The 56568-nt window shown below is 64.7% G+C and carries 54 protein-coding genes (1 of these 54 only partly in view); 44 read left to right on the top strand and 10 right to left on the bottom strand.

Annotated features, from left to right (window positions below):
• A protein-coding gene (locus tag Q0877_RS01720; protein ID WP_299165327.1) for a hypothetical protein crosses the window boundary here: on the top strand, positions 1 to 226 show its 3' portion. Its footprint begins 251 nt before the window's first position; 226 of the gene's 477 nt are visible here — the last part of the coding sequence; its start codon lies beyond the left edge, outside the window; it ends in the stop codon at positions 224 to 226.
• Here the strand turns inward: Q0877_RS01720 and Q0877_RS01715 are convergent, their stop codons facing one another.
• Positions 227 to 1408, bottom strand: a complete 1182-nt coding sequence (locus Q0877_RS01715; protein WP_299165325.1) for a heparan-alpha-glucosaminide N-acetyltransferase domain-containing protein — start codon at positions 1406 to 1408, stop codon at positions 227 to 229. It lies immediately after the preceding gene.
• Between the two features lie 43 nt (positions 1409 to 1451).
• Here Q0877_RS01715 and dapA point away from each other — a divergent pair, with 43 nt between their 5' ends.
• From dapA to Q0877_RS01685, 6 genes are all read left to right on the top strand, one after another.
• On the top strand, positions 1452 to 2375 hold the full coding sequence (gene dapA / locus Q0877_RS01710; RefSeq protein WP_299165324.1) for a 4-hydroxy-tetrahydrodipicolinate synthase: 924 nt from the start codon (positions 1452 to 1454) through the stop codon (positions 2373 to 2375).
• Between the two features lie 18 nt (positions 2376 to 2393).
• Entirely contained in the window at positions 2394 to 4085 is a 1692-nt protein-coding gene (locus Q0877_RS01705) for a ribonuclease J (protein ID WP_299165323.1), read from the top strand.
• 51 nt (positions 4086 to 4136) lie between these two features.
• On the top strand, positions 4137 to 7004 hold the full coding sequence (locus tag Q0877_RS01700) for a DNA translocase FtsK (RefSeq protein WP_299165322.1): 2868 nt from the start codon (positions 4137 to 4139) through the stop codon (positions 7002 to 7004).
• A gap of 9 nt (positions 7005 to 7013) precedes the next feature.
• Complete coding sequence (gene pgsA / locus Q0877_RS01695; RefSeq protein WP_299165321.1) at positions 7014 to 7604, top strand: CDP-diacylglycerol--glycerol-3-phosphate 3-phosphatidyltransferase; 591 nt, start codon at positions 7014 to 7016, stop codon at positions 7602 to 7604.
• Complete coding sequence (locus Q0877_RS01690; protein ID WP_299165320.1) at positions 7604 to 8119, top strand: CinA family protein; 516 nt, start codon at positions 7604 to 7606, stop codon at positions 8117 to 8119. The genes pgsA and Q0877_RS01690 overlap by 1 nt, the downstream gene beginning before the upstream one ends.
• 93 nt (positions 8120 to 8212) lie before the next feature.
• Positions 8213 to 8653 carry a helix-turn-helix domain-containing protein gene (locus tag Q0877_RS01685; RefSeq protein ID WP_299165319.1) on the top strand — a complete coding sequence of 147 codons (441 nt, stop codon included), beginning with the start codon at positions 8213 to 8215 and terminating at the stop codon, positions 8651 to 8653.
• A gap of 81 nt (positions 8654 to 8734) precedes the next feature.
• Here the strand turns inward: Q0877_RS01685 and Q0877_RS01680 are convergent, their stop codons facing one another.
• Positions 8735 to 9208, bottom strand: coding sequence for a MarR family winged helix-turn-helix transcriptional regulator (locus tag Q0877_RS01680; RefSeq protein WP_299165318.1), 474 nt, complete (start codon positions 9206 to 9208; stop codon positions 8735 to 8737).
• A gap of 41 nt (positions 9209 to 9249) precedes the next feature.
• Here Q0877_RS01680 and Q0877_RS01675 point away from each other — a divergent pair, with 41 nt between their 5' ends.
• The 6 genes from Q0877_RS01675 (at position 9250) to dapF (ending at position 14858) form a co-directional block, all read left to right on the top strand.
• On the top strand, positions 9250 to 9468 hold the full coding sequence (locus Q0877_RS01675; protein WP_299165316.1) for a DUF3046 domain-containing protein: 219 nt from the start codon (positions 9250 to 9252) through the stop codon (positions 9466 to 9468).
• Positions 9469 to 9687: 219 nt separating this feature from the next.
• Positions 9688 to 10746 carry a recombinase RecA gene (gene recA / locus Q0877_RS01670; protein ID WP_299165566.1) on the top strand — a complete coding sequence of 353 codons (1059 nt, stop codon included), beginning with the start codon at positions 9688 to 9690 and terminating at the stop codon, positions 10744 to 10746.
• Positions 10747 to 10917: 171 nt separating this feature from the next.
• Positions 10918 to 11349, top strand: coding sequence for a regulatory protein RecX (locus tag Q0877_RS01665; RefSeq protein ID WP_299165315.1), 432 nt, complete (start codon positions 10918 to 10920; stop codon positions 11347 to 11349).
• A gap of 96 nt (positions 11350 to 11445) precedes the next feature.
• A complete protein-coding gene (gene miaB / locus Q0877_RS01660; protein ID WP_299165314.1) occupies positions 11446 to 12978 on the top strand; it encodes a tRNA (N6-isopentenyl adenosine(37)-C2)-methylthiotransferase MiaB in 1533 nt (510 codons plus the stop codon).
• On the top strand, positions 12971 to 13912 hold the full coding sequence (gene miaA, locus Q0877_RS01655; protein WP_299165312.1) for a tRNA (adenosine(37)-N6)-dimethylallyltransferase MiaA: 942 nt from the start codon (positions 12971 to 12973) through the stop codon (positions 13910 to 13912). The genes miaB and miaA overlap by 8 nt, the downstream gene beginning before the upstream one ends.
• 4 nt (positions 13913 to 13916) lie before the next feature.
• Positions 13917 to 14858: a diaminopimelate epimerase gene (gene dapF / locus Q0877_RS01650; RefSeq protein WP_299165310.1), complete on the top strand. Its 942-nt coding sequence runs from the start codon at positions 13917 to 13919 to the stop codon at positions 14856 to 14858.
• Between the two features lie 14 nt (positions 14859 to 14872).
• Here dapF and Q0877_RS01645 read toward each other — a convergent pair whose 3' ends face one another.
• On the bottom strand, positions 14873 to 15481 hold the full coding sequence (locus Q0877_RS01645; protein ID WP_299165308.1) for a class I SAM-dependent methyltransferase: 609 nt from the start codon (positions 15479 to 15481) through the stop codon (positions 14873 to 14875).
• Between the two features lie 154 nt (positions 15482 to 15635).
• Between Q0877_RS01645 and hflX the strand changes: the two genes are divergently transcribed.
• Both hflX and Q0877_RS01635 read left to right on the top strand, forming a co-directional pair.
• Entirely contained in the window at positions 15636 to 17198 is a 1563-nt protein-coding gene (gene hflX, locus Q0877_RS01640) for a GTPase HflX (protein WP_299165307.1), read from the top strand.
• Positions 17191 to 19212, top strand: a complete 2022-nt coding sequence (locus tag Q0877_RS01635) for an ATP-dependent DNA helicase (protein ID WP_299165306.1) — start codon at positions 17191 to 17193, stop codon at positions 19210 to 19212. The genes hflX and Q0877_RS01635 overlap by 8 nt, the downstream gene beginning before the upstream one ends.
• 46 nt (positions 19213 to 19258) lie before the next feature.
• Here the strand turns inward: Q0877_RS01635 and lexA are convergent, their stop codons facing one another.
• On the bottom strand, positions 19259 to 19915 hold the full coding sequence (gene lexA / locus Q0877_RS01630) for a transcriptional repressor LexA (RefSeq protein ID WP_299165565.1): 657 nt from the start codon (positions 19913 to 19915) through the stop codon (positions 19259 to 19261).
• Positions 19916 to 20287: 372 nt separating this feature from the next.
• Here lexA and Q0877_RS01625 point away from each other — a divergent pair, with 372 nt between their 5' ends.
• The 8 genes from Q0877_RS01625 to Q0877_RS01590 all read left to right on the top strand — a co-directional run bounded on the left by Q0877_RS01625 (position 20288) and on the right by Q0877_RS01590 (position 26423).
• The gene (locus Q0877_RS01625) at positions 20288 to 20677 is read left to right on the top strand and encodes a LysM peptidoglycan-binding domain-containing protein (RefSeq protein WP_299165304.1); all 390 of its coding nucleotides are present in this window, start codon (positions 20288 to 20290) and stop codon (positions 20675 to 20677) included.
• A gap of 150 nt (positions 20678 to 20827) precedes the next feature.
• Positions 20828 to 21937, top strand: coding sequence for a histidinol-phosphate transaminase (locus Q0877_RS01620; RefSeq protein WP_299165302.1), 1110 nt, complete (start codon positions 20828 to 20830; stop codon positions 21935 to 21937).
• Positions 21938 to 22003: 66 nt separating this feature from the next.
• Positions 22004 to 22621, top strand: coding sequence for an imidazoleglycerol-phosphate dehydratase HisB (hisB, locus tag Q0877_RS01615; RefSeq protein ID WP_299165301.1), 618 nt, complete (start codon positions 22004 to 22006; stop codon positions 22619 to 22621).
• A complete protein-coding gene (hisH, locus tag Q0877_RS01610; RefSeq protein ID WP_299165300.1) occupies positions 22618 to 23256 on the top strand; it encodes an imidazole glycerol phosphate synthase subunit HisH in 639 nt (212 codons plus the stop codon). Before hisB ends, hisH begins: the two co-directional genes overlap by 4 nt.
• 2 nt (positions 23257 to 23258) lie before the next feature.
• A complete protein-coding gene (locus Q0877_RS01605; protein WP_299165299.1) occupies positions 23259 to 23414 on the top strand; it encodes a hypothetical protein in 156 nt (51 codons plus the stop codon).
• 42 nt (positions 23415 to 23456) lie between these two features.
• Positions 23457 to 24209 carry a bifunctional 1-(5-phosphoribosyl)-5-((5-phosphoribosylamino)methylideneamino)imidazole-4-carboxamide isomerase/phosphoribosylanthranilate isomerase PriA gene (gene priA / locus Q0877_RS01600; protein WP_299165298.1) on the top strand — a complete coding sequence of 251 codons (753 nt, stop codon included), beginning with the start codon at positions 23457 to 23459 and terminating at the stop codon, positions 24207 to 24209.
• 2 nt (positions 24210 to 24211) lie between these two features.
• A complete protein-coding gene (locus Q0877_RS01595) occupies positions 24212 to 25081 on the top strand; it encodes an SseB family protein (protein ID WP_299165297.1) in 870 nt (289 codons plus the stop codon).
• A gap of 37 nt (positions 25082 to 25118) precedes the next feature.
• Positions 25119 to 26423, top strand: coding sequence for an MFS transporter (locus tag Q0877_RS01590; RefSeq protein WP_299165296.1), 1305 nt, complete (start codon positions 25119 to 25121; stop codon positions 26421 to 26423).
• A gap of 43 nt (positions 26424 to 26466) precedes the next feature.
• Here Q0877_RS01590 and Q0877_RS01585 read toward each other — a convergent pair whose 3' ends face one another.
• Positions 26467 to 26877 carry a DUF1844 domain-containing protein gene (locus tag Q0877_RS01585; RefSeq protein WP_299165295.1) on the bottom strand — a complete coding sequence of 137 codons (411 nt, stop codon included), beginning with the start codon at positions 26875 to 26877 and terminating at the stop codon, positions 26467 to 26469.
• 239 nt (positions 26878 to 27116) lie between these two features.
• Here Q0877_RS01585 and infC point away from each other — a divergent pair, with 239 nt between their 5' ends.
• From infC to Q0877_RS01565, 4 genes are all read left to right on the top strand, one after another.
• On the top strand, positions 27117 to 28334 hold the full coding sequence (gene infC / locus Q0877_RS01580) for a translation initiation factor IF-3 (RefSeq protein ID WP_299165294.1): 1218 nt from the start codon (positions 27117 to 27119) through the stop codon (positions 28332 to 28334).
• A gap of 110 nt (positions 28335 to 28444) precedes the next feature.
• The gene (gene rpmI / locus Q0877_RS01575) at positions 28445 to 28639 is read left to right on the top strand and encodes a 50S ribosomal protein L35 (protein ID WP_026545492.1); all 195 of its coding nucleotides are present in this window, start codon (positions 28445 to 28447) and stop codon (positions 28637 to 28639) included.
• A gap of 98 nt (positions 28640 to 28737) precedes the next feature.
• Positions 28738 to 29121, top strand: a complete 384-nt coding sequence (rplT, locus tag Q0877_RS01570; RefSeq protein ID WP_299165291.1) for a 50S ribosomal protein L20 — start codon at positions 28738 to 28740, stop codon at positions 29119 to 29121.
• Positions 29122 to 29161: 40 nt separating this feature from the next.
• Positions 29162 to 30064: an RNA methyltransferase gene (locus Q0877_RS01565; protein ID WP_299165290.1), complete on the top strand. Its 903-nt coding sequence runs from the start codon at positions 29162 to 29164 to the stop codon at positions 30062 to 30064.
• 21 nt (positions 30065 to 30085) lie between these two features.
• Here the strand turns inward: Q0877_RS01565 and Q0877_RS01560 are convergent, their stop codons facing one another.
• Positions 30086 to 31297 (bottom strand): MFS transporter, encoded by a 1212-nt coding sequence (locus Q0877_RS01560; RefSeq protein ID WP_299165564.1) that lies wholly within the window; start codon positions 31295 to 31297, stop codon positions 30086 to 30088.
• Between the two features lie 202 nt (positions 31298 to 31499).
• Here Q0877_RS01560 and Q0877_RS01555 point away from each other — a divergent pair, with 202 nt between their 5' ends.
• Both Q0877_RS01555 and Q0877_RS01550 read left to right on the top strand, forming a co-directional pair.
• Positions 31500 to 33176 carry an FG-GAP-like repeat-containing protein gene (locus tag Q0877_RS01555; RefSeq protein ID WP_299165289.1) on the top strand — a complete coding sequence of 559 codons (1677 nt, stop codon included), beginning with the start codon at positions 31500 to 31502 and terminating at the stop codon, positions 33174 to 33176.
• 31 nt (positions 33177 to 33207) lie between these two features.
• Positions 33208 to 33657 carry a (deoxy)nucleoside triphosphate pyrophosphohydrolase gene (locus Q0877_RS01550; protein WP_299165288.1) on the top strand — a complete coding sequence of 150 codons (450 nt, stop codon included), beginning with the start codon at positions 33208 to 33210 and terminating at the stop codon, positions 33655 to 33657.
• 32 nt (positions 33658 to 33689) lie between these two features.
• Here the strand turns inward: Q0877_RS01550 and Q0877_RS01545 are convergent, their stop codons facing one another.
• Positions 33690 to 34745 carry an Rv2578c family radical SAM protein gene (locus Q0877_RS01545; RefSeq protein WP_299165287.1) on the bottom strand — a complete coding sequence of 352 codons (1056 nt, stop codon included), beginning with the start codon at positions 34743 to 34745 and terminating at the stop codon, positions 33690 to 33692.
• 61 nt (positions 34746 to 34806) lie between these two features.
• On the opposite strand from Q0877_RS01545, the gene pcp reads away from it, so the two are divergent.
• Positions 34807 to 35448, top strand: coding sequence for a pyroglutamyl-peptidase I (pcp, locus tag Q0877_RS01540; protein ID WP_299165286.1), 642 nt, complete (start codon positions 34807 to 34809; stop codon positions 35446 to 35448).
• Between the two features lie 24 nt (positions 35449 to 35472).
• Here pcp and Q0877_RS01535 read toward each other — a convergent pair whose 3' ends face one another.
• On the bottom strand, positions 35473 to 35922 hold the full coding sequence (locus Q0877_RS01535; protein ID WP_299165285.1) for a DUF4157 domain-containing protein: 450 nt from the start codon (positions 35920 to 35922) through the stop codon (positions 35473 to 35475).
• A 162-nt stretch (positions 35923 to 36084) separates the two neighbouring features.
• Here Q0877_RS01535 and pheS point away from each other — a divergent pair, with 162 nt between their 5' ends.
• The 11 genes from pheS (at position 36085) to Q0877_RS01480 (ending at position 49673) form a co-directional block, all read left to right on the top strand.
• The gene (gene pheS / locus Q0877_RS01530; protein WP_299165284.1) at positions 36085 to 37185 is read left to right on the top strand and encodes a phenylalanine--tRNA ligase subunit alpha; all 1101 of its coding nucleotides are present in this window, start codon (positions 36085 to 36087) and stop codon (positions 37183 to 37185) included.
• Positions 37186 to 37187: 2 nt separating this feature from the next.
• On the top strand, positions 37188 to 39728 hold the full coding sequence (gene pheT / locus Q0877_RS01525) for a phenylalanine--tRNA ligase subunit beta (protein ID WP_299165283.1): 2541 nt from the start codon (positions 37188 to 37190) through the stop codon (positions 39726 to 39728).
• Between the two features lie 158 nt (positions 39729 to 39886).
• On the top strand, positions 39887 to 40918 hold the full coding sequence (gene argC / locus Q0877_RS01520) for an N-acetyl-gamma-glutamyl-phosphate reductase (RefSeq protein ID WP_299165282.1): 1032 nt from the start codon (positions 39887 to 39889) through the stop codon (positions 40916 to 40918).
• Positions 40915 to 42084 (top strand): bifunctional glutamate N-acetyltransferase/amino-acid acetyltransferase ArgJ, encoded by a 1170-nt coding sequence (argJ, locus tag Q0877_RS01515; protein ID WP_299165280.1) that lies wholly within the window; start codon positions 40915 to 40917, stop codon positions 42082 to 42084. The genes argC and argJ overlap by 4 nt, the downstream gene beginning before the upstream one ends.
• Positions 42085 to 42145: 61 nt before the next feature.
• Positions 42146 to 43057, top strand: coding sequence for an acetylglutamate kinase (gene argB / locus Q0877_RS01510; RefSeq protein ID WP_299165279.1), 912 nt, complete (start codon positions 42146 to 42148; stop codon positions 43055 to 43057).
• Complete coding sequence (locus Q0877_RS01505) at positions 43054 to 44346, top strand: acetylornithine transaminase (protein WP_299165278.1); 1293 nt, start codon at positions 43054 to 43056, stop codon at positions 44344 to 44346. Before argB ends, Q0877_RS01505 begins: the two co-directional genes overlap by 4 nt.
• The gene (gene argF, locus Q0877_RS01500; protein WP_299165277.1) at positions 44343 to 45290 is read left to right on the top strand and encodes an ornithine carbamoyltransferase; all 948 of its coding nucleotides are present in this window, start codon (positions 44343 to 44345) and stop codon (positions 45288 to 45290) included. Before Q0877_RS01505 ends, argF begins: the two co-directional genes overlap by 4 nt.
• Positions 45291 to 45352: 62 nt before the next feature.
• A complete protein-coding gene (locus Q0877_RS01495) occupies positions 45353 to 45871 on the top strand; it encodes an arginine repressor (RefSeq protein WP_299165563.1) in 519 nt (172 codons plus the stop codon).
• Positions 45872 to 45958: 87 nt separating this feature from the next.
• Positions 45959 to 47161: an argininosuccinate synthase gene (locus Q0877_RS01490; protein WP_299165276.1), complete on the top strand. Its 1203-nt coding sequence runs from the start codon at positions 45959 to 45961 to the stop codon at positions 47159 to 47161.
• Between the two features lie 96 nt (positions 47162 to 47257).
• Positions 47258 to 48658, top strand: coding sequence for an argininosuccinate lyase (gene argH, locus Q0877_RS01485; RefSeq protein WP_299165562.1), 1401 nt, complete (start codon positions 47258 to 47260; stop codon positions 48656 to 48658).
• A 148-nt stretch (positions 48659 to 48806) separates the two neighbouring features.
• The gene (locus tag Q0877_RS01480) at positions 48807 to 49673 is read left to right on the top strand and encodes an SRPBCC domain-containing protein (RefSeq protein ID WP_299165275.1); all 867 of its coding nucleotides are present in this window, start codon (positions 48807 to 48809) and stop codon (positions 49671 to 49673) included.
• On the opposite strand, the gene Q0877_RS01475 is transcribed toward Q0877_RS01480, so the two are convergent.
• Positions 49640 to 50170, bottom strand: coding sequence for a methylated-DNA--[protein]-cysteine S-methyltransferase (locus Q0877_RS01475; RefSeq protein WP_299165274.1), 531 nt, complete (start codon positions 50168 to 50170; stop codon positions 49640 to 49642). The two genes, Q0877_RS01480 and Q0877_RS01475, sit on opposite strands and share 34 nt — an antisense overlap.
• Positions 50167 to 51678, bottom strand: coding sequence for a DNA-3-methyladenine glycosylase 2 family protein (locus tag Q0877_RS01470; protein WP_299165273.1), 1512 nt, complete (start codon positions 51676 to 51678; stop codon positions 50167 to 50169). Before Q0877_RS01470 ends, Q0877_RS01475 begins: the two co-directional genes overlap by 4 nt.
• A gap of 92 nt (positions 51679 to 51770) precedes the next feature.
• Between Q0877_RS01470 and Q0877_RS01465 the strand changes: the two genes are divergently transcribed.
• From Q0877_RS01465 to tyrS, 3 genes are read left to right on the top strand one after another with little or no spacing between them, the layout of a single operon-like run.
• Positions 51771 to 52484: a DNA-3-methyladenine glycosylase gene (locus tag Q0877_RS01465; protein WP_299165272.1), complete on the top strand. Its 714-nt coding sequence runs from the start codon at positions 51771 to 51773 to the stop codon at positions 52482 to 52484.
• A 34-nt stretch (positions 52485 to 52518) separates the two neighbouring features.
• Positions 52519 to 54771: a UvrD-helicase domain-containing protein gene (locus Q0877_RS01460; RefSeq protein ID WP_299165270.1), complete on the top strand. Its 2253-nt coding sequence runs from the start codon at positions 52519 to 52521 to the stop codon at positions 54769 to 54771.
• Positions 54772 to 54783: 12 nt separating this feature from the next.
• Positions 54784 to 56106: a tyrosine--tRNA ligase gene (gene tyrS / locus Q0877_RS01455; protein WP_299165268.1), complete on the top strand. Its 1323-nt coding sequence runs from the start codon at positions 54784 to 54786 to the stop codon at positions 56104 to 56106.
• The last annotated feature ends 462 nt before the right edge of the window (positions 56107 to 56568 follow it).

Raw genomic sequence — 56568 nt, 5'->3', positions numbered from 1 at the left:
GGGTGGACTGCCGGTCGATGACCTGCCGCGCACGCCCGCCGGACGAATCGTGCGTGAGGCGGCGGACGCCCGGTTCCCCGCCTACCAGGCGGAAACGGAGGCCAATCCCGGGGACTGGCGTTCCTGGTTCCGGCTTTCGTGTGCGTATGACGCCGCGGGAGACCGCACGCGTGCCCGCCGATCCATGCGGCACGCAGCGAAGCTGTTCGGAGCACGAAGGGACTAGCTAACGCTTCCGCACCGTTCCCGCCGACCGCGCAACGTCGCTTGCGCCGGCTGCCACATACTCCAGCGGACCACGGGCGTTCAGCTTCCGAAGCAACAACCCGACTGCAACGAAGACGGTAACCTGGGCCCAATACACCGGTGCCGGATCCAGCGGAACGTCCTGCTGATCGACGATGCTCATGATCCAGATATGCAGTGAATACAGCGTCAGCGTCATGGCGCCGGCAGCGGAAAGCGGCAGCAGCAGCCACTGTAGCTTCCTGGTTGCCAGGAGGCAGAGCCCGACGACGGCGGCGGCAGTTCCCGCGGTGTGCATCAGGTCCAGGGGCGTCCCCGAATGCGGTGCGCTGACTGCCAGCCACCACCAGGTTCCGGTCTGGTCGATCCCGGTGAGGCTCACCGGCAGCATTGCTTCGAGATCAAATCGCTGCCCCTGAGGGGTCTCAAGCAGCACTGCCAACCCGCCGAGTGGTCCGAGGAGGAAGGCGCTGATGAATTTCGCCAGGCCTGCAAGGCCGACTCCGGCGAAAAGCAGTCCGGCCTGCACCGTGAGCGACCTGAGGTTGAGGCGGCCGATCAGCATGCCCAGGAGTAGATAGCTCAGCCACTGCAGGGCCGGGTAGTAGCCGGTCACGAGAATGTCAGCGAGCAGGCTCAGCGGTTGTGCGAAGTGCTCAAGCGCGGGGTTTCCATCCAGGTCCGACGGGTTGACCGAAGCTTCCACCCAGGGCCGCAGGAGGAAAGCGGCGACCGGCGACAGCAGGGTCCACCCGGCTGCCCACCAGCAAAGCCGGCGCAGCGGCATTCCAACAAACGGCAGGGCCATCAGGAACAGAATCCCGTAATGAAAGAGGATTACGGCGATGTTGGTTTCGAGTCCGCCCAGCATGAGGCCGACCATCGCGATGACGACGGCGCGGGCAGCGATCCCGCGGCGGTCGCGGGAGATTCCGGGTCGGTCGTGCATCCTGCTGCCGCCGGTAAGCAGCGCCAGTCCAATCCCTGCGACGAGCGCGAACAGGGCCGATGACCGTCCGGAGAAGGTTGCCCCGATCCACGAAGCCTCTGCCGTGCCCTCCACATAGAGCGGAAAGACGTGGGTGGACATCATCCCGAAGAGGGCGATGCCCCTAGCCGCATCGATACCGCTCAGCCGGCCCGGGGATTGCGTGATGGACATGATGGAATGTTCTCACGCCCGCGGCAGCGGGTAAGTTTGACCTATGGCTGCCTCCGACATTCGCCCGCTCCCATTCGGTTCCCTCGTCACCGCCATGGTGACGCCGTTCACCGCCGATGGTGCCGTGGACTTCGACGCCACCGCAGAGCTGGCTGACCGGCTCGTCGAGGATGGATGCGACGGCCTGGTTGTCTCCGGCACAACCGGTGAAACGTCCACGCTGGAAGACCAGGAGAAGGAAGACCTGTTCCGGGTTGTCGCAGAAGCGGTCGGCGGGCGTGCCAAGGTCATCGCCGGCACCGGAACCAACCACACCTCGCACTCCATCGAGATGGCGCGCCGCGCCGAACGTGCCGGCGCGGACGCCCAGCTGGTCGTCACCCCGTACTACAACAAGCCCACGCAGGGCGGCGTCCTGGCGCACTTCGACGCAGTGGCCGGCGCATCCGGGTTGCCCATCATGATCTACGACATTCCGGGCAGGGCCGGGATTCCGATCAGCACCGAAACGATGATCCGTCTGGCCGACAATCCGAAGATCCTGGCGCTTAAGGATGCGAAGGCGGACTACGCCGCAGTGACCCGGGTGCTGGCCAATACTGCGCTCGATGTCTACGCGGGCGACGACGGACTGACGCTTCCGTGGATGGCAGCCGGCGCCGTCGGCGTTGTCAGCGTCAGTGCCCACGTGGCGACCGCCCGCTTCCGCGCCCTCGTCGACGCCGCTGCCACCGGAGACTTCACCACGGCGCGGCGAATCCACTTCGAACTGGATCCCGTTGTGCGCGCCGTCATGACGCACATCCCGGGTGCCGTTTCCGCCAAGCAGATCCTGCGGATGCAGGGTGTGCTCAAGAACTCCGTGGTCAGGCTGCCGCTGGTAGAGCCCACCGCCGTCGAAATGGAACCGGTGCTGGCAGATCTTGCCGAAGCGGGCTGGGACTTTTCTGCGGGCACAGCCCGCTAGCATCCGAAAGGCCTACACATGACAGAATCCGCAGGAACCGCACTCATTCCGCCTCCGCCGCTTGCCGAAGGAACGCTCAGGATTGTTCCGCTCGGCGGCCTCGGCGAAATCGGCCGGAACATGGCTGTTTTCGAGATCGGCGGGAAGCTGCTGATTGTGGACTGCGGAGTGCTGTTTCCCGAGGAAACGCAGCCCGGTGTGGACCTGATCCTGCCCGATTTCTCCTACATCGAGGACCGGCTGGACGACGTCGTGGGCGTGGTGCTCACCCACGGCCACGAGGACCATATCGGCGCGGTGCCATACCTCCTGCGCCTCAAGAACGATCTCCCGCTGATCGGATCGCAGCTGACGCTTGCGCTGATCGAGGCGAAGCTCCAGGAACACCGCATCCGGCCGTACTCGCTCACCGTCGCAGAAGGCCAGATTGAACAGTTCGGACCGTTTGAGTGCGAGTTCGTCGCCGTCAACCACTCCATTCCGGATGCGCTGGCCGTTTTCATCCGAACCGGGGCCGGCACGGTGCTGCATACGGGTGACTTCAAGATGGACCAGCTTCCCCTTGACGGCCGCATCACAGACCTGCGCGCATTCTCACGCCTCGGGGAAGAAGGCGTCGACCTGTTCATGGTTGACTCCACCAACGCGGATGTTCCCGGCTTCACGACGTCCGAGCGTGAAATCGGCCCCGAGCTCGACCGCCTCTTCGGCCAGGTGAAGAAGCGAGTGATCGTTGCTTCCTTCTCTTCCCACATCCACCGGGTCCAGCAGGTTCTCGACGCCGCGGCTGCCCATGGCCGGTTTGTCTGTTTCGCGGGTCGTTCAATGGTTCGGAACATGTCGATCGCCGCAAAGCTGGGGTACCTGCACGTACCGGACGGCATCCTGGTTGATGTGAAGAACGTCGACAACCTTCCCGATGACCGGGTGGTCCTGATGTCGACCGGCTCGCAGGGCGAGCCGATGGCTGCGCTGTCGCGGATGGCCAACGGCGACCACCCGATCACCGTCGGGAAGGGAGACACGGTCATCCTTGCCTCCTCGCTCATCCCGGGTAATGAGAATGCCGTTTTCAGGGTCATCAACGGGCTCCTCAAGTTGGGAGCGGATGTCATCCACAAGGGGAATGCGCGGGTGCACGTGTCCGGTCACGCGGCCGCCGGTGAGCTGCTCTACTGCTACAACATCCTCAAGCCGAAGAACGTCATGCCGGTCCATGGCGAGACCCGGCACCTGATTGCCAATGGAAATCTGGCGATCCAGACCGGGATACCGGCAGGGAATGTTTTGCAGACCGATGACGGCTCGGTCGTGGACCTGTTGGACGGCGTGGCCACCATCGTGGGCGCGATCGAGTGCGGCTACGTTTACGTGGACGGCTCAAGTATCGGCGAAATTACCGATGCCGATCTGAAGGACCGCCGCATTCTCGGTGAGGAAGGCTTCATCTCGATCATCACGGTGGTCAATCGCACCACCGGAACGATTGTCTCCGGACCGGACATTCATGCCCGTGGTTTCGCCGAGGATGACTCCGTGTTCGACGACATCAAGCCTAAGATCAGTACCGCCCTGGCGGAAGCGGTCATGAGCAACAGGGACCACACCACGCACCAGCTTCAGCAAGTGGTCCGGCGGGTGGTGGGTACCTGGGTGAACCGTCGTTACCGGCGTCGTCCGATGATCATTCCGGTTGTCCTGGAGGCCTAGCGGGCGCGCTAATCCCGGAGATCGGGGGCACCGTCCGGTAGCGTAGCAAGTATGGCGACTCGTACTTCCCCTCCTTCTTCGCGGGGTCAGCAGCCGCGGGGTTCACAGCAGCGGGCTCCGAAGTCGCGAGGCTCCCAGCAGTCGCGCACCGGCGGCACTCCCGCGGCAGGGCGTGGCTCAACCGCGCGAGGCACAAACAAGACCCAACCCCTACCTGCCACTGAAGAAAAACTTCCGCTGCCGCTGCGCGCTGTCCGAGGCTTCTGGATGGCTCTTGCCCACCTGGTTGCCGGTGCCGTCCGTAAATTCGGCCATGATGTGCAGCCGCAGAAGGATCTCCGCAGGGATGGCACGGGGTTCTTCCTTTTCCTGTGTGCAGTCGCCGTGGCCACCGTCGAGTGGTGGGCGCTTCCGGGCCCGGTAGCCGGCGTTATCCATGCTGTCGCCGGAGGATCGGTGGGCTGGATGGCGCTGCTGCTGCCCTTCATTCTGCTGATCGGCGCAGTCCGCCTGTTCCGCTACCCTGAGAACCCGCGCGCCAACAACCGTATCGGCATTGGACTCACGGTTTTGACGTTCGCGGGAGCGGGCATCGCCCATCTGGTGGGCGGCCAACCTGAACTGGCCGCAGGGCTGGATCCGCTGTGGCAGGCGGGCGGTGTCGTCGGCTATCTCGTTGCCGGACCGGCCGCCGCCGTACTCTCTGTCTGGCCGGTTGCCGCAGTTCTCGCCTTCCTGGTCTTTTTGAGCATCCTGATTGTGACAGCCACACCGTTCCGTCATATTCCTTCCCGCCTGCGCCGGCTTTATGAGCACCTCATGGGACAGGACCTCCATGACGGCAGCCGGGACAGCGATGAACATGACCAGAGCTACCTGTCCGATCGCGAGCGCGCGGAAGCAAAGCCGAAGAAGAAATCCCGTCTGTTCGGCGGGAAGAAGAAAAACCAGACCCAGGAAGAAGACCAGGACGGCTACGTAGGCGACGAGGCCTTTGAGCGTGCTGTGCTCGACGACGACGGTGACGAACACGCTGGCGGTGAAAGTGTTCAGGCGTCGACGTCCATTCCTCCCGGCGTCCGGCGTCCTACGCAGCAGGAACTGGCCACTGAAAAGATCAAGCGCTCCCAGGGGCTCGGGGAGTCGGAACCGGCTACGGAGGCCATGTCGGTACTCCCGTCAGCGAGCGCGCCGACCGCGCAACCCGCTCCCGTACCGTCCAACCCGGTCCAGCCGCAGGCCCCTGCGACGCCAATCCCACAGCGGACGGAGCAGCTCTCCCTCGCCGGGGACGTAACGTACACGCTGCCGCCCTCGGACTACCTGCCGGCCGGCACGCCGCCCAAGGAACGCTCGGAAGCTAACGACGCGGTCGTCGCCGCGCTCACCCATACCCTTGAGCAGTTCAACGTTGATGCGAAGGTCACTGGCTTCTCACGCGGGCCCACCGTCACCCGCTACGAGATCGAGCTGGCCTCGGGCACCAAGGTGGAGCGGGTGACCGCCCTCTCCAAGAACATCTCCTACGCGGTCGCCAGCTCCGACGTGCGGATCCTCTCGCCCATCCCGGGCAAGTCCGCCATCGGCATCGAAATTCCGAATACAGACCGCGAGACCGTGTCCCTGGGCGACGTCCTGCGATCGGGGAATGCCCGCAAGACGGACCACCCGATGGTCATGGGGGTCGGCAAGGACGTCGAGGGCGGGTTCGTTGTTGCGAACCTCGCCAAGATGCCGCACCTGCTGGTGGCCGGTGCCACCGGTGCGGGTAAGTCCTCCTTCGTGAACTCGATGATCACCTCGATCCTGATGCGCGCCACCCCGGATGAGGTGCGCATGATCATGATCGACCCCAAGCGTGTGGAACTGACGGCCTACGAGGGCGTCCCGCACCTGATCACCCCGATCATCACCAACGCCAAGAAAGCGGCGGAGGCGCTGCAGTGGGTGGTCCGCGAGATGGACACCCGCTACGACGACCTCGCCAACTACGGCTACAAGCACATTGATGACTTCAACAAGGCGGTGCGCAACGGAAAAGTAGTGCCTCCGCCGGACTCCAAGCGCGTCGTGCGGCCGTACCCGTACCTATTGGTCATGGTGGACGAGCTCGCCGACCTCATGATGGTCGCCCCGCGTGATGTCGAGGACTCGATCGTCCGCATCACCCAGCTGGCACGGGCAGCGGGTATCCATCTGGTGCTCGCTACCCAGCGGCCGTCGGTCGACGTCGTGACCGGTCTAATCAAGGCCAACGTGCCGTCCCGGATGGCGTTTGCCACCTCGTCGGTGACTGATTCCCGGGTGGTCCTGGACCAGCCGGGTGCGGAGAAACTGATCGGGCAGGGCGACGCGCTCTTCCTGCCGATGGGGGCGTCCAAGCCCATGCGTGTCCAGGGTGCCTGGGTAACCGAGTCCGAGATCCACCGCGTGGTGGAGCACGTCAAGGAACAGCTGAAGGCCGTCTACCGGGATGACGTCGCGGTGGAGGCGCCGAAGAAGCAGATCGATGACGACATCGGTGACGACCTCGACGTCCTGCTGCAGGCCACCGAGCTGGTGGTCACCACCCAGTTCGGTTCCACGTCGATGCTCCAGCGGAAGCTGCGCGTCGGTTTCGCGAAGGCAGGGCGGCTGATGGACCTGCTGGAATCCAGGGGAGTGGTTGGACCCTCGGAAGGTTCGAAGGCACGCGACGTCCTGGTCAAGCCTGACGATCTCGGTCCCGTTCTTGCCGCGATGCGCGGCGATGACCCGCCCGCACCGGTTGCCGAGCAGGCATCCGACCCCTCGCCCTACCGGGCCGGCGGCGTTCCGGACCTGGTTGCCGAGGACCTCGATTCCCGACCTCAGGCCGAGGACTACCATGACGATGACGGTGACGGTTCCGAAGACGCCTGGTCCTTGACGGACAGGTAGCCTTGACCCGTGAGTAATTCTGACGCCGGAGCGGTTCCCGTCCTCAACGTAGCGAACGTGCTGACGGTCGTACGGATTGTGCTGGTGCCGTTCTTCGTCTGGTTCCTTCTGGCTGACGACGGCGACGGCGGACTCTTCCGCTGGTTCGCCGTGGGTACCTTCGCGGTCGCAATTTACACCGACAAGCTCGACGGCGACATCGCCCGCAGTCGTGGCCTCATCACGAACTTCGGGAAGATCGCCGACCCGATCGCGGACAAGCTGCTTATTGGCGCCGCGCTGATCCTGCTTTCCACGCTGGGCGAGCTGTGGTGGTGGGTGACCATAGTGATCCTTGTCCGTGAGCTTGGTATCACGCTGCTCCGATTCGCGGTCATCCGCTATGGGGTCATGCCTGCTTCGCGCGGTGGAAAACTGAAAACAGTTGTCCAGACTCTCGCGATCTTCCTCTATCTGCTGGTTCCAGCACTCGGCGACTGGTCCTGGTGGCCCGCCGTCGTCGTCATGATGGCAGCACTGGCCATCACCGTGGTGACCGGCGTCGACTACGTGGTGCAGGCCATGCGCCTGAAGCGATCCGCGGGCAATCCCTCACGGTGATGCCGGACTGCGACTGCGCCACCGCGAACGGGAAAGCCATCGCCCTCGCCCGCGAGCAGGGGCTAACTGTTGCCACTGGAGAGTCACTGACTGCCGGGATGGTTGCTGCAACGCTTGCCTCGGTTCCCGGGGCTTCCGCAGTTCTGCGCGGCGGCGTCGTGTCCTACCACGGTGATGTGAAGACGTCCCTTCTTGGCGTTGACCCGGAACTTATCCGACGGGTCGGCGCTGTCGATCCCGAAGTGGCGGGGCAGATGGCCCAGGGTGCAAGAGACGCCTGCGGCGCGGATGTAGGCGTTGCCACCACCGGTGTGGCCGGACCGGAGCCGCATGAGGGGAAGGACGTAGGAACCGTCGTCGTCGCTGTGGTTGCGCTGTCTGTCCGCCTGGTCCGGGAATACCGGTTCGAAGGTACCCGGGCGCAGATCCGGGAAGCCTCCTGCGAAGCAGCAGTGAAGCTGCTCACGGAGGCCCTTGAACGCGAGCGTGAGGGAACAAACGGAGTTCCGCAATAGTTATCAATAGTGTCCAGCACGGAGAACCAGAACGGGCTAGGCTTAAAACAGACGGCTGCAAAGCAGCACGCACAAGGGAGTAAGGCGATACACATGGTAAAGCAACCCGTATCCGTGAACGGTGTTATCCGTTGGCGGGATGTGGGGTTGGCAGAAGATCCGCAACGTAAGCCGAAGGAGCGCAAGATGGTCGTTTTACGCCACGAGATCGGAGACGTCCTGCGGGACGTCCGCCAGCGCCAGGGCCGAACGCTCAGGGAAGTGTCGCACAGTGCCCGGGTCTCCCTTGGTTACCTCAGTGAGGTAGAGCGGGGTCAGAAGGAAGCATCCTCGGAATTGCTGTCCTCGATCTGCTCGGCACTTGATGTGCCGCTTTCATTGATGCTTCGAGAGGTGAGCGATCGCCTGGCAGAAGCAGAAGGAGTAGCCGTTCCCGACACGGTTCCGCAGGAGTTCGCTCAGCAGTTCGGCGGGGACATGCCCGAGGATTTCACCGACGGTTTCAGCAGGGGACTGGCAGTCACCAAGAACTGATGCCGGTACAACCCACATCCAAGTAGAGGCTCGCCGAATGCGGCGGGCCTCTTTTTTGTTCTGCCGTTTTTGTGCGTGCGGCTACCAGTTGTCCTTGGTGTAGGTCTGGTTCAGCTGAGAGATTAGGGTTCCGAGCGTGGTGAGGTCGGACAGGCTCCAGTCTTCCATTAGCTCATGGAACGCTTCCTTGCGAGCCTCCTGCGCAGTGGAAAGCTGCCGCAGGCCATCTTCGGTGAGGCTGATGGATTGAGCGCGGCCGTCGAGCGGGTCAGCGGTTTTCCTGACCAGGCCGAGCTGTTCGAGCATGGCGATCTGCCGGCTGACAGACGGCTTGCCGACACCGATACTGGCCGCCAGCTCGGTCAGGCGCATTGAGCCCTCCCGCTGTAGGATGACCAGCAGTCCGTAGGCAGCCGGTTCCATATCGGGGTGGACCCGCCGCGCTACCTTGTAGGAGTTTGACCGCGCACGCCGCCACAGCATACTGAGCTGTTGTTCCAACGCCTGAACGGCAGCATCGACGGAAGCATCGGGTTCCTGGCGTTCTACAGTCATGAATCTCATTCTAGGGTTTATCGGGAGAAGGAGGATGCAGCATGCGCACAAGTGACTTCTGGCGGCTGATGGATGATGAATTCGGGCCGGCCTATTCGCGGACGCTCGCCCAGACTTTGCATTTGTCCGGACTGGGAGACCGTACGCCGGCCAGTGCAGTGAAGGCAGGGATTGATCCGAAAGCGGTCTGGCTTGCGGTGTGTGAGATGCAGGACGTGCCCGAGTACCGCAGGCTCGGCCGCGACGTGAAGCCGCGGTAGCGATCGGTAAACACGCCGGACGAATCAATCGAATATGTGTTCGGACCGGACTATGCTGGGATGCAGAAGCTTCCTGAGCCACACGTCCTCCACAGTCCCGCTGAATTGCGCGGGATGTCCACATCAGGTGCCCTGCCGGGCAAACTGTCGGAGGCGGGCGTTACGGTCAAGAGGAAACGAGAAACCGGCCCTGTGGCCATGAGTAAACCGAGGTGAATGATGGCCGTACCCGCCGATCGCGCAAAGGCTCTTGAGGCCGCGCTGGCCCAGATTGACAAGCAATACGGCAAGGGCTCCGTCATGCGCCTTGGCGATGAGGTCCGCGCTCCTATTGAAACCATTTCCACCAGCTCCATCGCACTCGACGCTGCGCTTGGAATCGGCGGCCTGCCGCGTGGACGTGTTGTGGAGATCTATGGCCCGGAATCCTCGGGTAAAACCACTGTCGCCCTGCACGCAGTGGCCAACGCCCAGCGCAACGGCGGTATCGCTGCGTTCATCGACGCCGAGCATGCCCTTGATCCCGAATACGCCAAGAAGCTCGGCGTTGACACTGACGCACTGCTGGTCTCGCAGCCGGATACCGGTGAGCAGGCGCTGGAAATCATGGACATGCTGGTAGGTTCCGGCTCCATCGACATCGTCGTTATCGACTCGGTTGCCGCTCTGGTTCCCCGCGCCGAAATCGAGGGCGAAATGGGAGACAGCCACGTGGGGCTGCAGGCGCGGCTGATGAGCCAGGCGCTGCGCAAGATCACGGGCCGGCTGAGCCAGACCAAGACAACCGCGATCTTCATCAACCAGCTTCGTGAAAAGATCGGCGTATTCTTCGGCAGTCCGGAAACCACCACGGGTGGTAAGGCGCTGAAGTTCTATGCGTCGGTTCGCATTGACGTGCGGCGTATCGAAACGCTCAAGGAAGGTACCAACCCGGTTGGTAACCGGACGCGCGCCAAGATCGTGAAGAACAAGATGGCGCCGCCTTTCAAGCAGGCCGAGTTCGACATCCTCTATGGCTTCGGCATTTCCCGCGAGGGCGGGCTTATCGATGTCGGTGTAGAAAACGGTCTTGTGAAGAAGTCGGGTGCGTGGTTCACCTATGACGGCGACCAGTTGGGACAGGGCAAGGAAAACGCCCGCAAGTTCCTTCTGGATAACCCCGATCTCGCGGACGAGTTGGAGCGGAGAATCCGGGAAAAGCTGGGAGTCGGTGGTGCTTCAGAAGCCCCACCGGAGCAGGACGGTCCGAAGTTGAAGGCAGTCGGCGAGGGCCGCTAGCTGTTGAAAAGCGGGTTTTCGGGAAGGTCGGGCGCCGCGACTCAGCGCGGGTCCCGGCGTTCCGCCAGGGCAACCGGACATCAGGCAACCAGTTCAAGCTCGCCGGCTGACGTCACGGCCGAGGCAGACCCCCGCGAAGCGGCGCGCGCTATCGTTTTGCGTCAACTCTCGATGGCCCCGCGGAGTCGTTTCCAGCTCCTTACCAAGCTCCTTGAGCGGGATATCCCGGAGCAGGTAGCGGTCGAAATCCTGGACCGCTACGAGGAAGTCCAGCTGATTGATGATGCGGAGTTCGCCCGCATGTGGGTGCGGAGCAGGGCGCAAACGCGATCGCTTGCGCGATCGGCCATCAAGCGTGAGCTCGCAGACAAGGGCATAACCGGCGAGTTGGCCGAAGAAGCGCTGTCACAGCGGACAGATGAGGATGAGCGCTCGGCGGCCGAGGATCTGGTGCGTCGGAAGATGAGGCCGATCGCCGATCCTGCAGACCGTGCATCCCGTGACAAGCAGGTGCGCCGGCTGGTTGCGATGCTCGCCCGGAAAGGCTACGCGCCGTCGTTGGCGTTCTCCATCGTCAAGGATGTTCTCGATTCACAGGAGTAGGGCACGCCAGCATGCTGGTGACGTTCCAGCCGGCGCGCCAGCGACTGCGTGCCTGCCCGGATTGGGACTGAGCGCGGCGGGCCGTACCCTTAACAGGTGAGTTCCACAGCCGCCCTCCCTTTCCCTCCAGTCCAGCAGACGGAGCAGACCTCGTCCCAGCAGCGCACATACGAAGTGCGCACGTTCGGGTGCCAGATGAACGTGCACGACTCCGAGCGGATCGCAGGGCTCCTGGAAGACGCCGGTTATGCGACCGCTGAAGGGAACCAGGCCGACGTCGTGGTCTTCAATACCTGTGCCGTGCGTGAGAACGCTGACAACAAGCTCTATGGCAATCTCGGTCAGCTCGCTTCCGTGAAAAAGTCGCGGCCCGGAATGCAGATCGCTGTGGGCGGATGCCTCGCCCAAAAAGACCGGGAGACGATCCTCCGCAAAGCGCCATGGGTGGACGCAGTCTTCGGCACGCACAACATCGGCGCGTTGCCGGCGCTGCTCGAGCGCGCGCGCCACAATGACGAAGCACAGCTTGAGATCCTTGAATCCCTGGACGTATTCCCGTCCACCCTCCCGACCAAACGCGATGCGGTGTACTCCGGGTGGGTATCCATTTCCGTCGGTTGCAATAACACCTGCACCTTTTGCATCGTGCCGGCTTTGCGCGGCAAAGAGAAGGACCGGCGCCCTGGAGATATCCTCGCCGAGATTGAGGCCCTCGTGGCCGACGGAGCAATCGAAGTCACGCTGCTTGGCCAGAACGTGAATTCCTACGGCGTCGAATTCGGAGACCGCGGGGCCTTCGCGAAGCTCCTTCGGGCCTGCGGAGACATTCCCGGGCTTGAGAGGGTGCGCTTCACCAGCCCGCACCCCGCGGCATTCACCGACGACGTCATCGACGCCATGGCGGAGACGCCCAACGTTGCCCCGCAGCTCCATATGCCGCTGCAGTCCGGCTCCGACCGGATCCTGAAAGCCATGCGACGGTCCTACCGGTCGGAGAAATTCCTCGGGATCCTCGACAGGGTCCGCGCGCGCATGCCGCACGCCTCAATTTCCACCGACATCATCGTCGGGTTCCCCGGAGAAACCGAGGAGGACTTCCAGGAGACGCTCCAGGTTGTGGAGCAGGCGCGCTTCGCCACCGCCTTCACGTTCCAGTATTCCAAGCGGCCGGGTACCCCCGCTGCGGACCTTCCGGACCAACTCCCGAAGGCTGTAGTCCAGGAGCGGTACGAGCGACTGACGGCACTCCAGGACCGCATCTCGGGGGAAGAGAACGCCGCACAGGTGGGCAGGCAGGTGGAGGTGCTCGTCACTGCGCAACAGGGCCGCAAAGCGCACGAGACCCATCGCGTGAGTGGTCGGGCGCGTGATCAGAGGCTGGTGCACTTCTCGGTCCCTGAGGGCGCGGATACGCCGCGGCCCGGTGACCTCGTCACCGTTACAATCACCGGGGCTGCCGCCTTCCACCTCGTCGCTGATCCGTCGCCGGAGGACTACCGCCTTCGGCGATCCCGCGCCGGCGACGCCTGGGATCGATCGCAGGCAGAGTCGTGCGGAGCTCCTACGCCGGGCGCCGGCGGCAAGGGGGTCTCACTCGGCATGCCTTCCCTTCCTGTCCGTCTTGGCTGAGGTGAACCGGACGGAAGCCGCGGAAACGCTGCCCGTCATCGCCGTCGTCGGACCCACCGGTTCAGGAAAATCGGAGCTGGGTATCGCCCTGGCCGAGGAACTCGGCGGTGAAGTGATCAACGCCGACGCCATGCAGTTCTACCGGGGCATGGACATCGGCACCGCCAAGCTGCCGGTCGTCGAGCGCAGGGGCGTTCGCCATCATCTGTTGGACATCCTCGACGTACGGGACGAAGCCAGCGTCGCCGCCTTCCAGCAGCGCAGCCGCGGAACGATGGCCGAGGTTCGTTCACGCGGCAACGTTCCCATCCTCGTCGGCGGGTCAGGCCTGTACATCCGTGCGGCGCTGGATGAACTGGAATTTCCGCCGACCGATTCCGAAGTGCGCGCTCGTCTTGAATCGGAGAATGACAGGCTGGGCGCCGCTGCTCTGCGGGAGCGGCTTGCCGCCGTCGACCCCGTGTCCGCGGAGAGGATAGGGGACGAGCGGCGGGTCATCCGTGCGCTCGAAGTGCATGAAATCACCGGGCGGCCCTTCAGCTCCTACATGCCCCAACGTCTTTACCATCAGCCCGCCGTCCAGATCGGCCTCGAGGTCGACCGGGAGGTCCTCAAGGGCCGGCTGGCTGATCGCGTACACGCCATGGTTGAGCGGGGGCTTCTCGAGGAGGTCCGCGCGCTTGATGAGCAGGGATTGAGGAACGGACGTACAGCCTCACGCGCCTTGGGTTATAGCCAGTTCCTGCGCGTGCTCGACGGCGAATGGTCCGCTGCGGAGGCAGCCGAGGACACTATTGCCGCCACGCGCCGCTTCGCCCGACGGCAGTTGACGTGGTTCCGGGCTGATGAGCGGGTGCGGTGGCTCAACTGGTGCGATCGGGAGCTTGTTGCGAAAGCTGTGAACGCCCTACGCAGCTCAGGACCCCTATCCTAGAACCGTGAGTTCAAACATCCAGGCAGTATCGCCATCGCGCACGAGACTCTCCGGCCTGCCGTTCACCAAGGGTCACGGCACCGGAAATGACTTCATCCTCGTGGCGGACCCCGACGGCTCAATTGACCTGTCAGCTGCTGACGTTGCCGCTGCATGCGACCGCCACCGCGGTATCGGCGCTGATGGATTGATCCGCGCGGTGCCGTCGTCGCTCCTTCCCGAGGGCAGGGCGCTGCTTGAGCACGTCCCGCAAGCGCACTGGTTCATGGATTACCGCAATGGTGACGGCTCCGTGTCGGAGATGTGCGGTAACGGTGTCCGCGTTTTTGTCCACTTCCTGATCAGTTGCGGACTGATCGAGCTGGAGGAGGGAGCGGTGCTCGCCGTCGGAACCCGTGGCGGTGTAAAGCTGGTCGAGCGGTCCGTTGACGGGTATTCGGTGGACATGGGTCCCTGGGAGTTCATCTACCCGGACGCCGCCGCTACGCGGGCAATGGATTCATTGGTTGAGGCAGACGGGTTGCAGGTTGCCCGCCCGGGCCTTTCCGTCAGCATGGGCAACCCGCACACGGTTGTCGCACTGGCGGAGATTGCCGAATTGCGCGCCACACGGCTCTTCGACGCACCTTCCGTGGACCCGCTGCCACCCAACGGAACCAACGTGGAATTCGTCGTTCCGCATGATCCACTGATGCACGACGGCGTCGGGCAGGTGAGCATGCGTGTCCATGAGCGCGGAGTCGGAGAAACTCTCTCGTGCGGTACCGGGGCGTGTGCGGCCGCCGTGGCGACTCGCTTCTGGGCAGGAGCTGACGCCCCTGACGCCTGGAGCGTCACGGTGCCCGGGGGCACCGTTGGCGTCCGCTTCGCAATCAGCGGGCAGGGAGCCGAGCATGTCCATCTCAGCGGGCCGGCAGTGCTGGTGGCAAGCGGTACGTTCAGCTAAAGCCCGCGCGGTACTCAGGCACCGCGGATGACGCGGAGGATGCGGAAGGACTTTGACGTAGCAGCGCGGTCGACGTCGTAATCGGATGGAAGCTGATCCGCCAGCCATCGCTGCAGCGAATCGGCGCCAAGGTTCTTCTGCACCACCAGCCAGGCCGTTCCGCCCGGTGCCAGACGCGGAAGCCAACGCAGGAGGAGTTCGTGGAGCGCCTCTTTGCCGATCCGGATGGGCGGGTTGGACCAGATGGTATCGAAGGAGATGTCCGCGCTGACATCATCGGGCAGGACAGCCGTCACGTTGGTCAGGCCCAGCCGCCTTGCGTTTTCCCTCGTCAGTTCCAGCGATCGTTCATTGACATCAATCGCGGTGACGTTCGCCTGCGGCGCCTGCATCGCCATGGTCAAAGCGAGCGGTCCCCAGCCGCAGCCAATATCGAGGAGGTTCGACCCACTGGGCGGCGGGACCTCCGAGAGCAGGATCGCCGTCCCCTTGTCGACGCCGTCGGGGCTGAAGATACCGCCCGAGGTTACAAGTTCCCGATTCCGTCCGCCAAGGCTGACGGAAAGCGGACGGCGGCGGTCCGGCCCGGACGGGGAGGCGCTGAAGTAATGCTGCGAATCCATAATGTTCCAGCCTAGTGCTCCGAATGAGACCGCCGGGCCGAAAGGAGTTCCCTGCGCCTCCTGCGCCACCCTAGATGGTCTTCGCGCTGAGTGAATCTACCCCATCCCGCGACAGCAACGGACTACCATGGGAAGACAATCACCAAGGGAGAGCATGACCACACATAACGGAGCGTCGGCAACGCCCGAGCCGGAGATGGGCCCGGATGAGATTCAGGCCGTCATCGACCGGATACTTGCCAAAGACCCCGCATCCGCCACCGCGGCTCCTCGCCGTTTCGGCAGCGGGCCCAGCGGTCGGGCACAGGCGCTGTCGGGTGTAGATGATGAGCACACCGAGTACGACGGCGAACAGCAGGACCTCGCGGAACGGCGCGCGCTGAGGCGTGTCGCAGGGTTGTCCACGGAACTCGAGGACGTCACCGAAGTTGAGTACCGGCAGCTTCGCCTTGAGCGGGTGGTACTTGCGGGCATCTGGGGTGAAGGCACCATCGGGGAGGCGGAAAACTCCCTGCGGGAGCTCGCTGCCCTTGCCGAAACCGCCGGATCCGAAGTGCTTGACGGAATCATTCAGCGGCGTCTGAAACCGGACCCTGGAACCTTTCTCGGAGCAGGTAAGGCCGAGGAACTCAAGAACATTGTGGTCGCGACCGGCGCTGACACCGTGATCGTCGACAGCGAACTCGCACCGTCCCAGCGCCGTGGACTCGAGGACATTGTGAAGGTCAAGGTCATCGACCGCACGGCGCTCATCCTGGATATCTTCGCGCAGCACGCCAAGTCCCGCGAAGGCAAGGCACAGGTCGAGCTCGCGCAACTCGAATACCTCCTGCCGCGTTTGCGCGGCTGGGGTGAATCGATGTCCCGCCAGGCGGGCGGTCAGGTCGGCGGTGCCGGCGCAGGGATGGGTTCGCGCGGACCGGGTGAAACGAAGATCGAACTCGACAGGCGGAAGATCCGTACGCGGATGGCGAAGCTCCGTCGGGAGATCGCCGGGATGAAACCTGCACGCGAGACCAAGCGGGCAAACCGCCGTCGTCGGGAGGTTCCATCCGTAGCGATCGCCGGGTACACCAATGCCGGAAAATCCTCTCTGCTCAATCGCCTGACCGATGCCGGCGTGTTGGTGGAGAACGCACTTTTCGCCACCCTGGATCCCACCGTCCGCCGGGCTCAGACACCGGACGGGCTCGAGTTCACGCTCGCCGACACCGTCGGATTTGTCCGGTCGCTTCCCACACAGCTCGTTGAGGCGTTCCGATCAACGCTCGAGGAAGTTGCCGACGCGGATTTGATTCTCCATGTCGTTGACGCATCGCACCCTGATCCTGAAGGCCAGATCGCTGCGGTTCGGGAAGTGCTGACAGAGGTGGATGCGCGGAAGGTGCCGGAGATCGTTGTCCTCAACAAGGCCGATGCGGCTGATCCATTTGTGCTCGAACGTCTCAGGCAACGGGAACCTCGGCACGCGATCGTGTCCGCCCGCACAGGTCAGGGCATCAAAGAGCTGCTGGACCTTATCAGCCAGTCCATACCGCGCCCCAGCGTAAAACTCACCCTGCTCGTGCCGTATCAGCGCGGCGACGTCGTCAGCCGCCTGCACCAGCCGGATGCGGAAATCCTCCGCCTTGAGCATGTGGAAGACGGTACACAGGTTGAGGTGATGGTCCGGGAAGGCCTGGCCGCAGAACTGGAGCCATTCGTCACCGATGGCTGAGGGGAGCGTAAGTCCCCTTCAACTGCTCGACCACGTTGTGGAAGCGATGGGCGGTCAGCAGCGCAGCGGGCAGCACGAAATGGTGCGCCAGGTGGAGGAGGCGATTGACAGCGGTACCCATCTGCTGGTGCAGGCAGGCACCGGCACCGGGAAGTCGCTGGCGTACCTGCTTCCGCTCATCGCCCATGCGGTGAAGAGCGACACCACCTCGGTCGTCTCCACCGCCACCCTGGCGCTACAGGCGCAAATCGTCAATCGTGATTTGCCGCGGCTTCTGGATACCCTGCGTGGCTCTCTGCCCCGCCCGGTGGACGTAGCGCTGCTGAAGGGCAGGGGCAATTATGTGTGCCGGCATAAGACAGGCGGCGGGTTCCCGGACGAGGATGACTCGGGAGCGCTCTTCGCACTGGACGGTGATTCCGCTTCACCGCATCCGGCCGCCGGACCGTCCACCCCGCTAGGAAGGGAGATCGTCCGGCTGCGGGAGTGGGCGGAGGACACCGAGACCGGCGACCGTGACGAACTCCTTCCCGGTGTCAGCGACCGCGCCTGGCGCCAGGTGTCCGTCTCCAGCATGGAGTGCCTCGGCGCACAGAAGTGCCCAGTCGCCGAGGAATGCTTCAGCGAGCGTGCCCGGGAGAAGGCCGGTCAGGCCGACATCGTCATTACCAACCACGCGCTGCTGGCCATCAACGCGTTCGAGGGACTCGCCGTGCTGCCGGAGCACGATGTCGTGGTCATCGACGAAGCGCATGAACTGAACGACCGGGTTACCTCCGCGGTGTCCGGGCAGCTTTCCGGAGCGTTGATCGCCGCTGCATCAGCTGCAGCGAGGCGCCATCTCGGAGCGGATACCGACACTCTGCAGGACGCGCAACGTGCGTTCGAGGATGCGTTCGATTCACAGCCCAACGGTCTGATGGCAGGCGGGCTGAACGAGCAGCAGGAGTTGGCGCTTGTGCAGCTTCGGGAAGCGTGCCGGCTGGCGTTGTCCGAGTCGAGCACGGACGGATCAGCTCAGTCCGTGGACGGCGGTCGCCAGATGGCCCGCTCGCGTCTCCTTGTGCTGCTCGAGTTGTCCGAGCGCATGGCGGGTGCCGCTGGTGCCGGGGAGGTCTTGTGGACCAGCCGGCCCAGCACGTTCACACCCGGCTCAGGGTACTCAGCGGCGGACGATACATCGCCCGCAACGATCAGCATTGCGCCTTTGTCGGTCGCAGGACGATTAAGGCGGGGACTGTTCGAGGACCATACTGTTGTGCTCACCTCAGCTACCCTCGCGATCGGTTCCGAATTCGGTCCAGTCGCGGGCTCGCTCGGTCTGACCGGCGACGGGGCGCCGTCATGGACCGGGGTTGACGTCGGAAGTCCCTTCGACTATCCGCGCCAGGGTGTCCTTTATGTCGCCAAGGACCTTCCGAAACCGGGACGGGGAACGTCCCAGGAGCAGTTGGACGAGCTGGAGGCCCTGATCAAGGCCTCCCGCGGAGGGGCGCTGGGATTGTTTTCATCCCGCCGAGCGGCGGAAGAAGCTGCCGATGCCCTGCGGGGACGGGTTGGCGTCGAGATCCTCTGTCAGGGCGAGTCGTCCATGTCTGCGCTGGTGAAGCAGTTTTCTGAGGAACCGGACACTTGCCTGTTCGGAACCATGTCCCTGTGGCAGGGAGTCGATGTGCCGGGAAGCTCGTGCCGGCTTGTCACCATCGATCGGATACCTTTCCCGCGGCCTGATGATCCGCTTATGACGGCGCGGACCCGGGCTGTGGCGAAGGCCGGGGGCAACGGCTTCATGAACGTCTCTGCCACCCATGCTGCCGTCCGTCTTGCGCAGGGTGCCGGGCGCCTCATCCGCGCCCACGACGATCGGGGAATGGTGGCCGTGCTGGACTCCCGGCTGGCAACCGCCGGCTACGGAGGCTTCCTGAGAGCCGCTCTGCCGCCCTTCTGGACAACAGCAGACCGAGGGACCGCGCTAGCGGTTCTCTCGCGCCTGGCCGACGCACAGACTGCCTGACTGGCGCCCGCTGGCTTGGGCACTCGCGGATGCGTACCCTGTCCACTTAGAGCGCGCGCATCACCGATACGACTTTCCCCATGATCACTGCGTGATCGCCCAGGATCGGCTCGTAACTGGAGTTCTGGGGTAGCAACCAGGTATGGCTGTCCCGCTGGCGGAACGTCTTCACTGTGGCCTCGTCATCCAGCAGAGCCGCTACGACGTCGCCGTTCTCCGCGTTGCTCTGCCTTCGCACCACTACCCAGTCTCCGTCGCAGATAGCTGCATCGATCATTGAGTCACCGGACACCCGCAGCATGAAGAGATCCCCATGGCCCACAAGCTGGCGGGGAAGCGGCATGACGTCTTCAACAACCTGGTCCGCCAGGATGGGGCCGCCGGCGGCAATACGGCCAACGAGCGGAACCATGGCGGCGTCGACCGCCAGGGTTTGTGCCGGTTCTTCATTCTCGGTCGAAGGATGCGGGATACGCGGTGTGTCGTCTCCGAGCGTTAGCGGAAGCAAGATTTCCATCGCCCGTGGGCGCTTGGGGTCACGTCTGATGTAGCCCATGCGCTCCAGTTGCGAGAGCTGGTGCGTCACGCTGGACAGGCTGGCGAGGCCGACAGTGTCGCCGATCTCGCGCATTGACGGCGGATAGCCGTGGGCAGCCACGCTGCGCTGGATGGTCTCGAGGATCATCTTCTGGCGCGGAGTCATGCCCTTCGGGATGGTTCGGCCCCGAGGACGCCCGCGTCCGCGCTTGGCCTCGGACGCGGGTACTTCTAGATCCTCTGCCGCACTGAGATCTGCCACGAGATGCATCCCTTTCCTCCGGCGGAACCCTTACTGCCGGCTCGCCAACCTGTTTTGTCAGTGGTGGGTGATGAGCTGGATTTCGAAGCGGCCGGACCGTCACCCTCCCCAGCAACGCTAGGGGAGAGCGGACGCCTTTTCAAACATCTGTTCGAGCGAGTCTCGACAATATTAGTTCACAGATGCTAAGAATAAACCCAGAGGAATAGAACATAGCTTCGAACGATCTCCGAACGAAGCAGGTGGGACATCCACACAACCAGAAAGGTGGACGCCATGTCGACGCTCCATTTTGCAGGATCAGCTCCGGTATCACCTGTAAATATGCATGCCGGCCGGAAAGACCGTACGGCACCCGCTCTGCATCTCACACGCCGGGGCTGGGTTGTCCTGGTGGCACTGCCGCTCGCGCTGCTTGCGGGCGTGCTGCTCATTGCCGGTTCTTTCTTCACGTCGCCGGCACTGGCTGCAGGAAGCGGCGGGGAGGTTACCAACACCGCGCAGGTGCACGTCGCGTCGGGGGAAACTCTGTGGGCACTTGCTGCCGAATATGCGCCGGAACGTGATCCGCGTGCAGTTGTCGAGGAGATAGTGGAGCTGAATGCGCTGGCCTCTTCCACGGTGCAGGCCGGGCAGTCACTTCACATCCCGGTCGCTAATCCGTAAGGGAATCCCCAGTCGCTGATGAAGAACCACCAGTCGGTAATCCAGGGAGAGGAATCCTGCGCGGGCGGGCGGATGAGCCTACAGCTTAATAGTGTTCCCCTAACGCAACGGAATTCTTCAACCGGGATCGACGGGCCTTAAACTCTGGTGGTGACCGATCAGTTAGAACGTCTCAGCCGCCTGCCGATTCGAGAGAATCTGCGCGGGCTCCGCCCATATGGAGCCCCCCAGATCGACGTACCGATCCTGCTGAACGTCAACGAGAACACGCATGGCGTTCCAGAAGACGTCCGCACTGCAATAGTGACGGCGGTCGAAAACGCCGTAGCAGGCCTCAACCGCTATCCCGACCGGGAGTTCGCTATGCTTCGCGAACACCTCGCCGGTTATCTTGGTCACGGGCTCTCTGCAGAGAATATCTGGGCAGCGAATGGATCGAACGAGGTCCTTCAGCACATCCTCCTTGCCTTCGGCGGACCTGGCAGGACTGCTATCGGTTTCCCGCCCACTTACTCGATGTATCCGCTGCTCGCCGGATCCACAGGGACCGAGTACCTCTCGGGCTCAAGACAGGATGACTTTGTCCTCGAAGCCCGGGCAACGGCTGACCAGGTAGCCGCCACGGGGGCAAATATCGTTTTCCTTTGCAGTCCCAACAACCCAACCGGCACCGCACTGTCGCTGGACGTTGTCGCCGACGTCTATGAGGCCGGTGCTGCCGCCCAGGCGATCGTCATCGTCGATGAGGCATACGCGGAGTTCGCCCACGCAGGCACGCCGAGTGCACTCGAGCTCCTTCCCGGCAGGGAACGACTCATTGTCTCGCGGACCATGAGTAAGGCCTTCGCCCTGGCCGGCGCACGTGTGGGCTATCTTGCGGCGGCACCAGAGATCGCGGACGCGCTCCGCCTCGTCCGCCTTCCTTACCACCTCTCCGCCATCACACAGGCCACCGCCGTGGCCGCGCTGACCCATTCGGCCAAGCTGCTTGCCAATGTCGATGAAATCAAGCGCCAGAGGGACCGTATCGTATCCGGGCTGGTCGATCTGGGTCTGCCCGTCGCGCCATCGGATTCGAACTTCGTGCTGTTCGGTGGGCTCGAGGACCCACGCGCGGTCTGGCAGAAGCTTCTCGACGCCGGGGTGCTCATCCGCGACGTCGGCATACCGCACCATCTGCGCGTCACAGCCGGTACGCAACAGGAAACAACAGTCTTCCTGGAGACCCTCAAGTCCCTGATCCGGCCCGCCGTCTCCTAAACTGGACCGGGATGCATGCGCGGGCCAGCTGCCCGTCTATTGCCGATACAACCGTAAGGACCACCCATGACCGCGGAAGCTACTGCCAATCGCGCTGCCCGACGGGAGCGGACCACAAGTGAATCGTCGGTGTTCGTCGAACTCAACCTCGACGGCACAGGCCGCTCCGAAATCAGCACGTCGGTGCCGTTCTACGACCACATGCTGACTGCGCTGGCAAAGCACTCACTCATCGATCTCACGGTCAGGGCCACCGGAGACACGCATATCGACGTTCACCACACCGTTGAGGACGTGGCGATCACCCTCGGGGAGGTGCTGCGGGAGGCGCTTGGGAACAAGGCGGGTATCCGGCGTTTCGGCGAAGCGACCGTGCCCCTCGACGAGGCTCTCGCCAACGCCGTCGTCGACATCTCCGGTCGTCCCTACCTCGTTCACTCCGGCGAGCCTTCGGGCCAGGAGTACCACCTCATCGGCGGACACTTCACCGGTTCACTGACACGCCATGTATTCGAAGCGATCACGCTCCATGCGCAGATTTGCCTGCACATGAGCGTCCTCGGCGGGCGGGACCCGCACCACATCGTCGAAGCACAGTTCAAGGCCTTCGCCCGCGCCCTTCGCGCCGCTGTCGAACCGGATCCCCGCGTCAGTGGGATTCCATCCACAAAGGGTGCGCTATGAGCGCGCCGAAAGTCACAGTCCTCGACTACGGGTCGGGCAACATCCGTTCCGCGGTGCGCGCGCTCGAGCACGTCGGTGCCGAGGTGACGCTGAGCGCGGCTGCCGATGACGTCCTCAACGCGGACGGGCTCGTCGTGCCGGGGGTGGGCGCGTTCGCGGCCGTCATGCAGGGCTTGAAAGACGTCGATGCGCTGCGCATGATCGGGCGCAGAGTCGCCGGCAACCGTCCGGTTCTCGGTATCTGCGTCGGACTGCAGGTCCTGTTTGAGGAGGGCGTGGAGCACGGCGTGCGCACGCAGGGCATGGGGGAGTGGCCAGGCACGGTCGAGCGACTCAGGGCCGAGGTTGTCCCGCACATGGGATGGAATACCGTCGAGGCGCCCGCCGGATCGGTGCTTTTCGAAGGTATCGCCGACGAACGTTTCTACTTCGTGCATTCATACGGCGTCCAGGAATGGAACTTCGACGTGAACCAGCCCGCCATGCGCCCACCGCTTGTCACGTGGTCAACCCACGGCGGACCCTTCATCGCCGCGGTCGAAAACGGACCGCTTTCCGCAACCCAGTTCCACCCCGAGAAGTCTGGGGACGCCGGAGCGCAGCTGCTGCGTAACTGGACCGGCAGCCTCGGCTGACAATGTGGAGCCTGATCCTCATGGGACTGGCGGGGCTGCTGATCGGCGGCGTCGTCTCGTTCCACCGGCAGCAAATGCCCCGTGCACTCACCATCAGTTTTGGTGTGCTCGCGGTACTGGCCCTGCTCGCCGCATATCTGCTGACCCTGACCCCTTAGCCGTCCACTGTGCCGGCATCAACGCTTGAACAAAGGAAGTGAATGAGCCCCTTCACGGAATCTCCCATTCTTGAGCTGCTCCCCGCTGTGGACGTGGCCGACGGCCAGGCCGTCCGGCTGGTCCAGGGTGCCGCCGGCAGTGAGACCAGCTACGGCGACCCTCTCGATGCGGCTCTGCAATGGCAGAACGACGGCGCCCAGTGGGTCCATCTGGTGGATCTTGATGCGGCCTTCGGTCGCGGATCGAACCGCGGACTGCTTGCGCGCGTCGTCAGCGAGCTCAATATCAAGGTGGAGCTGTCCGGCGGGATCCGGGATGACGAGTCGCTCGATCAGGCTCTTGAGCTGGGTGCCGAACGAGTCAATCTGGGTACTGCTGCACTGGAAAACCCGGAATGGACCGCAAGCGCCATTGCCCGCTACGGCGACGCCATCGCCGTCGGCCTCGATGTCCGGGGAACCACGCTGGCTGCCCGCGGCTGGACCGAGGAGGGCGGCGACCTTTGGGAGGTACTCGCCCGCCTCGACGACGCGGGCTGCGCACGCTATGTCGTGACGGATGTGACCAAGGACGGCACCCTCCGGGGACCGAACCTGCAGCTCCTGCGCGACGTGCTTGAAAAGACGGAGCGTCCCGTGGTGGCGTCCGGCGGCATCTCCAGCCTCGAGGATCTTGCCGCGCTTCGGCAGCTGGTTCCGGATGGGCTGGAAGGAGCCATTGTCGGGAAGGCACTGTATGCGGGGGCCTTCACACTGCCGCAAGCGCTGGACGTCGCAGGACTCCCGGAACGCTAGGCATGACGGAGCGGAGGCTTCCGGCCCACATCGAGGCGGCGCTCACCGGAAATGTCGCTGACTCGGCCGGCCGGGCCTGGGAAGGCAGGGACCTATCCGGGGGCGGAAACCCGCTGCACGCTTTCGACAAAGACGACGGCGAGGTTCCGCCCGCGTACTCGGCTGCTGTTCGCGCTCTGGTGAGCGGGGCCGCTGACGAGACCGCGGTTGTGCGGGCGTTGGCTGAACTCCGTGTCTTCGTGCCCGTAGTCGCCCAGCTCGGCGGCGACCATGCTGCCAGCGCCGAGCATGCTGACGGCGCCGGACACACGCACCATGAAGGTGACAAGGAGGCCGATATGGCTCTCGTCACCATCACCGCTCCGGACGGGCGGAGAGCCCTGCCGGTCTTCACTTCCACGGCACAGCTTGAGCGTTGGCATTCCGAAGCCCGCCCTGTGGCGGTTTTCGCAGCCCGTGCAGCACTGGCAGCGGTAGCGGAGAATGCCGAGCTCATGGTGGTGGATCCAGGGGCGGAAGTGACCTTCGTGGTCCGCCGTCCCGCTCTCTGGGCGTTAGCTCAGCAGCGGGAATGGGCGCCGTCGTACGCTGATCCGGACCTGGCCCGCCTGGTCGGGGAGGTTCTCCCTCCCGGAGGGCGCATCCGCAGGGTTGAACTTGGTCCCGGAGGTGGCATCCCGAGCCGCACTGCTGGCGGTAAAGTTGTCGGAGGCGGCGGTGCCGGCCCGGAACTGCGCCTAACCCTCGTGCTTGAGGCAGGCCTTTCCCAGGAGGACGTCCGCTCCACGACGGCGGCGTTCCAGGACCGCCTCCAGAATCTGCAGGAGTTTGTCGAGCGGGTGGACTCGCTCGAAATCCGGCTCACGCGTTGAACTCACGCGGCTGAGCCCGCGTGAAAGATGAAGAACGTTGAACTTTGCCGTTTACCGGGAGCTGTTGAGAATTGTCCCGGTCCGCCGCCTGCTGTTTGTGGGCATGATTGCACGCTTCCCCCATTCGGCCGCAGGGGTGCTGCTGACGCTCCATGTGGTACAAACCCTTGACCGCGGCTATGCCGAAGCCGGCGCGGTTGCAGCGGTGATGACGATCGGCATCGCCGTCGGAGCACCGTGGCGTGGCCGGCGTGTGGATACAGCCGGCCTGCGGGTGGCGCTGATCCCGTCGGTGATTGCCGAGGCCGTCATCTGGTCGGTGGCCCCACACCTGTCCTACGAGTGGCTACTGCTCGCCGCTCTCATCGGCGGCCTTTTCACACTTCCGGTGTTCTCCGTTGTCCGGCAGTCCCTGGGCGTCCTCGTAAGTGGGAACTCTCGTCGAACCGCCTTCACCCTCGACGCTGTGGCGACAGAAGTGATCTTCATGGGTGGACCGGCGCTCGGCGCGGTGCTCGCAACGCAGGTTTCCTCGGTACTGGGGTTGACCGTCGTCGGACTCTCCACCGCCGTCGCCGGATTGTTCCTCATGTGGTTCAACCCGCCCACCCGAAGTGCCCAGCCCGGCGCCGTCGGCCGAACACCGACCGCAACGCAGGACGACGCCGCTGCCGTGAAAGTGCTGGTGGCTTCCGCGCCGGCCCACGTGAACGAAGCGTCTGCGGAGCTTGTACCGGGAGCGCGGCCGGCCAGATCCGTGAGGGCCCGCGCACGTGTTGCACACAGCATCGCGTGGCTCACGCTGCCGGTGGCAGTGGTGCTGATTGTGGCGGCAGGGGCAGGCCTCGTTCTTGCCGGCACCGACGTCGGCATCATCGCCGTACTCGAAGACAACAAGCGGGCGTTCGAACTGGGCTGGGTCTTCCTCGCCTGGTGCTCGGCATCTGTTGTCGGCGGACTCATTTACGGCGCGATGCACCGGCCGGTTTCGCCCCTGATGCTCCTGCTTCTGATGAGCGTGCTCACCATTCCGATGGGCTTCGCTGACAGCACTCTGATGCTCGCGCTGCTCTCGATCGCGCCGGGCCTGTTGTGCGCTCCGGTACTTTCTGCGGCGTCGGAACGGATTGCGCATCTGGTCAGCGAGGAACGCAGGGGCGAGGCCATGGGCTGGTACGGGTCGGCACTCACCTCGGGCGTGGCGCTGGGTGCGCCCCTGGCAGGCGTAATGATCGACTCCGTGGGGCCATGGGGCGGCTTCGTTGCAGTAGGGGCAGCTGCCGCCGCTCTCAGCCTGCTGGCCCTTGGCGCGCAGCAGGTACGACGGCGGCGCTCCGCCTGATCCCGGTAGAACCGTTCGCTGCCGGAAGGCTCAGTTCAGAGGCTCAGTTCACGGGACCGGTGAACTTCTCACCCGGCCCCTGGCCCGGCGCGTCAGGGATGAGCGACGCCTCGCGGAAGGCGAGCTGCAGGGAGCGCAACCCGTCCCGCAACGGGCCGGCATGCTGACTCCCGATCTCCGGTGCCGCAGCGGTAATGAACCCTGCAAGTGCGGTGATCAGCTTCCGCGCCTCATCGAGATCCTTGTAGGTTTCCGCATCTTCGCCCTCGGCCAGGCCGCATTTGACGGCGGCCGCACTCATCAGGTGAACGGCCGACGTTGTTATAACTTCTACGGCTGCGACTTCCGCGATGTCCCGAACGGGATTCTGGGCGTGGCCGGAAGCGGCCCGCGTCTCCTCGGGAGACTGAAAGGTATGGCGGGTGGCATCGGGATTACTGTCTGCTGTGCTCATGCTGGTAAGCTTGTCACAGACCGACTGGGGGTCGTTATTTTTTGTGACCGGGAACGGCATGAAAAGGATCACCAGTATGCAAGCGGAGTCCTCTCCCACCCGCGATTGCCGCCGTTGCCCCTGAGGCAATTACAGGCAGCCGGGTTCAGGTCGGTGCAAGGGCATTCCTCAGTAGATTGTCCGCCACGCACTGATGCCCGAGGCCTTCGATTGCGCATGCAATTGGAGGCCTTCTCTTTTTGCAGGCGGTCCAGGTTTTCGACGGACATCAGGAGCAGCACATTAGCGAGCCAAGAATCAATGATCGTATCCGCGTCCCAGAGGTGCGGTTGGTAGGCCCTGCAGGCGAACAGGTTGGAATCGTCCGCATTGAAGACGCCCTCCGACTCGCCGCTGAGTCCGACCTTGATCTTGTTGAGGTGGCACCTCAGGCGAAGCCTCCGGTAGCCAAGCTCATGGATTTTGGTAAGTACAAGTACGAAGCCGCGGTAAAGGCGCGCGAAGCGCGCAAGAACCAGACGAACACCGTGCTGAAGGAAATCCGTTTCCGGCTGAAGATCGATACCCATGACTACGAGACCAAGCGCGGCCACGCGATCCGTTTCCTCGGAGCCGGGGACAAGGTCAAGGCGATGATCCAGTTCCGTGGTCGCGAGCAGCAGCGTCCCGAAATGGGAATCCGGCTCCTCCAGCGTTTCGCCGAGGATGTAGCCGAGGTGGGCGTTGTTGAATCGACGCCGCGCATTGACGGTCGCAACATGGTGATGGTGATCGGGCCGGTGAAGAACAAGGCTGAGGCGAAGGCTGAAGCTCGCCGCGCTGCCCAGCGTGCCGAGGCGAAGGCATCAAATGAGTCGGCGAGAGACAAGGTTGACACCTCTGCCCAGGCGCCTATGACCCAGAGCATCGGGGACCTGCTTCCCGAGGAATTGCGGTCGGCGTCGGCTTCCGCTCCTGAGCCCACAGCACCTGCTGCTGATACTGAGAATGCAGCGACGGACGCAGCGGCGACGGAGTCAGCAGTGGCGGAGTCAGCAGTGGCAGCGCCGGTTGCTGATGCGCCGGAGGCAGCTGAGTCCAAGAGCCAGTCTTCGCACGTCACGTCCGAGGTAGCTGCGCCGAAGGAAACGGCTGCACCGAAGGCGGGGGAACCCAAGGAAACGGCTGCACCGAAGGCGGGGGAACCCAAGGCAGCGGCGCCGAAGGCAGCAGCACCGAAGGCGGCGGCTCCCAAGGCAGCAGCACCGAAGGCAGCAGCACCGAAGGCTGCTGCTCCCAAGGAGGCGGCAGCGCCGGCAGCGGCTCCCAAGCCTGCTGCGTCCGCTGCACCCAAGCCCGCAGCAGCGCCGAAACCGGCGGCAACGCCGAAGCCACGGCCCGCGGCAGCACCAAAGCCAACCGGCAAGGCGGCGCCCAAGGGCACGCCAAGCCGTCCGAAGCCGTCCGGCTCCAACTAGGAGCCGGCTGCCGTTAGGCAGCGAGGCAACACGTAAGCACCGCAGCCAGCTGCGGATACCGCAAGAGCCGCCGGCAAAGTGCCGGCGGAAACCAAAGGAGATCGGTTTCCATGCCGAAGATGAAGACACACAGTGGCGCCAAGAAGCGCTTCAAGCTGACCGGTAGCGGAAAGCTCAAGCGCCAGCAGGCCAACCGCCGTCACTACCTGGAGCACAAGCCCTCCACCCTGACGCGCCGTCTGGCCAGCGACCAGATTGTGTCCAAGGCTGACACCAAGGTCATCAAAAAGATGCTCGGCGTCTAACACAGCACCCCCTACCACTTCCGGACACCCTCGAAGATGCGGCTGCACAGCCGCTGGAGGGACAACGCGTCCGGACGATCTAACTAAGGAGTACGCACGTGGCACGTGTGAAGCGGGCGGTCAATGCCCACAAGAAGCGTCGAGTTATCCTTGAGCGCGCCAAAGGCTACCGCGGACAGCGTTCGCGCCTGTACCGCAAGGCAAAGGAGCAGCTGCTCCACTCGTTCGTTTACAGCTACGGCGATCGCCGCAAGCGCAAGGGCGACTTCCGTCGGCTTTGGATCCAGCGCATCAACGCTGCATCCCGCGCCAACGGCCTCACCTACAACCGCCTCATCCAGGGCCTGAAGGCCGCTGGCGTTGAGGTTGACCGCCGCATGCTGGCAGATCTCGCCGTGACTGACGCCAACGCGTTTGCTGCCCTCGTCCAGATCGCGAAGGACGCCCTGCCGTCCGACACGTCTGCGCCGGTGCAGGCATAGCCCACGCACCCGACCGGCCCACATGCCGGTTGAACAATTCATGAACGCATCCGAACGCCCCCAGGCACCGCTACTGACCAACCCCCGAGCCGATCGGGTCCGGGACGTAGCAAAGCTTGCGGGGCGTTCGGCGCGTCTGAAGCAGGAACGCTTCCTCGCCGAAGGCCCGCAAGCAGTGCGCGAAGCACTGCGACTTCATGATGAGCGAATCAATGCCGGGGCGGCCGGCGTCGTCGACGAGGTATACCTGACCGCTGAAACCCTCGAACGCTACCCTGAGTTTGGCGCGGTGGTTCCGCCGCGGATGGTGACAGCCGAGGTCCTGGCCGCGATGAGCTCAACCGTCACACCGCAGGGCGCCTTGGCGGTCTGCCGTTTCATTGACTCCCCGCTGGCCTCGGTACTTGAGCGACGCCCCAGCCTGATCGCCGTCCTCGCCGAGGTCCGGGATCCCGGTAACGCCGGCACTATCCTGCGTGCCGCCGACTCCGCCGGCGCTGATGTTGTGGTCTTCACGAGCGGAAGCGTGGACGTCTACAATCCGAAGACCGTGCGGTCGACGGTCGGTTCGCTTTTTCACCTGCCCGTGGTGGTCAATGCCGACATCCGGGATCTCCTTACAGAGCTTGCGGGCCGCTCCGTCACGGTACTGGCAGCTGACGGGTACGGCGACTGGAACCTCGACGAGCTCCAGGACGCGAGCGCCGCTCGCCGGCTCGCGCCGTCGTCGTCGGGCGCGAAGGATCAGGAGAGCCGCAAGCCCCTGCTGGAGGCACCCACCGCCTGGCTCTTCGGCAACGAGGCGCAGGGGTTGACGCAGGAAGTGCTGGATTCAGCAGACTACCGGGTGTCAGTTCCCATTTACGGCAGCGCCGAGAGCCTGAATGTCGGCACGGCAGCGACGGTGTGCCTGTACGCATCTGCGCGCGCCCAGCGCGGCTAGGAGGAGGGCCGCCTCCACCCGTCAGCGGGAAGGAACTGCTGCCGGCGCGGACTTCGCCGGAGCAGCGCGTCTGTCCATCCGACCGCTGAGCAGCGCCACGCCGAGGCCAAAGGCGGCAAGCACCGCGCCCACCAGAGCAGGCGCCGTGTATCCCCAACCCAGAGCGATGACCGCACCGCCGAGGAACGCGCCCAGTGCGTTTGCCGTGTTGAGCGCGGCATGGTTCATGGATGACGCAAGGGAGGGCGCGTCTGGGGAGACGTCCATCAGGCGCACCTGCAGTGAAGGGATCAGCGACGATCCGATTGCACCCACAAGGAAGACGAACAGCAGCGCCGTCGGGGCCCACTGGACCGCCAGGGTGAAAACCAACAGACACACCGAGATACTGCCCATGACCCAGTAGATGGTTCCCATCACCGAGATATCGGCAAGCCGGCCGCCCACCATGTTGCCGGCAATCATTCCCAGTCCGTAAAGCGCAACGACGATCGGCAGCAGGGCTTCGGAGACACCTGCAACCTCGGTCATGGTCGGCGCGATGTAGGTGTAGACCGCGAAGAACCCGCCGAAGCCGACTGTGCCGATGAGCAGGGTCATCCAGACCTGCCCGCGTTTCAGTGCGCCGAGTTCGCGGGTGATGCTCGCACCGTCGCGCACGTTCTGATGCGGTACGAAGCGGATGATCAGCAGCAGCGTGAGGATACCGATAAGCCCCACGAGGATGAACATGGTCCGCCAGCCGTATTGCTGCCCAAGCCAGGTAGCGAAAGGCACTCCGACGACGTTGGCCACGCTCAGGCCCATCATCACCATGGCTACGGCATGCGCCCGCCGGGTGGGTGCGGACAGCGACGCGGCAATGACAGCCGCAACGCCGAAGAACGCGCCATGCGGCAGACCCGAAATAAAGCGGGAAACCAACAGCCAGCCGTAATCATCAGCCACGTAGGAGGAAAGGTTTCCCGCTGTGAACAGTGCCATCAGTGCCAGTGCCACGCGCTTGTGTGGAAGTCGCGCACCGAGGGTGGAAAGCAGGGGAGCACCGACGACGACGCCGAGCGCGTAAGCGGAGATGACGTGCCCGCCGGCGGGGATATCAACGCCGAGGTCGGCCACCATATTGGGCAGCAGCCCCATGATGGCGAACTCGGTAGTGCCGATGCCGAAACCGCCCACGGCCAGCGCGGTGATGGCCAGGACAAGGTTGTGGGTTGGCCGTTCGGTGGGCATTGCAGACACGGGGCTCTTTTCGACGTCGGGACGGCGCCTGTCCGGCGCCGGGCTTCCTGGCCGCGCATCGTTGAGCAGGAATTTCCTTTGCTCTCCACTTTACGGGTCCGAGACCGGATCGATGCCAAAATGATCCCATTTCGAGCCCTGCGCTTTGATTCCAACAGCTCTAAACTTGGACCGGCACGAGGAGTGCGGAGCCATGGATGAGATTTCCCCCACATCACTGAATTCGTCCGGAACGTCTCGAGATTTATCCCGTAGACCGTACGACCGCGCCGGGTCGCCTGCACCGCCGTCCCTCGTCCGCCGGACCGCGATCACGTGCCTGCTGATGGTGAGCCTGATCCTGGGCATGCTGGGCACTAGTGTTCCTGCCGCTCATGCAGCACCCCTGTTCGGCCATGACGTTTCCTGGCCGCAATGCTCCACCGCGCAGGGCGGTTTCGGCCTTCCGCTGCCGCCGCCCGAATCCCAGTTCGTCATTATCGGGCTGACCCGCGGGCTTGCCTTCACCGAGAATCCTTGCCTCGCCGCGCAGGTCACCTGGGCACGCACCAACGCCAAACCGGCGCACGGCTATGCCATGGCCACGTACCCGACCGCCGCGCAGCTTGCCACCTATGGCGGACAGGGCCCCTGGTCGGCTGCAACGCAGGCCGGCCGCCTCTCGAATGTGGGGTATTCCGAGGCCCGGTTTGCTGTTCAAAGCCTGAACCGGACCGGGTTCCGGCCGCCGGTGGTATGGATTGACGTCGAGCCCCGTCCCGCGCAGCCCTGGCCGGCGGCAACTCTCACCCAGCGGTTGGACAACAGGTACATCATCGAGGGGCTCATGCGCGGGCTCCGTGACGCCGGCTTCGCCTACGGCTTCTACTCCTACACCGCCGGGTGGCAGGAGATCGTTGGCCCATGGCGGTTGACGGGCGTGCCCGTCTGGGCGACGGCAGGCAGACTTGATTATCCGACAGAGGCGCTCGACCGGTGCTTCCAGCCCAGCTTCTCAGCCGGACGCGTCTATATCTCCCAGTGGTATGACGATGTCCGCGACTATGACCGGACGTGCGAACCATACAACTTCACGCCGCTGCGCATTCCTGCCTCGACATTGACCGGCTCAACCGCTGAGTTCAACGGGGACTGGCGCAACGACATCCTGGCCCGCGTCGGCGCAACCGGCGCTCTCAGGCTGTACGCAGGGAACGGTGCCGGGCGTTTGAATTCCGGAATCCAGATCGGCAACGGCTGGGGTATCTTCAACGCCCTGGAAACAGTCGGCGACTTCAACGGCGATGGCCCTTCCGACGTCATCGGCCGGGAAACAGCGACCGGGGTGTTGTGGCTCTACCGCGGGAACGGCACCGGCGGCTGGCTGCCCCGCCTACGGGTTGGGCACGGCTGGAACGGTTTCAGCAGCATCGTCGCTCCCGGCGACTTCAACGGCGACCAGCGGGTGGATCTGCTGGCCCGCGAACGAGCGACCGGTGCATTGTGGCTGTACCCGGGGAACGGCTCAGGCGGGTGGCTTCCGCGGGTGCGGGTGGGAAGCGGCTGGAACTCCATGACCGCGATCGTGGCCCCGGGCGACCTCAACGGCGACCGGACAAGCGATCTTCTCGCCCGGGATGGTGCGGGCATCCTGTGGCTGTACCCGGGGAACGGCTCGGGCGGGTGGCTTCCACGCGTTCGTGTCGGACACGGCTGGAACTCCATGACCGCGATTATGGGCGTGGGCGACCTCAACGGTGACCGCATCGCCGACATAGCTGCGAGGGACGCAAGCGGTGCGCTCTGGTTGTATGCGGGCAACGGCCGGTCGGGCTGGCTCCCGCGCACGGCGCTCGGCTCCGGCTGGAACGGCATCAACGCGATCTTCTGACCGGCGCTTCATTGGGCCCTAAACTGGCTCAATGATCGATACCCCCCGCATCCATGTTGTGGGCGCCGCGATTGTGGACTCGCTCGCTGCGCCGTCCAGGTTGCTCGCGGCCCGCCGCAGTGCCCCCGAACAATTCGCCGGCCAGTGGGAGTTCCCCGGCGGGAAGGTCGAGCCTGACGAGGACGGCGTGGAGGCGCTGCAGCGCGAAGTGCGGGAAGAGTTGGGCGTAGACGTGCAGATAGGAGCCGAACTCGTTGGCCCCGGACCCGATGGCTGGCCGCTTAGCGACGCGGCTGTGATGCGGGTCTGGCTGACGGTCATCACCGCAGGCGTACCGGCGGCGCTTCAGGATCACGACGAGCTCCGCTGGGTTGATCTGAGGGACACCGGCGAACTGATGGACCTGCCGTGGATACCCGCCGACCGTCCGATCGTCGATGCTCTGCTTGACAGGGTGGTCCCGGTCGAGGACCTCGCGTAGCAACCCGCGGGCAGCGGGAGCGCCCAGCCGGTCTAGAAAAGCGTCGGCTCGACGGCCGGCTCCTGCTTTCCGGGAATGCCCGACGACGGGGCGGAGCCGCCCGCACCCGCTTCCTCACGGAAGAAGCGCGCGCCGGCAGGCAACCCATGACGACGCCGGTGCACCTGCACGCGTTTGGACAGCCATGTGCGGTACTCACCTGAGGCATAGCTGCCGCCGCGATACAGCCGCCGGTAACGCCCAACGAGTTCAGGGTGGGTCTTCGCCAGCCATTCCATGTACCACTCCCGCGCGCCCGGACGCAGGTGCAGCGCCCCGGCAGACACCCCTGTGGCTCCTGCGGCGGCCAGAGCGCCGAACAGGGCGTCCAGCGCCTCATCACTGTCGGTGAGCCAGGGCAGGATCGGCATTGCCATGACGCCGCAGGGCAGCCCGGCGTCCCGCAACCGGCTGATGAGGTCAAGGCGTGCGCGCGGCGTAGGCGTTCCCGGCTCAACCGCATGGGCAAGCTCAGGGTCGAGTACGGCCAGGGAGATGCCCATGCCCAGACTCACCTGGGTGCCGGCTTCCTTCAACAGCGGGATGTCCCGGCTGAGCAGTGTTCCCTTGGTCAGGATGGAGAAGGGCGTGCCGCTCTCAGCGAGGGCGCGGATAATGCCCGGCATCAACCGGTACCGCCCTTCAGCCCGCTGGTACGGGTCGGTGTTGGTTCCCATCGCCACGTGCTCCGGGGCCCAGGAGACTTTGGCTACCTCGCGCCGGAGTACCTCGCCGACGTTCGTCTTGACCACCACCTGGGAATCGAAGTCGAGTCCCGTATCCAGGTTGAGGTAGCTGTGGGTCTTCCGTGCGAAGCAGTACACGCACGCATGCGAACATCCGCGGTAGGGGTTGACGGTCCAGGAAAACGGCATGCCGGAGCTCTCCGGAACACGGTTGAGGGCCGATTTTGCCAGCACTTCGTGAAAGGTGATGCCGGCGAATTCGGGAGTTCGGACAGAACGAACCAGCCCGGCGAGCGGCACCAGGGGCTCCGGCGTTCCGGAGGCAACCGCCGTCGTCGTCATCTTTTGCGGATCCCATCGCATTCTTTTATTAGAACATATGTTCCTACTCAATGGTGCTGCACGCTCGCGCTAGTCTGGTGGAATGATTCTGCTCACCGGCTTCGAGCCTTTCGGCGGCGAAACCATCAATCCTTCGTGGCAGGCGGCGCAGCGGGCGGCGGCGATCCTGGCTGACGACGGCATCACAGCCGTTGCGGTTGAACTGCCGTGCGTTTTCGGTGCAAGTATCGAGGCGCTGGGCAATGCCTTCCGGATTCACCGGCCGCAGCTTGTGCTCTGTGTCGGCCAGGCCGGGGGACGGACCGAAATCTCCCTGGAGCGTGTTGCAATCAACGTTGATGATGCCCGCATCCCTGACAACGCAGGAAACCAGCCGGTGGATGAGCCTGTGCGCGCAGGCGGCCCGGCCGCGTACTTCAGCACTCTGGCGCTAAAGCGAAGCCTGCGAGCGCTGAGACACGAAAACCTGCCGGCCGCGGTGTCGCAGACCGCCGGAACGTACGTCTGTAATCACGTCTTCTATGGGCTCATGGATCTGCTGGCCGGCGATCAGGTGACCGCGCGGGGCGGCTTCATCCATGTGCCGTATTCGACGGAGCAGGCCGAAGCCCACGGCGCGCCCGGGCTATCGATTGACGAGATGGCGGCAGCCCTGGTGGTAATTGCGCGTACCAGCGCCGACGCCGGTGCGGATTTGCGGATCGCGGCCGGCGCAGAGCACTGACTCAGTGGAACTGGAAGCTGAAACCTAGTTCCTGCGCAGATTCCCCAGCCGGCGCTGCAGGGCCGGTCGTAAGGGCCGCAACAGGTATCCGCCCTCGCGCAGGCCGGCGGCGCGTTCGAAGACATTGCGCGACGCCGGATCACCCGTGAGGAGCCATGAGACGCCGGCAGCAACGAAGTAGGCGGGCAGGAACGGCAGGCCGAGGCACAACGCGTACTGCGTGCAGTGACGCGCCTCGTGCGCCACAAGGTGCGGGCGTGCCGCCACGTCCTCCGGTCCGGCGCGGAAGAGCACCACATTGCCTACAGTGAAAGCCGATGCTTTCGGTAACCCGGGGGAGTAGTGGTGAGCGAAGATAAGGCCGCGCGGAGCGGGGCGAAGCTCACAGCCGACCAGCTTCGCCGCGGCAACCCCGAGCAGCGTCGATCCGTTCAGCCAGTTGAGCACCGAGCGAAGGCGGTCGCGGCGGTCCATGAACGTAAGTCTATGGAAATATTGCAATTGATCCCTGCATGCGACTGGAGGCATTCGGGCCGCCCGCCCGTGGTCCTCTAGACTGGCAAGGCCGCCGGAACCGGTGATCGACTTCCGCTACGGCACCCATTGCGCTCACGACACCAAGGTAAAAGCACACTCATGTCTGAACCCACCAAGCCTGCGGGCGCCCCGGAGGCAAACCCGGCTGTGTCCACCAACGTTGCCGCCCCCAATCCCCTGGACGTTGGCGCGATCGCCGCCGCCGTCGACCGCGCCCTCGGTGACATCGCGGCCGCCGCTGACCTTGACCAGCTCAAGGCCGTGCGGCTCGCGCACACCGGCGAGAAGTCACCGATGAGCCTCGCGAACCGGCAGATCGGTTCGCTCGCCAAGGACCAGAAGGCTGCTGCGGGCAAGAACATCGGTCCCGCCCGTGGACGCATCAACCAGGCCCTCGCCGCCCGCGCCACTGAACTTGAGGCCGAGCGCGACGCCCGAATCCTCGTGGAGGAGGCCGTCGACGTGACGGCTGCTCCGCGCCGTCGTCGTGCAGGTGCCCGGCATCCGTTGTCCATCCTGCAGGAGCGGGTCAGCGACATCTTCGTGGGTATGGGTTGGGAGATTGCTGAGGGACCCGAGGTTGAATCTGAATGGTTCAACTTCGATGCGTTGAATTTCAAACCCGATCACCCCGCGCGTGAAATGCAGGACACTTTCTTCGTGGAACCGCCCGAGGCCCATCTGGTGATGCGCACCCACACCTCGCCGGTGCAGGTGCGCGCCATGCTCGAGCATGACGTCCCGATCTACGTGCTGTGTCCCGGTAAGGTGTTCCGCACCGATGAGCTGGACGCCACCCACACGCCCGTGTTCCACCAGTTCGAGGGCCTGGCCATCGACAAGGGTCTGAGCATGGCGGACCTGCGCGGCACCCTCGAACACTTTGCCCGGCTCATGTTCGGCGACGACGCCGGTATCCGGCTCCGACCCAACTACTTCCCCTTCACGGAACCCTCCGCGGAGCTGGATATCTGGCACCCCGGCGCGAAGGGGGGCCCGCAGTGGATCGAGTGGGGTGGCTGCGGCATGGTGCACCCCAATGTGCTCCGGGCTGCCGGCATCGACCCCGACGTGTACTCGGGATTCGCGTTCGGAATGGGCATCGAGCGCACCCTCATGTTCCGCAACGAGGTCGGCGACATGCGGGACATGATCGAGGGCGACGTACGTTTCAGCGAGCACTTCGGGATGGAGATCTAACCATGCGAATTCCACTGTCCTGGCTGCGTGAGTACGCGCAGGTTCCAGCCGAGGCAACCGCCGAAGATGTCATGGCCGAACTGGTCAAGGTCGGCCTGGAGGAAGAGGCCGTCCACCGTCCCACCGATACGCTTTCCGGGCCGATCGTCGTGGGCCAGGTGCTCTCGATTGAAAAAGAGCCCCAGACCAACGGCAAGACCATCAACTGGTGCCAGGTCCGCGTGGTGCCCGAAGGTGCTGAGCAGACCCTGACCGCGGACGGCATCGACCCGTCCGGCGTGCAGGGCATCGTCTGCGGCGCGCACAACTTCGTCGAGGGCGACAAGGTGGTGGTCACGCTGCCCGGAGCCGTCCTTCCCGGGAACTTCCGCATCGCCGCACGCAAGACCTACGGCCACGTATCCGCCGGCATGATCGCCTCCGTCCGCGAACTCGGTATCGGGGAAGATCACGACGGCATCCTTGTGCTGTCCACCCTCGGGCTGGACCCGGAGGTGGGAACGGATGCCATGGAGCTGTTGGGGCTTTACGACCAGGCGGCCGAAATCAATGTGACGCCAGACCGCAGCTACTGCTTCTCGATCCGCGGGATTGCTCGTGAGTACGCCCACGCCACCGGTTCCGCTTTCACCGACCCGGCTGCCGCCGTCGTCGTCGCCAAGGCCGACGGCGCAGGCTACCCGGTGCGGCTGGAAGACCAGGCTCCCATTTACGGGAATGCCGGCTGCGACCGCTTCGTCGCCCGCGTGGTGCGTGGCGTGGATGCCACCCGGCCGACGCCGCAGTGGATGGTTTCCCGGCTGCGCCTGGCGGGGATCCGCTCCATCTCGCTGCCGGTCGACATCTCGAACTACGTCATGCTCGAGCTCGGCCAGCCAACGCACTGTTACGACGTTGCAAGGCTCACGGGTGACATTGTGGTGCGCCGGGCAAACGCGGGCGAGACCATTGTTACCCTCGATGACCGCAAGCGTGAACTGCACGCCGAGGATTTGCTCATCACCGATGGGTCCGGCGCTGTCGGCATCGCCGGCGTGATGGGCGGCGCGGCCACCGAGGTCTCAGACACGACGACAGACGTCCTGGTTGAGTCCGCGCACTTCGACGCGGTGTCGATCGCACGCTCCCGCCGCCGCCACAAGCTGCCCTCGGAGGCGTCCAAGCGCTTCGAGCGGGGCGTTGACTGGCACGTGGCCGACGTCGCTGCGCAGCGTGTCGTCGACCTGCTCGTGAAGCTGGCGGGAGGCGTCGCCGACCCAGCAGCCACCGACGTCGGAGAAGCCCCTCAGCCGGTATTGATCGACCTGCCCGCCGGCTACGCCTCGGAGCGTATCGGCATCGATTTCGCGCCGGAACAGGTGGTCGGCGCACTCACCGACCTCGGTGCGGACGTCAATGAGTACGACGGCGGCTGGCGCGTTACCGCCCCAAGCTGGCGCCACGACCTGATCATCAAGGACGATCTTGCCGAGGAGATTGCGCGGCTGGTGGGCTACGACCAGATCCCGTCGCGGCTGCCGGTGGCTCCTCCGGGCCGCGGCCTCACGCGCGCACAGCAGCAGCGGCGGCGGGTTCTGGCTGCGCTCGCCGGCTCCGGTCTCACCGAGGTGCTGTCCTACCCCTTCGTGTCAACGGAGGCCAACGACACCTTCGGTGCTGCCGAGGGAACCGGGCCGGCCGTCAAGCTGGCCAACCCGCTGAGTGCGGAGTTCGGCTACCTGCGGCGCTCCATCCTTCCCGGCCTGATCGAGATCGCCAAGCGGAACTCCTCCCGCGGCTTCCGCGACCTTGCGCTCTTCGAGGCCGGGCTGGTGTTCCTGCCGCAGGACACTCTAGGCACGGCAACGATCCCGCCGCTCGGCGCCCTGCCCGACGACGCGACGCTCGAAGGCCTGTACAACGGACTGCCGCTGCAGCCGCTCACCATCGCAGCCGTGTTCCTGGGCAAGGACTCACCAGCCGCAGCCGGCCACACTCCACGCACCTGGGACTGGGCAGACGCCCTCGACACCGTCCGGCTGATGGCCGACGTCGTCGGTGTCGACCTCGTGGTCGAACAGGGCGAGCATCAGGCCTTCCACCCCGGCCGCACCGCCCGCGTCAGCCTGCGCAGCGGTGAAGTGCTCGGTTACGCGGGAGAACTGCACCCGAAGCTCGTCGCCGCCCAGGACCTTCCGCCGCGTACGGTCGCCCTGGAAATCAATGCGGACCTGTTGTTCGATGCCGCCCCGGACGTCATCGTGGCCAGGCATCTCTCGACTTTCCCGGCCACCACTCAGGACGTAGCCCTGATAGTGGATGCCAATCTGCCGGCAGATGAGGTGCTCGCCACGCTGCGCGAAGGTGCCGGTGTCCTGCTCGAGGAGGTGCACCTGTTCGACGTGTACTCGGCGCAGGGGATCGAGGAGGGCAAAAAGTCCCTCGCGTTTGGGCTGCGCTTCCGCGCCACCGACCGCACCCTCACCGCTGATGAAGCGAGCGCCGCCCGCGACCAGGCGGTCGACCTCGCAGCCGAGCGCCACGGAGCCGTCCAGCGCCGCTGAACCCCGCGTTGAGTTGTCAGGACACGCCCCTTAAGAAGAGCCAAAAGGGGTGTGTCCTGACAACTCAACGAGCACAGCGCGAGACCATTCCTCTCATTCGAAAAGCGCAATGCATAACTATGTGTTGTAGTGAATAGCTTTACTGTACGATGAACACCATGAAGATTTCCGTGGCGGTATCGGGAGCAAGCGGCTACGCCGGAGGCGAGGTTCTCCGCCTGCTCTCCAGTCATCCGGACGTGACGATCGGGGCGATCGCCGCACACAGCAGCGCCGGCAGCCGGCTGGGAGAGGTCCAACCGCACCTGCACTCGCTCGCTGACCGCATCATCGAGGAAACCAGTACTGAAAACCTCAGCGGGCACGACGTCGTTTTCCTCGCCCTGCCGCACGGTGCCAGTGCGGAGGTCGCCGCCCAACTGCCGCCGGAAGTCCTCGTCATCGACGCCGGTGCAGACCACCGGCTTGAAGACGCCGAGATCTGGCAGCGCTTCTACGGATCCACACATGCCGGCACCTGGCCTTATGGGCTTCCGGAACTTCCCGGTGCCCGCGAAGCGCTGCGCGGTGCCCGCCGAATTGCTGTTCCCGGTTGCTATCCGACCAGCGCCCTCCTCGCGCTGACACCGGGGTTCACCGCCGGACTGCTGCAGCCCGACGACGTCGTCATCGTCTCCGCGTCCGGTGCTTCCGGCGCGGGAAAGGCGCAAAAACAACACCTCCTCGGCTCCGAAATGATGGGCGGCATGAGCCCGTACGGAGTCGGCGGAGGCCACCGGCACACCCCCGAAATTGAGCAGGGCCTGGGCCGGGCTGCCGGGACGCCGGTCACGGTGTCCTTCACACCCACTCTCGCTCCCATGTCCCGGGGAATCCTCACGACGGCAACAGCACGCGTCGCCGCCGGCACCACCGCAGGGCAGCTGCGTGAGGCCTGGGAAGCCGCGTACGACGACGAACCGTTCGTCACGCTGCTACCCACCGGTCAGTGGCCGGCCACGAAGTCGGTCCTCGGGTCGAACATGGCGCAGCTCCAGCTTGCCTTCGACGAGCACGCCGGCCGCATGATCGTCAGCTGCGCTATCGACAACCTCACCAAGGGCACTGCCGGTGGCGCGGTGCAGTCAATGAACATTGCCCTCGGTCTGCCGGAGACCACGGGCCTCACCGGATCAGGAGTTGCGCCGTGAGCGTCACCGAACCCCAGGGCTTCCGCGCAGCAGGTGTGGCAGCGGGACTGAAGTCGACGGGCGCGCGTGATGTCGCCGTCGTCGTCAATGATGGACCGCACCACAACGCTGCAGCAGTGTTCACCTCCAACCGGGTGGCAGCCGCGCCGGTTCACTGGTCGCGCCAGGTGGTGTCCGACGGACGCGTCGACGCCGTTGTCCTCAACTCCGGGGGAGCTAACGCCTGTACCGGCCCGGAGGGCTTCCAGAACACGCACCGCACGGCAGAATTAGCGGCGGAGGCGCTCGGAGTCTCGGCCACCGACGTGTTCGTCTGCTCCACCGGCCTCATCGGCGAGCAGCTGCCCATGGACAAACTGCTGCCCGGGGTCAGCGAGGCAGTGGGCCGTCTCTCGGACGGCGGCGGCCGGGCGGCTGCCGAAGCGATCATGACTACCGACTCCGTGTCCAAAACGGCGTCCTATCCGGCCACCCAGGACGAGCCCAGCGAGGGCTACTCCATCGGCGGCATGGCAAAGGGTGCGGGCATGCTGGCACCGGGCCTGGCAACCATGCTGGTTGTCCTCACCACTGACGCCGTCCTGGACGCTGCGGTCCTCGACACCACGCTGCGGGCGGCAACCCGGGTCACCTTCGACCGGGCGGATTCGGACGGCTGCATGTCCACCAATGACACCGTGGTGCTGCTCGCCTCCGGAGCAAGCGGCGTCCGGCCGGATCCTGCCCAGTTCACCGAGGCCCTCACCGCGGTCTGCTCCTCGCTGGCGCATCAGCTCATCGAGGATGCCGAAGGCGCCAGCCATACCATCGCCATCCGCACCATCAACGCTGCCACCGAGGAAGACGCCGAGACCGTCGGACGCTCTGTGGCCCGCTCGAACCTGTTCAAGGCGGCTATCTTCGGCAACGACCCGAACTGGGGCCGCGTCCTGGCGGCGGTGGGAACCACCGACGCGGCCTTCGAACCGGATCGCCTCGATGTCGCCATGAACGGCGTGCAGATCTGCCGCGACGGCGGCATCGGCGAACCGCGGGAACAAGTCGACCTCAGCGGTCGCCTCGTCACCGTCGAAATAAACCTCAACGCAGGCTCCGAGACAGCGACCATCTGGACCAACGACCTCACTCACGACTACGTGCACGAGAACTCGGCCTACTCGAGCTGACGCCCGAGACACCTGAAGCAGAAGACACGTGAAGCTGAAGACACCGGGTCCGAAGGAGAACATGAACACTCTGAACGCCGCACAGGACAAGGCTGCAACGCTGATCGAGGCGCTGCCCTGGATCCAGCGGTTCGCCGGCACCACCATGGTCATCAAGTACGGCGGCAACGCCATGGTCAACGATGAGCTGCGGCGCGCCTTCGCTGAGGACATCGTGTTCCTTCACCACGCCGGGGTACGCCCGGTCGTGGTGCACGGCGGCGGACCGCAGATCAACGGCATGCTGGACCGGCTCGGCATTACCTCCGAGTTCAAGGGTGGATTACGCGTCACCACCCCGGAAGCCATGGACGTTGTCCGCATGGTGCTGACGGGACAGGTGAGCCGGGAACTGGTCGGCCTGATCAACTCCCACGGACCGTACGCAGTGGGCCTATCCGGTGAAGACGGCGGCCTGCTCCGGGCCATCCGCACCGGCACCGTGGTGAACGGCGAGGAAATCGACCTCGGGCTCGTCGGCGAAGTAGTGGGAGTGAACCCCGCCGCAATCCTGGACATCCTTGAAGCCGGCCGCATCCCGGTCATCTCCACCGTGGCACCGGAGATCGACAGCACCGGCAGCGGAACAGGACAGGTCCTCAACGTCAATGCCGACACCGCCGCCGCAGCGCTCGCCGAAGCACTCGGCGCGTCGAAGCTCGTCATTCTGACGGACGTGGAGGGCCTCTACTCGAACTGGCCCGACCGATCCAGCCTCATCTCCTCGCTCACCGCGGCGGACCTGCGGAACCTCCTGCCGGATTTGGAGTCGGGCATGATTCCCAAAATGGCAGCCTGCCTCAAAGCCGTCGACGGGGGAGTGGAGCGCGCCCACATCGTCGACGGACGGCTGGCCCACTCGATGCTGCTCGAGATTTTCACGGCGGCCGGCATAGGCACCCAGGTAGTGCCGGATGAGGATGTGATCCTATGAGCGCCGGAGAAGCATCAATAGAAAACGCTGCCGCGTCAGAGCTCGTCGACCAGGCCATGGGGAAGGATTGGCTCCAGCGCTACTCGAACGCACTGCTCGGGGTGTTCGGCACCCCGCAGCGCGTTCTGGTGCGCGGAGCCGGCTGCCAGGTCTGGGACGCCGACGGAAAGCAGTACCTCGATCTGCTGGGCGGAATCGCGGTCAACGCGCTCGGGCACGCGCACCCCTTCGTCACGTCGGTGATCTCCTCACAACTGACCACGCTCGGTCACGTCTCGAACTTCTTCACCAGCCCCACGCAGATTGCACTTGCCGAAAAGCTCCTGTCCATCGCCGGCGCCGGCGAGGGATCGAAGGTATTTTTCGCCAATTCCGGCACGGAGGCAGTCGAGGCGGCATTCAAGCTCGCCCGCCGCAACAGCATGCCATCCCCGGATGGCAAACCGCGCACCCGCATCCTCGCCCTCGAGGGCGGCTTCCACGGCCGCACCATGGGGGCATTGGCCCTGACATCGAAGCAGGCCTACCGCGAACCGTTCGAGCCGCTGCCCGGCGGCGTCGAGCATCTGCCGTTCGATGACATCGACGCATTGGAAGCAGCGCTCGATGACTCGGTTGCGGCCGTCGTGCTTGAACCGATCCAGGGTGAGGCAGGCGTACGCCCGCTCAGCACCAGCTACCTGCAAAAGGCGCGTGAACTGACCACCCAAGCAGGCGCGCTGCTGATCCTCGACGAAGTGCAGACCGGCGTGGGCCGTACCGGGCGCTGGTTCGCCCACCAGGCCAGCGGCATCACGCCCGATGCCATGACCCTCGCCAAGGGCCTCGGCGGAGGCTTCCCCATCGGCGCGCTGGTGACCTTCGGGAGCAAGGTATCCGCGCTGCTCACCCCCGGCCAGCACGGCACCACCTTCGGGGGCAACCCGGTCGCAACGGCCGCTGCGCTTGCCACCCTGCACGCGCTCGAAGCCGGTGCTGTACTGCAGAACGCCGACGACGTCGGTCGTTTCCTCCGCAGCAGTCTCGCCGGCATGCGGAGGGTCGCGGAAGTCCGTGGGGAAGGCCTGCTGATCGGCTTCGACCTTGACGGCGGCTACGCAGCCGATGCCGTCAGGGAGGCGCTGGAGCAGGGTTTCATCATCAACGCGCCCACACCCCGCACCCTCCGGCTGGCGCCGCCGCTGATCCTGACACGTTTGGAGGCGCAGAGCCTTCTCGACGCACTGCCGGGGATCCTCGACGCGGCCCAACGCACCAACGAAGCCCAATCAACGGGAGATCCCGCATGACCCGCCATTTCCTTCTCGACACGGACCTCAGCCAGGCCGAACAGAACGAGGTCCTCGATCTTGCGCTTGAGCTGAAGACAGCGCCGTACTCCTCCTCGACTTACGCAGGGGAGGGCGCCGGACGCAAGACCGTGGCGGTGATTTTCGACAAGACCTCCACACGGACCCGCGTGTCCTTCGCCACCGGCATCGCCGACCTTGGCGGGGTGCCGCTCATCATTGGTGCCGGTGAGTCGCAGCTCGGCCACAAGGAGTCCATCTCGGACACGGCAAAGGTCCTCGAACGGATGGTCTCCACCATCGTTTGGCGCACCTACGCCCAGGCGGGGCTGGAGGAGATGGCGGCGTCGTCGTCGGTGCCTGTCATCAACGCGCTCTCGGACGACTACCACCCCTGCCAGCTGCTTGCCGATCTGCTGACCATCCGGGAACACAAGGGCACGCTCGCCGGCCTTACGCTCTCCTACTTCGGTGATGCAGCGAACAACATGGCCAACTCGTACCTCCTCGCAGGAGTTACCGCCGGCATGCACGTGCGCATTGCAGGTCCGGACGGCTACCTTCCGGAACAACGCATCGTCGACGCCGCGAACTTGCGTGCCGCTGAAACCGGCGGCTCCGTCCTCATCACCACAGATGCCTCAGAGGCAGCAGCCGGCGCCGATGTGCTTGCTACGGACACCTGGGTGTCCATGGGCCAGGAGATTGAGGACGACGCTGCGAAGACCGCGCGCTTCGAGCTGTTCCGTCCGTACGCCGTCGATGAGGCGCTGCTGGCACAGGCGGCGGGTGACGCCGTCGTCCTCCATTGCCTGCCCGCCTACCGCGGGTATGAGATTTCCGCCGGTGTGATCGACGGGCCTCAGTCCGTCGTGTGGGACGAAGCGGAAAACCGGTTGCACGCGCAGAAGGCGCTGATGGTGTGGCTCATGGAGCGCTCGTGACGGCGGCACCTTCCGCAGGTCAGTCCGCAGGGCGAGCAACCGGCGAGGCAGCCAGCCAGGCGGTGCCCCAGACGACCGGCCAACCCACCACGAAGACGGCCCGCCAGGCCCGCATCACGGCCCTGCTCACCGCGCAGTCGGTGCGGTCGCAGTCCGAACTGGCCGAACTCCTGGCAGCCGGGGGCTTGCAGGTTGCCCAGGCGACGCTGTCCCGCGACCTCGTGGAACTCGGAGCTGTGCGCGTGCGCGGCAAGGACGGCGCGCTCATCTATGCCGTGCCAGGTGAGGGCGGGGGCCGTGCTCCACAGAGCGGGGTCACGCAGGAAATCCTCGACAGCCGGTTGTCCCGGCTCTGCGGTGAACTCCTGGTCACTGCCGAGGCCTCCGGGAACCTGGTGGTGCTGCGGACACCGCCTGGGGCCGCAAACTTCCTGGCCCTGGCGATAGACCATTCGGTCATGCCGTCAGTGCTCGGTACGATCGCCGGAGACGACACGATCCTGCTGGTCACCCGCGATCCCGCCGGCGGCGCCGATGTGGCCGCGCGGTTTCTGCAGTTTGCACACGAAGCCGCGTCCTGAACCGGCTTCAGCCAAACGGCCCAGCTCGATCCCGACCGACCACAAGACAATCCCCAATCATTCAAAGAAACAAGAGGAGCTACCCAAGTGACTGAACGCATTGTCCTTGCCTACTCAGGCGGACTGGATACATCGGTGGCCATCGGCTGGATCGCCGAAGCAACCGGAGCTGAAGTGGTGGCTGTCGCCGTCGACGTCGGACAGGGCGGCGAGTCGCTCGAGACCATCCGCCAGCGCGCGCTGGGCTGCGGCGCCGTCGAAGCCTATGTGGCTGACGCCCGCGACGAGTTCGCCAACGAGTACTGCATGCCCACGCTGCGCGCCAATGCGCTGTACATGGATGCATACCCGCTGGTGTCTGCTATCTCCCGGCCGGTCATCGTCAAGCACCTCGTCGCTGCCGCCCGCGAATTCGGTGCCTCAACGGTGGCGCACGGCTGCACGGGCAAGGGCAACGACCAGGTGCGCTTCGAGGTGGGCATCCAGACCCTCGGCCCGGACCTGAAGTGCATTGCTCCGGTCCGCGACCTCGCCCTCACCCGCGACAAGGCGATTGCCTTTGCCGAGGAGAAGGGCCTGCCCATCGAGACCACCAAGAAGAACCCGTTCTCAATCGACCAGAACGTGTGGGGACGCGCCGTCGAAACCGGTTTCCTCGAGGACATCTGGAACGGTCCCACCAAGGACGTCTACGACTACACCGACTCGCCCGAATTCTCCCCGGCGCCGGATGAAGTGGTCATCAGCTTCAAGGAAGGCATTCCGGTCGCGATCGACGGGCACACCGTCACCCCGCTGCAGGCCATCGAGGAACTGAACCGCCGCGCCGGTGCCCAGGGCGTGGGCCGGATCGACATCGTCGAAGACCGCCTGGTGGGAATCAAGAGCCGCGAGATCTACGAGGCCCCGGGCGCCATGGCCCTCATTACCGCCCACCGGGAACTTGAGAACGTCACAGTCGAGCGCGAGCAGGCGCGGTTCAAGAAGACCGTCGACCAGCGCTGGACCGAGCTGGTCTACGACGGCCAGTGGTTCTCGCCGCTGAAGCGCTCGCTGGAAACTTTCATCGACGACACCCAGCGCTACGTCTCCGGAGATGTCCGAATGGAGCTGCACGGCGGGCGGGCAACCGTAACCGGACGCCGGTCCGACGTCGGCCTCTACGACTTCAACCTCGCCACCTACGACACGGGGGACACCTTCGATCAGTCGATGGCCCGCGGCTTCATCGAGATCTTCGGCCTGTCCTCGAAAGTGGCATCGGGCCGCGACCAGCGGGCAGGAAGCTAGTCGGTGGCAGAAGCACACGGTACTGCGGCACACGGTACTGCGGCACACGGTACTGAGGCACACGGTACAGAGGCACACGGTACAAACGAGGGCTCCTTGTGGGGCGGCCGGTTCTCCGGCGGTCCCGCGGATGCCCTCGCAGCCCTGAGCAAGTCCACGCACTTCGACTGGCGGCTCGCCCGGCACGACATCGCCGGTTCACGGGCCCATGCCCGTGTCCTGCACCGCGCCGGACTGCTCGACGACGATGAGCTCACCGGCATGCTGGCTGCCCTGGATCTGCTCGACGACGATGTCCGCACCGGCGCGTACGTCCCCGCTGACTCTGATGAGGACGTGCACGGCTCGCTTGAGCGCGGCCTGATCGAACGGGCAGGGCCGGCCCTCGGCGGGAAGCTGCGTGCCGGGCGCTCCCGCAATGACCAGGTGGCCACGCTCGGACGGATGTACCTGCGGGAGCACGCCCGGATCATCGCCGGCGGCGTCCTTGCCACCATCGATTCGCTGGTGCAGCAGGCGCAGGAGCACCTCGAGGTGCCCATGCCCGGCAGGACGCACCTGCAGCATGCGCAGCCCGTGCTGTTGAGCCACCACCTGCTGGCGCACGCCTGGGCGCTGCTGCGCGACGTGCAGCGGCTGCAGGACTGGGACCGCCGGGCCGCTGTGTCCCCCTATGGTTCCGGTGCGCTCGCAGGATCGTCACTGGGCCTTGATCCTGAGGCGGTCGCTGCGGACCTCGGCTTCGATTCGGCGACGCACAACTCGATCGACGGGACTGCGGCACGCGACGTGTACGCGGAATTCGCATGGGTTGCCTCGATGATCGGGGTGGACCTGTCGCGCATCAGCGAAGAGGTGATCATCTGGGCAACGAAGGAATTCTCCTTCGTCACGCTGGATGACTCCTTCTCCACCGGTTCGTCGATCATGCCGCAGAAGAAGAATCCCGACGTCGCGGAGCTCGCCCGCGGCAAGGCCGGCCGGCTCATCGGCAACCTGACGGGCCTGCTCGCTACCCTCAAGGGACTGCCGCTGGCGTACAACCGGGACCTCCAGGAGGACAAGGAACCGGTATTCGACGCCGTCGACACCCTCGAGGTACTGCTTCCCGCTGTCTCGGGGATGATCGCGACGCTGACGTTCAACACGGAACGGATGGCTTCCCTCGCACCGCTCGGGTTCGCCCTCGCCACTGACGTGGCGGAGTGGCTGGTCCGCCAGGGTGTGCCGTTCCGTGAGGCACACGAGCTTTCCGGCGCGGCGGTCAAGCTCGCCGAAAGCCGCGGCGTCGAACTGTGGGACCTGACCGACGAGGACTACGCAGGTATCTCCGCCCACCTCACACCGGGGGTACGGGAGGTGCTCACGGTCGAAGGTTCGCTGAACAGCCGTGATTCACAAGGCGGTACAGCGCCCGCCGCAGTGCGCCGCCAGCTGGCTGCCCTCGAGGTACAGCTGGGCGACGTTCGGTCGCTACTGGCATCGCCCCGCAACTAGGAGCGCAGCGAGGGGTTACGGATATTCTCGGGACAAGCCACTTCTTGCGGACCCGAGGATATCCGTGATCACGCCCCTTAACAGGGCTCCGGCACTGCGCTAAGTTGGGAGACACCCACGCGCCACCGGAGAATCGAAGGCAGACGCCATGACGTCGGAAGTTGAACAATCAGCTGCGCAGGCAGTAGTGCCGCTTGGCCGGATTGAACGGTTGAGCGACGGCTATGTGCTCGCCTTCGACCGGCAGTTCGATTACCCGCGCTCGTACATCTGGAACCTGTTGACCGACCCCGGAAAAGTCCGGCTATGGCTCGGCGAACTGACCGGCGAGTGGGAACTGGGTAAGGAATATTCCCTAGATCTGGGTGGTGGAGCCAGCACAGGCACCGTGCTTCAACTCAATCCGCCCACCAGTCTCCAGATCACCTGGGATGACGCCCTGGGTCTCGAGTCCATTCTCGAATGGCGTGTTCTGGAAAGCGACGGCGGAGCACTCCTGCAGTTGCGGGCGCGGTCGGAGACGGCAGATTTTCTGACCGAGGGTGCCGCCGGGTGGCAGCAGATTCTTTCCGTGCTCGACGACGTCGCCGCCGGCCGCGAACCGGTGCAGGCAGAGAATTGGGCGGCCCTGCGGGACGCCTACGCCGAGGAGTTCGGCGTCTCGAACACAATGGGCTGGGTGGAAACGTACGACGGAGTTCCCATGGTCCACTTCGACCGTCGCCTCAATTCCACCCTGGAACTCGTGAAGGATGCCCTCACTGCGGATCCTGAGCAACAGCCGATGGTCGAGCAGGCGGAAGCCGACTTCACCGCCGACGGCGGTACCACCCGGGTGACCGTCCGCCACGTTGTGGAGGATCCGGCGGAAGCTCCTGCGCTGATGGCCCGGTGGCATGCCCACCTTGACGCCGTGGCGGTGTCAGTGGACGGCGACCAGCCGCACACCAGCATGCGTAAGCTGCACGCGCTCGAGGATTTCTACCGGGCAACTGTCACCGGCTCGGCGGGCTGACCTGCCGCTTTCTCGCGGGCGAGCAGGCTCGTCTTGATGTCAAGGCCCCACCGGAAACCACCGAGGCTTCCATCCGTGCGGATAACCCGGTGGCACGGAACGAACAGCGCGGCCGCGTTATAGGCGCAGGCTCCGGCAGCGGCGCGGATGGCGGCGGGTCGGCCCGCCAGCCGGGCATACTCCGAGTAGGTCACGGGCCTGCCGGGGGCGACTGTGCGCAGCACATCCCAGGCATGGTTGCGGAACGGCCCCGATAGTTGATGCACGGGGACTGCCTCGATGGCGGCGAGGTCGCCGTCGTAATAGGCAGATACTGCGTCCGTGATGGACGCAAGGCTCGATACTAACTGGACAGCCTCCGTCCTGAGCGTCGGGTGAATCTGGCCGGTCAGCTCGGAAAGTTCAGCGGTCCAGCCGGAGGCGAGGACCGCTCCGTCCCGTTCCACCACCGTGAACGGCCCGTCGGGCGTGGGAACTGTTGTGGTCTGGGTTGTCATGAAACCAGGGCCTTTCTCTTGAAGTCGGTCGCTGCGGCGGACGGAGATGCCGGCGACTTTTCGGCGGCGAGCCGCCAGAGGTGCATGGTGGCGTAGGAACGCCAGGGGCTGAATTGTCCAAACCACGCTGCTGCGGTTCGGGCATCCGCGGCGCGTCCGAGCAGCCGGGTGAAACCGGACCGCACTGCAGCGTCGTTGTCGAAATGAATATCTGTTGCCCCGAGGATCCGCATCGCGGAGTAGCGGACAGTCCATGGACCGATCCCAGGCAGCGGCAGCAGCTTCTCCGCCAACTCATCGGCCGTATCCGCGACCCCGATCGTCAGGCTTCCGTCAGCGAGGGCAGCCGCAGCGCCCAGCAGGCTGGTCCGACGGCGCGCCGGTCCCTTCAACAGCGGAGCCGCGTTCTGTGCGAGTGCCGCGGCGGTGGGGAACAACCGGGTGTGCCCGGGACGGCCGAGCTTCGACGGTTCGCCAAGGATGCTCAGGGTCTTCAGGATGCCCGTTGCAGCAGCGACCGTGATCTGTTGGCCGATCATCGCGCGGATCAGAATCTCCTGTGGATCCACGGCTCCCGGCAGTCGGATCCCCGGATACCGCAGTACCCGTTCTCTCAGCGCCGGATCCTCGAGAAGAACATCATCGATGGCCGTGGGATCGGCGTCGAGATCGAACAGCCGGCGGATCCTGGACAACAGCACAGGCAGGTCCTTCAGCTGCTCGACGATCACGGCTACATTCAGTCCCAAATTTCCCGGTTCCGCACAGAACCAGCCCTCCCCACCGGGCAAGCGAAGCACTCGGGCATAGCTGGCAGCATCTGCGTGCTCGGTTCCTTCAACGGCGCGTGCACGCAGGAAGGCGAAGACGCCGTCGTCGTACGGAGTGCGTGCGGGCAGCGTCAGGCTCAGGGACGTGGGGGAACCGGCAGATGTGGACGCGTGGGAGATGGTACGGCTCCGGTGCCGCAGCTGTGAGGGGGAGAGGTCATAGACCTCCTGGATAGTCTCGTTAAACTGTCGAATGCTGTTGAAACCGGAGGCAAAGGCGACATCCGCGGATGGCATGTCGGTGGCCGTGAGCAGCGTTCGGGCCGTTTGCGCACGGGAGGCACGTGCCAGGGCGAGCGGACCGGCGCCCAGCTCGGAGGAAAGGATCCGCCCGAGTTGGCGGGTTGAATAGCCGAGCCGAAGCGCAAGCCCCGGAACGCCGCTTCGGTCGATTTCGCCGTCGGAAATCAGTCTCATCGCACGGGCTGCGGTGTCCGAGCGCAAGTTCCAGGCGGGGGTGCCCGGCACAGCTTCCGGTAGGCAACGCTTGCAGGCCCGGTAACCTGCCTCGTGCGCCGCCGCGGAGGTGGGATAGAAGGTGACGTTAGCCGGTTTGGGGGTTCGGGCGGGGCAGGACGGCCGGCAGTAGATTTTCGTCGTTGCAACCGCGGTGACGAATTGACCGTCGAACCGGGTGTCCCGCGACTCAATCGCCCGGTACCGCTGCCAAAAGTCCATGGGTCCATCCTCGCAGGCGCACAGGTGTGCTGCTAGCGGAAATCGGACATGGCCGTACCGGGCGCGGCCGTGTGTCTTGATACGGTCTTTTCGTGGATCCAGCACTGCAGCGCACCCGGCTTGCGCACCCGGCTATTGAGGTTGCGCCTCTCCTGCTCGGCGCGCGGCTGACGCACGACGACGGCGAGCAGCCGGTCACGGTACGCATCACCGAGGTGGAAGCGTACATGGGCGCCGAAGATCCCGGCTCGCACGCCTTTCGCGGACAGACCGCCCGGAACGCAACGATGTTCGGTGAGGCTGGTCATCTGTATGTGTACTTCACCTATGGGATGCACTACTGCGCCAATGTGGTCTGCGGTACACCGGGCAATGCCACAGGACTGCTGCTGAGGGCAGGGGAGATCATCGCGGGGCTGGACGCAGCCCGGAACCGTCGGAACAATCCGCGACTGGACCGGGACCTGGCGCGCGGCCCCGCGCGGTTGGCGCAGGCCCTTGGCATCGATCGGCAGCTGGACGGAACCGACGTGTTCTCAGATCGGCTGCGCCTCGTGCTTCCCGAACATCCTGCCGACCCTCTGCGTCTGCAGACCGGCCCGCGCGTCGGGGTCAGCGGGCCTGGCGGGTCCAGCGCCTACCCCTGGCGCTACTGGCTGGCCGGTGAACCCAGCGTCTCGGTGTACCGGCCGGCCGCCAAGCCGCGCGGCGCACGACGTGCAGCCGATCCGGCAAGCAGTACCGCCAGTAGTGAAGTACCAGCGAAATCAGCAAGCGCTGCGGAAATTCGCACTGAAGCGGGATAGAATTGACGGTCCGCCTTGGCGAGAGGGAACGCGTATGCCTGAAATGTCAGTAGCACGGAACGAGCTGGAACACGAGCGCCGCTATGTGGCCGGCCTGTACCAGCGGCTTGATGAGTTGCGCGCCGAAAAGCAGCGCCAGCTCGATCAGGTGCGCCGGACCATATCCGCCGGCTCGCATCAGAACCGGTCCGAGCGCGATGCATTCGCCACCATGTACGAGGATCGCCTCGCGCAGTTGAACGCGGTGGACGACCGGCTGGTCTTCGGGCGCCTGGACCTCGATAGCGGCGAGGAACGTTACATCGGCCGTATCGGCCTTTCCTCCGAGGATCTGCAGCAGCTCATGGTGGACTGGCGGGCGCCTGAAGCCGGCACCTTCTACCAGGCCACCGCATTCGAACGGATGGGTGTTCGGCGCCGTCGCCACCTGATCCTCTCCAGGCGCGATGTTGCGGCCGTCGAGGACGATGTGCTGGACGCGTCCATGCTGACCGAAGCCGACTCCCTCCAGGGGGAGGGCGCACTGCTGGCGGCACTCAATTCCCGGCGCACCGGCCAGATGTCCGACATTGTGGGCACCATCCAGTCCGAGCAGGACCGCATCATCCGCGCGCCGCTGCCGGGCGCCGTCGTCGTTCAGGGCGGTCCGGGAACCGGCAAGACCGCCGTTGCACTGCACCGTGCCGCCTACCTCCTCTACACGCACCGGGAGCGGCTGAAGTCGGCGGGCGTGCTGCTCGTCGGTCCCACCAACGCCTTCATGAAATACATCGAGCGCGTGCTGCCCTCGCTGGGTGAAACCGGAGTTGTGATGGCGAGTATCGGCAGCCTGATGCCGGGTATCCAAACTGTCCAGGAATCTTCCGAAGAGGCGGCCGAGCTCAAGGGCAGGCTGAACATGGCGGACGTCGTAAAGCAGGCGGTCGCCAACCGCCAGCGCCTACCGGCCGAGAACCGGAAGCTCAACGTCGAGGGCACCATCCTGGTCCTGACGCCGCGGCAAGTGCGCCGCGCGCGTGATCGCGCCCGCGCGACCGGCAAACCGCATAACGAGGCTCGAACCACCTTCGTGAAAATCATGCTGCGCGAACTCACCGAACAGTTGACCGAGCAGCTCGAAGAATCGTCGGGCGCCGGAAACACGGCTGACCGCTCCTACCTCGCTGAGGACGTACGGACCTCGCGGGATGTTCGGATTGCACTCAATCTTGCATGGATGCCCATGACGCCCGAGAAGCTGCTGCGCGACCTCTTTGCCAAGCCGGCGCAGCTGGAAGCAGCCGCACCGCACCTCAGTGATGCTCAGCGGCAACTGCTGTACCGCACGGAAGACGCCCCCTGGACGGAGGCAGATGTCCCGCTGCTCGATGAGGCTGCGGAACTGCTCGGTGAGCTTGACGCGTCCGCGGGACGCAACGCTGCGGAGCGGGAACAGGAACGACGCCGGGACCTCGCCAACGCTGAACGCGCACTCGAGAACGTCAGCGGCACACTGGAAGACGCCGGCATCAACGGGATGCTCAGTGCCGAGGCCCTCGCCGAGCACAATACGGTGTCCGAATCGCGGATGACGGCCGCAGAGCGTGCGTCCGGTGACCGCACCTGGGCGTACGGGCACATCGTGGTCGATGAGGCGCAGGAGCTTTCGCCGATGCAGTGGAGGCTGCTCATGCGGAAGTGCCCCCTCAAGTCCTTCACGATCGTGGGTGACATTGCCCAAACCAGTTCAATTGCCGGCTCCCACTCCTGGCAGCAGGCCCTGGAGCCGTTCGTCGGGAACCGGTGGCAGCTTGAGGAGCTGACCGTCAACTACCGCACGCCCGCCCAGATTGCCGAGGCCGCGGTAAGGATGGCCAACGCGGCCGGCCTCGTGGTCTCTGCTCCCAAGGCGGTGCGTGAGGGGCGGTGGGATCCGGTGATCGACCGGGTTACCGAGCTTGAGCCGGCTCTCCTGTCGGCGCTGCCGGAGGAACTCGAAGCAATAGCAGACGGCCTCCTTGCCGTCATCGCACCTGCGCGCATCGTCGAGCAGGTACGCGCAGCCGTAACATCGGTCTACGGCAACCGGGTCGGCCGCGGAGCCGGCGGGCTGGGCCAGGACATCGTGGTCACTACGCCAAGGGAGGCCAAGGGCCTGGAATTCGACGGCGTGGTGGTGCTCGAGCCGGCCGAGATGCTGAAACAGGAGGCAGTCCGGGTAGGGGATCTGTATGTCGCAATGACACGTCCCACCCAGCGCCTTCGCCTCATCTCGACGGGTGAAATTCCGGAGGGCATTGAGGGCTGATATTTTGAACCAGTGCAACAACCTACCGAAGCGGCGCATCCAGCCGTGAACCAGCAGCAGAACGACACCTCCTTCGAGAATCTCTGGCAGGAGCTGAAATGGCGCGGTCTGATTCACGTCTCCACTGATGAGGCGGAGCTGGAGAAGCTGCTCGCCGGTGCTCCGATCACGTACTACTGCGGCTTCGATCCGACAGCACCAAGCCTGCATCTGGGCAACCTGGTGCAGTTGCTGACAATGCGCCGGCTCCAGCTTGCCGGTCACAGGCCGATCGGCCTGGTTGGTGGATCCACGGGGTTGGTGGGCGATCCCCGGCCGTCCGCTGAGCGCACGATGAACACCAAGGAAACCGTTGCCGAGTGGGTCGGTTACCTTCAGGGACAGGTGCAGCGGTTCCTGAGCTTCGAGGGCGACAACGCGGCGCGAATGGTCAACAATCTGGACTGGACGGCGCCGATGAGCGCCATCGATTTCCTGCGCGACGTCGGCAAGCACTTCCGTGTCGGCACCATGGTCAAGAAGGAAACCGTTGCCAAGCGCCTTAATTCCGACGAAGGAATCAGCTACGCAGAGTTCAGTTACCAGGTGCTGCAGGGCATGGACTACCTGCACCTCTTCCGCGACCATCAGTGCGTGCTGCAGACCGGGGGATCCGATCAGTGGGGCAACCTGACCAGCGGCACGGAACTGATCCGAAAGGTCGAGGGCAAGAGCGTTCACGCCATCGGTACCCCGTTGATCACAAACTCCGACGGCACCAAGTTCGGTAAGAGCGAGGGCAACGCCGTCTGGCTGGATTCCAGCATGACCACGCCGTACGCCATGTACCAGTTTTGGCTGAACACCTCCGACGCGGATGTGATCGATCGCTTGAAAGTATTCACCTTCAGGGGCCGCGCCGAGATTGACCGGTTGGCTGAATCGGTCGAGAGCCGGCCGCACCTCCGCGAGGCGCAGCGTGCACTGGCCTTCGACGTCACCTCACTGGTTCACGGCGTCGACGCAACGGAAAAGGTGATCGCAGCCTCAGCCGCGCTGTTCGGGCAGGGTGACCTGACCGAGCTGGACGAGGTCACTCTTCGCGCTGCCACCGCTGAGCTGCCAACCGCAAAGGTCGACGGCGGCGAGCTTGGCATCATCGATCTCCTCGTGAGCAGCGGGCTGTCTCCCAGCAATTCCGCAGCCCGCCGAACCGTCGCTGAAGGCGGTGCCTACGTGAACAACGAAAAGGTGTCCGATCCTGACGCCACCGTCGGTCCGCAGCAGCTATTGCATGGTCGGTTCCTGCTGCTCCGTCGCGGAAAGCGGACACTCGCAACCGTCGAAGTCAGCTAGTTCCGGCCGGTTTCCGGCCCGTCAGAAGGCGATTTGCAAGGGGCCGAAAGGCCGTGTAATGTTTTCTGAGTCGCCGCCGCTGAGTGGTGACAAACCCCCTCCTAAAACCGAATGGTTCGGGCGTGCGCTGAGCGCAAAAGCCCAAAGCCAGGCAGTTTGTGGTGGGCGGAATCGAATTGATTCGGTCGAATTTCGGCAAATAAGCCGATTTGACAGAAACAATTCGGATGAAATAGATTTAGTAACACCGCAGCACGGAAATGTAAATAGAAAATTTACAGAGTATGTGAATTGCTTCTGTTGTTTGAGAACTCAATAGTGTGCCATGTTTGTTGATACCGATTGTTTTTTGATTGGTTGATTTGCTGGTCATTTACACACCTCCGTGTGTGGTGGCTGGTTTTTTGGCTGGTTTCGAATTTTGTGCAGCATGGATCCTTCTTTTTCCGGGGGGTTTGTGTT

The sequence above is a fragment of the uncultured Arthrobacter sp. genome (genome assembly GCF_947495145.1).
Taxonomy (GTDB): domain Bacteria; phylum Actinomycetota; class Actinomycetes; order Actinomycetales; family Micrococcaceae; genus Arthrobacter_D.
The sequence above is the reverse complement of the archived record's forward strand: the minus strand, read 5'-3'. Positions and strand labels throughout refer to the sequence as shown.

Excerpts from the sequence above, each read along its gene's own strand:
- Q0877_RS01715 (WP_299165325.1), bottom strand. The coding sequence starts at position 1,408 with ATGTCCATCACGCAATCCCCGGGCCGGCTGAGCGGTATCGATGCGGCT.
- dapA (WP_299165324.1), top strand. The coding sequence starts at position 1,452 with ATGGCTGCCTCCGACATTCGCCCGCTCCCATTCGGTTCCCTCGTCACC.
- Q0877_RS01705 (WP_299165323.1), top strand. The coding sequence starts at position 2,394 with ATGACAGAATCCGCAGGAACCGCACTCATTCCGCCTCCGCCGCTTGCC.
- Q0877_RS01700 (WP_299165322.1), top strand. The coding sequence starts at position 4,137 with ATGGCGACTCGTACTTCCCCTCCTTCTTCGCGGGGTCAGCAGCCGCGG.
- Q0877_RS01690 (WP_299165320.1), top strand. The coding sequence starts at position 7,604 with ATGCCGGACTGCGACTGCGCCACCGCGAACGGGAAAGCCATCGCCCTC.
- Q0877_RS01685 (WP_299165319.1), top strand. The coding sequence starts at position 8,213 with ATGGTAAAGCAACCCGTATCCGTGAACGGTGTTATCCGTTGGCGGGAT.
- Q0877_RS01680 (WP_299165318.1), bottom strand. The coding sequence starts at position 9,208 with ATGACTGTAGAACGCCAGGAACCCGATGCTTCCGTCGATGCTGCCGTT.
- Q0877_RS01675 (WP_299165316.1), top strand. The coding sequence starts at position 9,250 with ATGCGCACAAGTGACTTCTGGCGGCTGATGGATGATGAATTCGGGCCG.
- recA (WP_299165566.1), top strand. The coding sequence starts at position 9,688 with ATGGCCGTACCCGCCGATCGCGCAAAGGCTCTTGAGGCCGCGCTGGCC.
- Q0877_RS01665 (WP_299165315.1), top strand. The coding sequence starts at position 10,918 with ATGGCCCCGCGGAGTCGTTTCCAGCTCCTTACCAAGCTCCTTGAGCGG.
- Q0877_RS01645 (WP_299165308.1), bottom strand. The coding sequence starts at position 15,481 with ATGGATTCGCAGCATTACTTCAGCGCCTCCCCGTCCGGGCCGGACCGC.
- hflX (WP_299165307.1), top strand. The coding sequence starts at position 15,636 with ATGACCACACATAACGGAGCGTCGGCAACGCCCGAGCCGGAGATGGGC.
- Q0877_RS01635 (WP_299165306.1), top strand. The coding sequence starts at position 17,191 with ATGGCTGAGGGGAGCGTAAGTCCCCTTCAACTGCTCGACCACGTTGTG.
- lexA (WP_299165565.1), bottom strand. The coding sequence starts at position 19,915 with ATGACTCCGCGCCAGAAGATGATCCTCGAGACCATCCAGCGCAGCGTG.
- Q0877_RS01625 (WP_299165304.1), top strand. The coding sequence starts at position 20,288 with ATGTCGACGCTCCATTTTGCAGGATCAGCTCCGGTATCACCTGTAAAT.
- hisB (WP_299165301.1), top strand. The coding sequence starts at position 22,004 with ATGACCGCGGAAGCTACTGCCAATCGCGCTGCCCGACGGGAGCGGACC.
- hisH (WP_299165300.1), top strand. The coding sequence starts at position 22,618 with ATGAGCGCGCCGAAAGTCACAGTCCTCGACTACGGGTCGGGCAACATC.
- Q0877_RS01605 (WP_299165299.1), top strand. The coding sequence starts at position 23,259 with ATGTGGAGCCTGATCCTCATGGGACTGGCGGGGCTGCTGATCGGCGGC.
- priA (WP_299165298.1), top strand. The coding sequence starts at position 23,457 with ATGAGCCCCTTCACGGAATCTCCCATTCTTGAGCTGCTCCCCGCTGTG.
- Q0877_RS01595 (WP_299165297.1), top strand. The coding sequence starts at position 24,212 with ATGACGGAGCGGAGGCTTCCGGCCCACATCGAGGCGGCGCTCACCGGA.
- Q0877_RS01585 (WP_299165295.1), bottom strand. The coding sequence starts at position 26,877 with ATGAGCACAGCAGACAGTAATCCCGATGCCACCCGCCATACCTTTCAG.
- rpmI (WP_026545492.1), top strand. The coding sequence starts at position 28,445 with ATGCCGAAGATGAAGACACACAGTGGCGCCAAGAAGCGCTTCAAGCTG.
- Q0877_RS01565 (WP_299165290.1), top strand. The coding sequence starts at position 29,162 with ATGAACGCATCCGAACGCCCCCAGGCACCGCTACTGACCAACCCCCGA.
- Q0877_RS01560 (WP_299165564.1), bottom strand. The coding sequence starts at position 31,297 with ATGCCCACCGAACGGCCAACCCACAACCTTGTCCTGGCCATCACCGCG.
- Q0877_RS01555 (WP_299165289.1), top strand. The coding sequence starts at position 31,500 with ATGGATGAGATTTCCCCCACATCACTGAATTCGTCCGGAACGTCTCGA.
- Q0877_RS01550 (WP_299165288.1), top strand. The coding sequence starts at position 33,208 with ATGATCGATACCCCCCGCATCCATGTTGTGGGCGCCGCGATTGTGGAC.
- Q0877_RS01545 (WP_299165287.1), bottom strand. The coding sequence starts at position 34,745 with ATGCGATGGGATCCGCAAAAGATGACGACGACGGCGGTTGCCTCCGGA.
- pcp (WP_299165286.1), top strand. The coding sequence starts at position 34,807 with ATGATTCTGCTCACCGGCTTCGAGCCTTTCGGCGGCGAAACCATCAAT.
- Q0877_RS01535 (WP_299165285.1), bottom strand. The coding sequence starts at position 35,922 with ATGGACCGCCGCGACCGCCTTCGCTCGGTGCTCAACTGGCTGAACGGA.
- pheS (WP_299165284.1), top strand. The coding sequence starts at position 36,085 with ATGTCTGAACCCACCAAGCCTGCGGGCGCCCCGGAGGCAAACCCGGCT.
- pheT (WP_299165283.1), top strand. The coding sequence starts at position 37,188 with ATGCGAATTCCACTGTCCTGGCTGCGTGAGTACGCGCAGGTTCCAGCC.
- argC (WP_299165282.1), top strand. The coding sequence starts at position 39,887 with ATGAAGATTTCCGTGGCGGTATCGGGAGCAAGCGGCTACGCCGGAGGC.
- argB (WP_299165279.1), top strand. The coding sequence starts at position 42,146 with ATGAACACTCTGAACGCCGCACAGGACAAGGCTGCAACGCTGATCGAG.
- Q0877_RS01505 (WP_299165278.1), top strand. The coding sequence starts at position 43,054 with ATGAGCGCCGGAGAAGCATCAATAGAAAACGCTGCCGCGTCAGAGCTC.
- argF (WP_299165277.1), top strand. The coding sequence starts at position 44,343 with ATGACCCGCCATTTCCTTCTCGACACGGACCTCAGCCAGGCCGAACAG.
- Q0877_RS01480 (WP_299165275.1), top strand. The coding sequence starts at position 48,807 with ATGACGTCGGAAGTTGAACAATCAGCTGCGCAGGCAGTAGTGCCGCTT.
- Q0877_RS01475 (WP_299165274.1), bottom strand. The coding sequence starts at position 50,170 with ATGACAACCCAGACCACAACAGTTCCCACGCCCGACGGGCCGTTCACG.
- Q0877_RS01470 (WP_299165273.1), bottom strand. The coding sequence starts at position 51,678 with ATGGACTTTTGGCAGCGGTACCGGGCGATTGAGTCGCGGGACACCCGG.
- Q0877_RS01460 (WP_299165270.1), top strand. The coding sequence starts at position 52,519 with ATGCCTGAAATGTCAGTAGCACGGAACGAGCTGGAACACGAGCGCCGC.